At 45.1% G+C, this 41,379-nt stretch carries 38 protein-coding genes, 3 tRNA genes, 1 pseudogene and 1 riboswitch (1 of these 43 cut by a window edge); of the genes and pseudogenes, 8 read left to right on the forward strand and 34 right to left on the reverse strand.

Going from position 1 to position 41,379, the window contains the following annotated elements; translation table 11 throughout:
- A protein-coding gene (locus LM917_RS20530; RefSeq protein ID WP_232699580.1) for a YhgE/Pip domain-containing protein crosses the window boundary here: on the forward strand, positions 1 to 1,919 show its 3' portion. The gene continues 229 nt to the left of window position 1, outside the view; only the last 1,919 of its 2,148 coding nucleotides appear in the window; the start codon falls outside the window, past its left edge; the stop codon is at positions 1,917 to 1,919.
- 67 nt (positions 1,920 to 1,986) lie between these two features.
- Here the strand turns inward: LM917_RS20530 and LM917_RS20535 are convergent, their stop codons facing one another.
- The gene (locus LM917_RS20535; protein WP_232699581.1) at positions 1,987 to 2,154 is read right to left on the reverse strand and encodes a hypothetical protein; all 168 of its coding nucleotides are present in this window, start codon (positions 2,152 to 2,154) and stop codon (positions 1,987 to 1,989) included.
- A gap of 130 nt (positions 2,155 to 2,284) precedes the next feature.
- Positions 2,285 to 2,386: riboswitch (purine riboswitch) on the forward strand.
- Between the two features lie 187 nt (positions 2,387 to 2,573).
- On the opposite strand from LM917_RS20535, the gene ade reads away from it, so the two are divergent.
- From ade to LM917_RS20555, 4 genes are all read left to right on the forward strand, one after another.
- Entirely contained in the window at positions 2,574 to 4,334 is a 1,761-nt protein-coding gene (ade, locus tag LM917_RS20540) for an adenine deaminase (protein WP_232699582.1), read from the forward strand.
- A 462-nt stretch (positions 4,335 to 4,796) separates the two neighbouring features.
- Entirely contained in the window at positions 4,797 to 7,289 is a 2,493-nt protein-coding gene (locus LM917_RS20545; RefSeq protein ID WP_232699583.1) for a U32 family peptidase, read from the forward strand.
- Between the two features lie 14 nt (positions 7,290 to 7,303).
- The gene (locus LM917_RS20550; protein ID WP_232699584.1) at positions 7,304 to 7,531 is read left to right on the forward strand and encodes a DUF1128 domain-containing protein; all 228 of its coding nucleotides are present in this window, start codon (positions 7,304 to 7,306) and stop codon (positions 7,529 to 7,531) included.
- Positions 7,532 to 7,689: 158 nt separating this feature from the next.
- Entirely contained in the window at positions 7,690 to 8,154 is a 465-nt protein-coding gene (locus tag LM917_RS20555) for a GNAT family N-acetyltransferase (protein ID WP_232699585.1), read from the forward strand.
- Positions 8,155 to 8,386: 232 nt separating this feature from the next.
- On the opposite strand, the gene LM917_RS20560 is transcribed toward LM917_RS20555, so the two are convergent.
- From LM917_RS20560 to LM917_RS20570, 3 genes are read right to left on the reverse strand one after another with little or no spacing between them, the layout of a single operon-like run.
- Entirely contained in the window at positions 8,387 to 9,058 is a 672-nt protein-coding gene (locus LM917_RS20560) for a response regulator transcription factor (RefSeq protein ID WP_232699586.1), read from the reverse strand.
- Complete coding sequence (locus tag LM917_RS20565; protein ID WP_232699587.1) at positions 9,027 to 10,487, reverse strand: HAMP domain-containing sensor histidine kinase; 1,461 nt, start codon at positions 10,485 to 10,487, stop codon at positions 9,027 to 9,029. The genes LM917_RS20560 and LM917_RS20565 overlap by 32 nt, the downstream gene beginning before the upstream one ends.
- Complete coding sequence (locus tag LM917_RS20570) at positions 10,484 to 11,404, reverse strand: substrate-binding domain-containing protein (RefSeq protein WP_232699588.1); 921 nt, start codon at positions 11,402 to 11,404, stop codon at positions 10,484 to 10,486. Before LM917_RS20570 ends, LM917_RS20565 begins: the two co-directional genes overlap by 4 nt.
- A 429-nt stretch (positions 11,405 to 11,833) precedes the next feature.
- On the opposite strand from LM917_RS20570, the gene pgtP reads away from it, so the two are divergent.
- Positions 11,834 to 13,216, forward strand: coding sequence for a phosphoglycerate transporter PgtP (pgtP, locus tag LM917_RS20575; protein WP_232699589.1), 1,383 nt, complete (start codon positions 11,834 to 11,836; stop codon positions 13,214 to 13,216).
- 105 nt (positions 13,217 to 13,321) lie between these two features.
- Here pgtP and cimA read toward each other — a convergent pair whose 3' ends face one another.
- The 7 genes from cimA to LM917_RS20610 all read right to left on the reverse strand — a co-directional run bounded on the left by cimA (position 13,322) and on the right by LM917_RS20610 (position 22,972).
- A complete protein-coding gene (cimA, locus tag LM917_RS20580) occupies positions 13,322 to 14,947 on the reverse strand; it encodes a citramalate synthase (protein WP_232699590.1) in 1,626 nt (541 codons plus the stop codon).
- 726 nt (positions 14,948 to 15,673) lie between these two features.
- On the reverse strand, positions 15,674 to 16,513 hold the full coding sequence (locus LM917_RS20585) for an alpha/beta hydrolase (protein ID WP_232699591.1): 840 nt from the start codon (positions 16,511 to 16,513) through the stop codon (positions 15,674 to 15,676).
- Positions 16,514 to 16,554: 41 nt separating this feature from the next.
- Positions 16,555 to 17,763: a M20 metallopeptidase family protein gene (locus LM917_RS20590; RefSeq protein WP_232699592.1), complete on the reverse strand. Its 1,209-nt coding sequence runs from the start codon at positions 17,761 to 17,763 to the stop codon at positions 16,555 to 16,557.
- Positions 17,764 to 18,054: 291 nt separating this feature from the next.
- On the reverse strand, positions 18,055 to 18,258 hold the full coding sequence (locus LM917_RS20595) for a cold shock domain-containing protein (protein ID WP_232699593.1): 204 nt from the start codon (positions 18,256 to 18,258) through the stop codon (positions 18,055 to 18,057).
- A 140-nt stretch (positions 18,259 to 18,398) separates the two neighbouring features.
- Complete coding sequence (locus tag LM917_RS20600; protein WP_232699594.1) at positions 18,399 to 20,408, reverse strand: dynamin family protein; 2,010 nt, start codon at positions 20,406 to 20,408, stop codon at positions 18,399 to 18,401.
- A gap of 16 nt (positions 20,409 to 20,424) precedes the next feature.
- Entirely contained in the window at positions 20,425 to 22,008 is a 1,584-nt protein-coding gene (locus LM917_RS20605; protein WP_373688816.1) for a dynamin family protein, read from the reverse strand.
- 286 nt (positions 22,009 to 22,294) lie between these two features.
- On the reverse strand, positions 22,295 to 22,972 hold the full coding sequence (locus tag LM917_RS20610) for a fructose-6-phosphate aldolase (RefSeq protein WP_232699595.1): 678 nt from the start codon (positions 22,970 to 22,972) through the stop codon (positions 22,295 to 22,297).
- A gap of 328 nt (positions 22,973 to 23,300) precedes the next feature.
- On the opposite strand from LM917_RS20610, the pseudogene LM917_RS20615 reads away from it, so the two are divergent.
- Positions 23,301 to 23,585, forward strand: a pseudogene (locus tag LM917_RS20615) (DDE-type integrase/transposase/recombinase); the annotation flags it as partial.
- A 143-nt stretch (positions 23,586 to 23,728) separates the two neighbouring features.
- Here the strand turns inward: LM917_RS20615 and LM917_RS20620 are convergent.
- The 20 genes from LM917_RS20620 to LM917_RS20710 form a co-directional block, all read right to left on the reverse strand.
- Positions 23,729 to 24,037, reverse strand: a complete 309-nt coding sequence (locus LM917_RS20620; protein ID WP_232699596.1) for a hypothetical protein — start codon at positions 24,035 to 24,037, stop codon at positions 23,729 to 23,731.
- A gap of 4 nt (positions 24,038 to 24,041) precedes the next feature.
- Positions 24,042 to 25,049 (reverse strand): EamA family transporter, encoded by a 1,008-nt coding sequence (locus LM917_RS20625; RefSeq protein ID WP_232699597.1) that lies wholly within the window; start codon positions 25,047 to 25,049, stop codon positions 24,042 to 24,044.
- 200 nt (positions 25,050 to 25,249) lie between these two features.
- A complete protein-coding gene (locus tag LM917_RS20630; RefSeq protein WP_232699598.1) occupies positions 25,250 to 26,020 on the reverse strand; it encodes a response regulator transcription factor in 771 nt (256 codons plus the stop codon).
- A 4-nt stretch (positions 26,021 to 26,024) separates the two neighbouring features.
- Complete coding sequence (locus LM917_RS20635; protein WP_232699599.1) at positions 26,025 to 27,203, reverse strand: histidine kinase; 1,179 nt, start codon at positions 27,201 to 27,203, stop codon at positions 26,025 to 26,027.
- Positions 27,204 to 27,408: 205 nt separating this feature from the next.
- Positions 27,409 to 27,690 (reverse strand): ethanolamine utilization microcompartment protein EutM, encoded by a 282-nt coding sequence (gene eutM, locus LM917_RS20640; protein WP_255668463.1) that lies wholly within the window; start codon positions 27,688 to 27,690, stop codon positions 27,409 to 27,411.
- 37 nt (positions 27,691 to 27,727) lie between these two features.
- Positions 27,728 to 28,009 (reverse strand): BMC domain-containing protein, encoded by a 282-nt coding sequence (locus LM917_RS20645; RefSeq protein WP_232699600.1) that lies wholly within the window; start codon positions 28,007 to 28,009, stop codon positions 27,728 to 27,730.
- Between the two features lie 12 nt (positions 28,010 to 28,021).
- Positions 28,022 to 28,669, reverse strand: a complete 648-nt coding sequence (locus LM917_RS20650; protein ID WP_232699601.1) for a phosphate propanoyltransferase — start codon at positions 28,667 to 28,669, stop codon at positions 28,022 to 28,024.
- Positions 28,669 to 30,141, reverse strand: a complete 1,473-nt coding sequence (locus LM917_RS20655) for an acetaldehyde dehydrogenase (acetylating) (RefSeq protein WP_232699602.1) — start codon at positions 30,139 to 30,141, stop codon at positions 28,669 to 28,671. Before LM917_RS20655 ends, LM917_RS20650 begins: the two co-directional genes overlap by 1 nt.
- Positions 30,142 to 30,160: 19 nt before the next feature.
- Positions 30,161 to 30,856, reverse strand: a complete 696-nt coding sequence (locus LM917_RS24925) for a BMC domain-containing protein (RefSeq protein ID WP_304502596.1) — start codon at positions 30,854 to 30,856, stop codon at positions 30,161 to 30,163.
- A gap of 17 nt (positions 30,857 to 30,873) precedes the next feature.
- The gene (locus LM917_RS20665; RefSeq protein ID WP_232699603.1) at positions 30,874 to 31,530 is read right to left on the reverse strand and encodes a EutQ-related cupin domain-containing protein; all 657 of its coding nucleotides are present in this window, start codon (positions 31,528 to 31,530) and stop codon (positions 30,874 to 30,876) included.
- 44 nt (positions 31,531 to 31,574) lie between these two features.
- On the reverse strand, positions 31,575 to 31,838 hold the full coding sequence (locus tag LM917_RS20670; protein WP_232699604.1) for a EutN/CcmL family microcompartment protein: 264 nt from the start codon (positions 31,836 to 31,838) through the stop codon (positions 31,575 to 31,577).
- A complete protein-coding gene (locus tag LM917_RS20675; protein WP_232699605.1) occupies positions 31,835 to 32,146 on the reverse strand; it encodes a BMC domain-containing protein in 312 nt (103 codons plus the stop codon). Before LM917_RS20675 ends, LM917_RS20670 begins: the two co-directional genes overlap by 4 nt.
- Positions 32,147 to 32,881 (reverse strand): ethanolamine utilization protein EutJ, encoded by a 735-nt coding sequence (gene eutJ, locus LM917_RS20680; protein ID WP_232699606.1) that lies wholly within the window; start codon positions 32,879 to 32,881, stop codon positions 32,147 to 32,149.
- A 61-nt stretch (positions 32,882 to 32,942) separates the two neighbouring features.
- Positions 32,943 to 33,623: a cobalamin adenosyltransferase gene (locus LM917_RS20685; RefSeq protein WP_232699607.1), complete on the reverse strand. Its 681-nt coding sequence runs from the start codon at positions 33,621 to 33,623 to the stop codon at positions 32,943 to 32,945.
- A 251-nt stretch (positions 33,624 to 33,874) separates the two neighbouring features.
- Complete coding sequence (gene cutD / locus LM917_RS20690; RefSeq protein ID WP_232699608.1) at positions 33,875 to 34,837, reverse strand: choline TMA-lyase-activating enzyme; 963 nt, start codon at positions 34,835 to 34,837, stop codon at positions 33,875 to 33,877.
- A gap of 86 nt (positions 34,838 to 34,923) precedes the next feature.
- Positions 34,924 to 37,479, reverse strand: coding sequence for a choline trimethylamine-lyase (gene cutC, locus LM917_RS20695; RefSeq protein WP_232699609.1), 2,556 nt, complete (start codon positions 37,477 to 37,479; stop codon positions 34,924 to 34,926).
- 35 nt (positions 37,480 to 37,514) lie between these two features.
- Complete coding sequence (locus LM917_RS24840) at positions 37,515 to 38,156, reverse strand: dehydroquinate synthase/iron-containing alcohol dehydrogenase family protein (RefSeq protein WP_373688814.1); 642 nt, start codon at positions 38,154 to 38,156, stop codon at positions 37,515 to 37,517.
- Positions 38,074 to 38,643, reverse strand: coding sequence for an iron-containing alcohol dehydrogenase (locus LM917_RS24845; RefSeq protein WP_373688815.1), 570 nt, complete (start codon positions 38,641 to 38,643; stop codon positions 38,074 to 38,076). The genes LM917_RS24840 and LM917_RS24845 overlap by 83 nt, the downstream gene beginning before the upstream one ends.
- Before the next feature lie 36 nt (positions 38,644 to 38,679).
- Positions 38,680 to 38,973, reverse strand: coding sequence for a BMC domain-containing protein (locus LM917_RS20705; protein WP_232699610.1), 294 nt, complete (start codon positions 38,971 to 38,973; stop codon positions 38,680 to 38,682).
- A 23-nt stretch (positions 38,974 to 38,996) separates the two neighbouring features.
- On the reverse strand, positions 38,997 to 39,293 hold the full coding sequence (locus tag LM917_RS20710) for a BMC domain-containing protein (RefSeq protein ID WP_232699611.1): 297 nt from the start codon (positions 39,291 to 39,293) through the stop codon (positions 38,997 to 38,999).
- A gap of 310 nt (positions 39,294 to 39,603) precedes the next feature.
- Here LM917_RS20710 and LM917_RS20715 point away from each other — a divergent pair, with 310 nt between their 5' ends.
- On the forward strand, positions 39,604 to 40,551 hold the full coding sequence (locus tag LM917_RS20715; protein ID WP_232699612.1) for a choline kinase family protein: 948 nt from the start codon (positions 39,604 to 39,606) through the stop codon (positions 40,549 to 40,551).
- A 522-nt stretch (positions 40,552 to 41,073) separates the two neighbouring features.
- Here LM917_RS20715 and LM917_RS20720 read toward each other — a convergent pair.
- From LM917_RS20720 to LM917_RS20730, 3 genes are all read right to left on the reverse strand, one after another.
- Positions 41,074 to 41,156 (reverse strand) — tRNA-Leu (locus LM917_RS20720).
- Between the two features lie 4 nt (positions 41,157 to 41,160).
- Positions 41,161 to 41,237: transfer RNA gene (locus tag LM917_RS20725), tRNA-Pro, on the reverse strand.
- A 10-nt stretch (positions 41,238 to 41,247) separates the two neighbouring features.
- Positions 41,248 to 41,321, reverse strand: a tRNA-Arg gene (locus LM917_RS20730).
- Between the last annotated feature and the right edge of the window lie 58 nt (positions 41,322 to 41,379).

The following is a 41,379-nucleotide window of genomic DNA, read 5'->3' on the forward strand; positions in this document are numbered from 1 at the left end:
TCATTGCATCTCTGAAAGAGAATAAACAGATCGGCTGGCAGTTCGTAGATGAGAAAGAGGCTCTGAGAGGGGTTCAACACGGGGATTATTATGCTACCATTACCATTCCAGCCAACTTTTCTGAAAAAATTGGAAGTGTATTATCCAAAGATCCGCAAAAGGCTGAAATTATTTATAACGTAAATGAAAAAATTAATGCGATCTCTCCCAAAATCACTTCCAAGGGAGCATCTTCCATTATCGGGCAGGTAAATGAGAATTTCATTAAAACAGCCAATGGAACGATTTTTCGTATCTTCAACGAGATTGGAATTCAATTGGAAAGCGAGCTGCCTTCCATTATAAAATTGATTGATTTTATTTTTAAACTAGAGGCTGCCTTCCCTGAGATTAAGCATGTGGTAGGAACAGCAGAACAAGATATGGCGAAAGTGGATGCGATTCTTCTAAAAGCAGAAAAGGATCTTCCCGTCATTACTCAGCTTGCTACGGATGCAGAAGAATTAACCAAGAACGTAGGGGAATTTCTTACTCACAGTGAAGATGCCATCGGGATGCTTTCTCCTTACATTAAGGAAAATCTTTTATTAGTTCAACAAACGGCTGTTTCAATAGAAAAGCTCCTTGGAATTTTAAAAGATGTTAGTTTTATACCCAAAGTGGCAGAAAAAGAGTTGAAACGAATCGAAGGAAAACTGGATACTGCTGAACATATCACAGATCGGTTATTATCTGTTTTTCGACCGCTTTCCAATTTGACAGGTGGCCGTCTTCATTTTGTTACTGATAAGCTCGAACGGATTCAAGACAAGTTTAACAATCAAATCTCTATGCTAAAACAGATTCGAGAAGCGATTAATCGTGGAGAGAAACCAGCAGAACAGATTGTTAACAATCTGACTCAGCTTGCAAGAGATACATCACAAGCGATTGATGATTTACTTTTTAACTATGATACACAGATTGAACCGATTATCATCCAAGGAATCGAAAAGGCAAAGCAAGGAATGACTAGTACTCAAGGTGTCTTGCAAGATGCCATCGCCAGTCTGCCAGATGTTAATAAAATCCTTCAAGATGCCAAAAGCGGCTTAGCACTCGGCAGTAAAGAGCTGTTGAATGCAAAACAAAATTTGCCGGAAGTAGAAAAAAAAGTGAAGAAACTGGCTAATTACATTCGCAAGTTAGAAAAGGAAGGAAATCTGGATGAACTGATTTCACTGCTAAAATTGAATGCAGAAAAAGAGAGTCAATTCTTTGCAGAGCCTGTTGTACTAAAAGAAAATCGACTATTCCCTATTCCCAACTACGGCTCAGCCATGTCTCCTTTTTTTACTACCCTTTCACTTTGGGTAGGTGCATTACTGCTAGTTTCTTTACTGAGTGTGGAGATTCATGAACCTGGTCTAACGTATAAGAGCTACGAGGTATATTTCGGCCGCTATTTCACCTTCCTGACACTAGCTGTGCTTCAATCGATTATGGTTACGCTTGGTGACATTTTTATATTGGGAGCCTATGTCGTGAATATCTTCTGGTTCGTCTTGTTTGGAATGATATTGAGTGCTGTCTTTATGCTGATTGTGTATACGCTTGTATCTGTATTTGGCAATGTAGGAAAAGCAATGTCGATTGTCCTGTTGGTGCTTCAGCTAGCAGGCTCAGGTGGGACGTTCCCTATTCAGGTTACCCCACCATTTTTCCAAGCCATCTATCCTTTCCTACCCTTTACGTATGGAATTAGCATGATGCGAGAGGCTGTCGGGGGAATCATCTGGGAAATTATCTATCGTGACCTCTTCATGATGGCAGTTTATGCAGGTATTGCTCTGGTTATTGGGTTGGCATTGAAAAATATCATTAATAGCTCAACCTCTGATTTAGTTAAAAAGGCAAAAGAAAGTAAGCTGATCCACTAATGACTCACATAAAAAACTCTCTAACTGGTACTTACGTTAGAGAGTTTTTTGCGTATGTATTCCCTTACTAAAACCCACCTGGTAGTTTATCCGAGATAACAAGAAAAAAAGTAGCAATGGGACCCAATAATAAAGAAATAAGAAACCAATTGAATCCACTCCTATTTTTTCCTTGGGCCAAACCAGCATTAATTAATGATAGCGTACCCCAACCGACGAAAAATGAATTATCCATGTTCTCCTCCTTTTATAATCTGATCTGTATCGTCTAAATTTATTAATATTAATAAAATTATATCATGAATCGTAGTTTATATTATTATTCCATTGACTTCCCCATGTCCTCCCACGTACAATACAAAACAATATCTATAAATAAATCACCACGTATAATAATAGGAATATGGCCTATAAGTCTCTACCGAGCTACCGTAAATGGCTCGACTACGCGGATAGAGTTAGCAGGGATCAGTAGTAAGTAAAAATGGGATGATGAATGGATAACGATTCTCCCTTTGACTTACGCGATTCTTTCTTTCTTGTCGGTGTATGGAGAACCCTCATGTTGGAACTTGAGGGTTTTTCTATACCCTGGGCAAGAAATAACAACTTTTCCGTCCTATCAATATAAGATATGAAGGAGCGAACAACATCATGAAAAACCTGCAACTCACATCACAAATCCACGCATCTGCTGGTAGAAATCAAGCTGAACTTGTACTAAAAAACGGAACAATTATTAACGTATTTACCGGGGAGCTATACCAGGCTGACGTAGCGATAACTAATGGAATGATCGTAGGTATCGGTAAATACGAAGGTAATGAAAACATAGACGTAACAGGCAAATATATTAGTCCTGGCTTTATTGATGGACATGTTCATATTGAATCATCCATGGTTACCCCTGCTTCATTTGCTAATATTGTATTGCCACACGGGGTTACTACCGTCATTTGTGACCCACATGAGATTGCTAATGTATCGGGAGCAGCAGGCATTCAATATATGCTAGATAGTTCTGAAGGACTCGATCTGGACGTACACGTCATGCTTCCGTCCTGTGTTCCTTCCACCTCTTTTGAAAATGCGGGAGCTATCTTACACGCAGACGACCTGAAGCCTTTTTATCAACATCCACGAGTTCTAGGCTTGGCGGAAGTAATGGATTATCCTGCTGTACTGCGTGCAGACGAGGATATGGTGCAGAAGCTGGCTGATGCTAGGAACGTGAACAAAAAAATCGATGGTCATCTTGCAGGACTCTCCCATGATGCCATTAATGTATATATGACAGCTGGTATTCGTACCGACCATGAAGCTGTAACCATTGAAGACGCACAAGCTCGTATACGCCTAGGTATGTATCTCTTAATTCGCGAAGGCTCTGCTGCTAAGGACTTAACGAATCTCATTCCGGTTGTTAATGACCTAACAGCTACTCGCTGCCTGTTCTGCACTGATGACAAGCATCTGGAAGACCTACTCGAGGAAGGTAGTATCGACCACAACGTGCGTCTGGCGATTCAACATGGTGTTGATCCAGTTACAGCTATTCGCATGGCTACTTTAACTGCTGCTGAATGCTACGGCTTCTCAGAAAAAGGAGCTGTTGCTCCTGGGTATATCGCTGACCTGTTGGTTCTCGATAATGTAGAGCAAGTCGAGATTGCTCAAGTCTATAAAAATGGAAAGCTGATTGCCAAGGAAGGTAAAATGGTGGCAGCTCCTGCAACGGTTTTGCCTGCTCCTGAAGCTTTAACAAACACCGTGAACAATGCTTCCGTAACTACGGAGAGCTTGCACATTAAACTGGATGGCATACAGGAAGCGCACGTGATCGATGTAATTCCGAACAAAATTATCACCAATCATCTGATACAAAAGGTTCAAGCAACAGATGGACAATTTGTTCCTTCCATTGAACATGATCTGGCAAAAATGGTGGTAATCGAACGTCATCACGCTACTGGTCACGTTGGCCTTGGTATTGTAAAAGGCTTTACCTTACATGGCGGGGCCATCGCTACCACTATTGCTCATGACTCCCATAACATTATTTCGGTTGGAATGAACGATGCAGATATTTTACTTGCCGTACAGACCTTGAAACAGATAAATGGCGGTTTGGTTGTTGTAAAAAATGGTCAGATACTTGCCTCCCTATCTCTTGAAATCAGTGGTTTAATGACGAATCGAGATGTGAATGATGTTCTTCGTGAACAGCATCGACTAGACGCAGCTTTACTTGAGGTAGGAGCTTCTCAGGAGTTTTCTTGCTTCTTGACACTCTCCTTCCTTGCTTTACCTGTTATTCCAGCTCTGAAGCTTACCGACATGGGCTTGTTTGATGTAGAACACTTTCGACATATTGATGTAACCGTCCATAAGAAAACGGTCCCTGTGCTTTCGTAATTCCATACATGCATCCCCCAGTATCTATATCTATGATATTTGGGGGTTTTGTTTACAGATGAGGCTTTGCCTGCGCCAAAGGCTTGGCAAAGCCAATTTTTCTAATATGCTCATTGGTAATGTTTTGTACCTATCTAGCACATCTTTCCCTTGCTCCACACTCTAACTTCTCCTATGATGGAGGTTAGAGATTTTATCTGTATTCCCCCTCTTTCTTTGTCTAAACTTGCTAAAGACCGGGGTATGCTGATAGAGAAGAGAGACAACTCGACTTACAAGACGAATCGATGTAACATTTTTTCTAATAGAATGACGAGTGTAACAGTGCGTAGCAAAGGAAGCTAGAATGAAGAAGCATGTTTTTGGTCAGCAGGTAGATGAAGATCAAAAATATGCTTCTTCCGCCTATTTCTCCTGTAGCTCCACCCCATTTTGAAAGAGTAGTTGGAGGTTTTGCATAACGTGAAGAATCAATTAAGACGTGAAGATGTTGAGCTGTTAGCTCCTGCGGGTAACTGGGAGTGTATGAAGGCAGCCGTTGCCAATGGAGCAGACGCTATCTTTTTTGGCGTAGAAAAGTTTAATGCGAGAGCACGTGCTGAGAACTTTCAGATGAAAGAATTGCCAGAGATTATGGCATATTTGCATATGTATGGAGTAAAAGGTTTTCTTACCTTTAATATATTGGTGTTCGAAAATGAGCTGGAAGATGCCAAAGAACTGATTGAAGCCTGTATTGACGCCGGGGTAGATGCTGTAATCGTACAGGACTTAGGGTTAGTGAAGCTGATTCGTGAGCTGAGTCCCGATTTCCCTATCCACGGTTCCACACAGATGACCATTACTTCTCCAGAGGCTGTAGAATTTACGAAGCCATTTGATATGGAACGTGTCGTTCTAGGAAGGGAAAACTCGTTAAAAGAAATCCAGAAGATCGGGGAAAAGGCGAAACTTCCCATGGAGGTATTCGTCCACGGAGCACTATGCGTCTCCTATTCTGGGCAATGCTTGACCTCCGAAATGTGGGGCGGTCGCTCCGCGAACCGTGGTGAATGTGCGCAGGCTTGTCGTCTTCCCTACGATTTAATTGTGGATGGTATTCAAAAAGAGATGGGCAACATCGCCTATCTGCTTTCTCCAAAAGATTTAGCTGCCATCGATATTATGCCAGAGTTGATTGAAGCTGGGGTTACCTCCTTTAAAATAGAAGGTCGTATGAAAACTCCTGAATATGTAGCCAATGTTGTGAGTAAATATCGTTCCGCAATTGATCGCTATTTTACTGGAGATGAGTCCAAGCCTAGCAAGGAAGAGGTTCGTGAACTGCAACAAAGCTTCTCACGCGGATTTACCCACGGGTTCCTAGAAGGAACAAATAACCGCTTGCTCTTGGACGGTAGCTTTCCGAAAAGCCGGGGCGTTTATCTAGGAACCGTTAAAAAAGTATTGAAGCAAGCACTGCTTGTTGAGGTAAATACACCACTTAAGCGTGGAGATGGTATCGTATTTGACGCGGGAGATCCTACTCAGAAGGAAGAAGGCGGACGTGTCTACGATATTTTGGATCGAGGAAGAAAAGTAGAAGGCGAAGTAAAACAAGGTCTTTACGAGATTGTGATGGGGCGTAACGATGTAAAACTATCACGTATTCATGTAGGAGACCGTGTTTGGAAAACGAATGATCCTGAATTAAATAAACGTCTTCGTAAAACATTTGAAACCGAGAAGCCATACCGCACCTTCCCGCTTGCCCTTCATGTAACTGGTAAGATTGGAGAGCCGCTTACTACGGTTTGGATTGATGAAAAAGCGAACAATGCTGTTACCATAACATCTAGTATGCCACTGGAACAGGCGATGAAGCGTCCACTTTCCGCTCCTACTCTGTTTGATCAATTCAGCCGTCTGGGAGGAACCTTGTTCCATCTCACAGAAGATCGTTTAACCGTAGATCTTACTGGTGATGTAATCGTGCCGATGAGCGAATTGAATCGCATGCGTCGGGAAGCATCTGAACAACTTCTGTATCTACGTCGTAAACCACCTGTTTACGTAAAGAACCAGGTAGCTGTATATGGTGATACGAAAGATTCTGTGCCTGTAACTAACCCTAATCTGATTGCACTTTGCCGTTCCCTTGAACAGCTTGCGGCAGCAGCGCAGACAGATGTTGATTTCTTATATGCCGATTTTGAATTTGTAAAGCAATACCCTGCTGCGGTTAAGCTAGCGCATCAATATGGTAAAAAAATTGCTTTGGCAACCATGCGTATTCATATGCCTGATGAAAACGGTGTACTTGCGCTTATCGCCAAAAGTAAACCAGATGCCATCCTAGTTCGAAATACAGGAGCGCTATATTACTACCTATCTCGTCAGGAAGAAATCAAGATACCATTGATCGGTGATTTCTCACTTAACATTGCGAACCATAAAGCAGTTGAGCTATTCATGGGCTGTGGTCTGTTACGTGTAACACCATCCTACGATCTGAACATTCAACAGATGGTCGACATGTTAGCAAAAGCCGATGCCTCCCAGGTGGAGCTCGTTATTCATCAGCACTTGCCGATGTTCCACACCGAACATTGTATCTATTGCACCTTTATGAGTGAAGGTACAGATCATACGAACTGTGGAACACCATGTGAAACATCTCGTGCTTCGTTGCAGGACCGTGTTGGCTTCTCTCACCCTGTTCGCGTCGATACTGGTTGCCGTAATACGGTATACAATGCTATCGACCAATCAGGTGCTGAGTATCTGCCAGAATTTAAACGTTTGGGTGTTGGCAGCTATCGAGTTGAATTCCTGGAAGAGGAACCTGCCCGCGTGCAGGAGGTCATCCAGTTATATAGAAAAGCATTGAATGGAGAAATCAGTGGTACAAAGGTATGGAAAACACTGAAATCAACCAATCAATTGGGAGTAACACGTGGACAACTAACCAAATAAAGGGGAGAAACAAGATGGCAAACCTGCAGGAAGCGACACAAGAAAACCTGGCCGTTCTGATTGATGGGATTAAAAGTAAGCTAAACATGGCTAATACACAAGTGATGCGTCCAGAAGACTTCAGCCTGGATTACTATGAGGATCTGCTCTATCTCTACAACATGGTACAAAAGAAAACATCATTCAGCATCAATGAAATGACAGCTATTGTTGAAGAATTAGGCAACATGCGCAAGAGCTAATACTTGGTGAACATAAAAGAGGAAGTGCCACTTTGGTTTCTTCCTCTTTTTTTCTGTGAAAAACGTCTTGACGTTTTTCATACAAGTGGATGTGACCGCTTGCGGTCCAACAAAACGGTCATGACCGTTTTATTAGAAAAAGGAGAGGACTCCCACATATGATATCCATTCGTAAGCTTGCCCCTGCTGATGCAGAAGCCTATCTGCAATTACGTCTCTTAGCATTGCAAGAAAGCCCGAATTCATTTAGCACTTCGTATGAAGATACGATTAAACATCCTGACTTGCGTTCCAAGTTCGAAGGAAGACTTACTCATCATCCCGATACAATTAACTTGGGAGCTTTCGATGGCGATAACCTGCTAAGTGTAGCAACAATCCGTCGGGAAAGTAACTCAAAACTACGTCACAAGGGCAGTATCGTAGCCGTTTATACCACTCCAGCAAGACGGGGAGAAGGTATTTCTCGAAAGGTAATAACCGAGTTAATCAACCAAGCCAAGCAGATGGATGGTCTTGAACAGCTACAACTGTCTGTTACAACTAGTAATACACCTGCTTATCAGCTTTATCTATCATTAGGCTTTGAGATGTATGGTACTAAAAAAACGCCCTCAAAATAGAAGGACGTTATCTTGATGAGTATTTAATGGTGTTGTGGTTAAAAGACTTTGTCTAAATGTGAGAAGTATGAGATACCTCAACTCACAACAAAGCAGAGGTCTAGTGTCAAAAAGACGCTATCTCTCTGCTTTTTCTATTTTTAGGAAAAGAAGAAATGATGATGAGTTTACTTGAGGTTAGAAGTGCAGGTGGGGTGTCAGCATAGTGATTCTAGCAAACAGATAAAAACTATTATACTTGACCATCATGTAAAAGATTATACTTCAAGGCGTAATCTACCAGTTCACTCTTTCTGGTAACGTTTATCTTATTCATTATCCTTGTCTTATGGGTATCAATCGTTTTGATACTAACGGATAATTCTTTAGCTGTCTCAACTAATGTATATCCTCTTGCTAGAAAACCCAACACCTCCCTCTCACGTGGACTTAAGATCACATTAGGATCTTTCATGTCTGATTCTTTTGGAGGCTTTTTTTGGAACGTCGATGTGAGTATTGTCTGAACTTCTTGCGGTCGAAGGTATACGTATCCGTTCATAACATAGTCAATAGCTGTGTATAGCTCCTCATCTACCGCCGCCTTAGGAATGTAACCGGAGGCTCCCTCCTTCATGATTGAAGTAATATACTCTTCATCCTCATGCATCGTGAGCACGATGACTTTAGCTTGTTCATGTCTCAATTTTATTTCTCTTAGTACCTGAATGCCGTCCAGACGAGGCATACTGATATCAAGTAATAAAATATGGGGTTTCACTTCTTCATAAAGCCGTAGCGCTTCAATTCCATCAGCAGCTTCCCCGACAACCTTGAAAGATGGTTTTTTTTGCAATAACAGTTTTAATCCTGCTCGTAATAAAGCATGATCATCAACTATCATGATTTCTATTGTCTTTTCCATCACTACACCCTTTTTCCAATTTGAACGGGATTGATACCATTAGTTCAGTCCCGCCAAGATTTGTAGTTTTGATAAAGAAATAACCGCCTAGTAATTCCGCTCTTTCTTGCATACCATATATCCCAATCCGATTTTCCTTGCGTGCCTTCTCAAAGTCTTTTGGTCGTATTCCTTGACCATTATCACGAATAGTTAATTCTATAAATTGATCAGCGATAACCATATTAATTACAATCTGCGTCGCTATCGTATGTTTTATTACATTAGTCATACTTTCTTGGAGAATGCGATACAAAGCTACAGCAATATGATCATCAATATGGAGGTCTTCATCTGGAACTGAGAGAATAATTTGAACCTCATACTTTTCTTCATACTTTTTCGTATATTTCTTTATAGCTGCAATTAAGCCCATATCATCTAAAATAGGTGGGCGTAATTCCACTGCTAAATCTCTTATTTCTCGTAAAATACTCGCAGCCGTCTCCCGGCTGGATAATAGTAGTTGATGATGTTCAGTATCCTTTGCCTCATTTGCCAGAACACTCATTGTCACCATTAGCGAAGTAAGAGCTTGGCTTGTTTCATCATGAAGTTCTCGGGAAATCCTTTTTCTCTCTTCTTCCTGTGCTGATAAAAGTTTTAGAATTAGCATATCTCGAAGTCTCTCTTTTTCTTGAAGCTCCTTCAACAGAATTTCTACTTCCCCGTTAGCACTAATTAAGTTGTCAGCCATCTCATTAAAAGTATGGGCAAGCCTTCCTACTTCATCGTCACTCGTAACTTTAGCTCGCAAGGATAATTTCCCTGCTGATATACCTGTTGCTACAGCAACTAAATTATTTATCGGCTTCGTGATGAAGTGGGTAACATAATACGTTATAACAGCTGTTGCTATGCAAACTATTAATGTCGCAATAATTAATTTGACAATTTTATTTACAATATAGGTTTGATACGATGCTTCTGACATACCTACACGAACGAATCCAATATCCCCCTCCTCAATAGGAATAAGAATATCGTGAATCTTACCTTCATCTGAAGTTAGGGTAGCAATTTGTAATTTGTTTGTACCATTAGGGGTATGTGCGCGTAATATCCCTTTTGGCAAATGTCCTAAAAATGTGTCTCCTACAAGACCGTTATTGTTATTGATTACCAGGATATATCGAACATCTTCGTTCGATTTTTGTACTTCAGAAACAAGGAGATGGAGAGAATATTGATCATCTGTAAGAATGTAATCAGAGCACAATCCCATAATATTATTTGCAATGTTAACTCCACGTTTCTTAAGATCTTCAGCCATCATTTCCGAAAGAGAGTCCCAAATAATTGATCCCAATACTGTAGCAAGGATGAGCAACGCGGTAAAGATAACTCCAAATATCTTCTGGTTAATCTGAAGCTTGTTCATCCACCTCATAGTTGACCTCTTTTATCAGCATTGTTACTAAAATAAGGATCATAATATTTCGAATCAAAAGGAACGAAGCGGTCTATAAACAGACCCTTTAACGCTGGTTTTAGAGTTGGTTGCTCATGCATGGACATAAAAAGTTCTTTAATAATATTCTTTTCTTCATCTGATAAGCTACTACTGATTACCACTGGACCAGTACCAACTGGCTCCGATTTTTCAATGATTTGTAAAGAATTAATAATATCGGGATTTTCTAGCTTAGCTTGTTCATAGACCAAACTATTAACAGCTGCTGCGTCGACAACTCTATTCATTACAGCCTTAAGTGATTTTTCATGACTGTATGTATAAGTATAGCTTTCAAAGAAATGTTCCGGTGTCTCATTAATTTCAGCTAATTTTTTGCTTACAAAGATATAGCTGGAATAACTACTAGGATCGGCTATGGCGACTCTTTTTTCTCTTAATTCATTAATATCTGAAATATGACTGTCACGGTTTACAATCAGATAACCATAATAATATGGAACACCCATTCTCTCTTGCATTGCAATCGCTTCGAGACCCTTATCTTGTCCATTTGTTAAAAAGGCACCTGATGATAGCAATGCTATATCTGCCCCACCATTCATCATTAATGTACTAATTTCGTTGTAGCTCTTGCGCTGAATAAGAACAGCTGGCCTATTAAGTTGTTCTCCTAGATAATCAGTAATTTTTCTATAGTGCATGATTGTATGACTTGGTGACAATACACCTGATATAGCCACACGAATCGGAGACTGCGTATCGTCAAGATAAGCTGCGGGGGGAGATTCTGACTCTGAAAAAATAATCTGATAATTCGAAATACTTCTCGAGCATCCTGAAACAAGGCAAATGATCAATATCATAAGTAGTAACTTTGACAGCCTTCTCATTATTTTTTCTCCACTCTACACCGGGAATAATCTCCTACATGTATCTGAACTGGGGTGCGAACTTAGTATAGCATGAGATTGATATAGCACGTCATTTCAAGTATTTTCAGTCAAATTTACCTTCAATCTCGGATGTAGGATTTTTTCTGACATTCCCCCATATATATTCTTACAAAAAAATCAGAACTATGCTGATAGTCTACTTACTCAAATGGGAAGATAATTGAAATAAGGAGCACGATATTCATAACAAGGGGGGTATATAAAACAGATGTTTTGAAAGCACTTTCATTAAGCTAGCGATGAAATCTTGCGTCTATTATGTAGAACTCGTTATCATGAGAAAATTTTCATTTTATAAAATATCTTAATCGTGTTTCTTGTTTGATGTCCTTTTCGTTTATAACCTAATGAAATGAGGTTCAAGGTATGATTTCCTTTTTAAAGCCTAGAGTTACTCCTACCAAAGTACCACCAGATCAGATTGAATCTACCTATAAACGTTACCGGTTCCAATCTTTATTAGGCGTTTTCTTCGGATACATGGCCTATTATATTGTCCGTAGTAACTTTGCATTATCTACTCCTTATCTTAAAGAAGAGCTTCATCTTAGTGCAACAGAAGTAGGTTTAATAAGCAGTTGTATGCTAATTTCTTATGGAATTAGTAAAGGCCTCATGAGTAGTCTTGCGGATAAAGCCGATCCTAAGCGGTATATGGCACTTGGTTTGCTTATGTGTGGACTGGTTAATATTATGCTTGGTTTCTCTACCGCTTTTTGGATGTTTGCCATACTAGTTGTATGTAACGGAATTTTTCAGGGAATGGGTGTAGGTCCTAGTTTTATTACAATCGCAAACTGGTTCCCGCGTAAGCAAAGGGGTACAATAGGTGCCATTTGGAATACCTCACATAATCTTGGTGGTGGTATCGTTGCTCCTCTGGTTGGCGTCGGCTTTGCCATGTTTGGTACTGAAAACTGGCAAATGGCAAGCTATCAGTTACCAGCTGCAGCCGCAATCGTTTTTGCAATGATAGTTTTAGCTCTGACAAAAGGTTCCCCTACTAATGAGGGCTTGCCACCTTTAAGTGAAATCGTCAACGATGGTGATGTTGAAATTACTTTCAATAACAAAGAGACTTCAAAAGCTCCACAGGATATGAATTCATGGCAAATCTTCAAAAATTATGTTTTGTTTAACAAAAATGCATGGTATGTTTCGCTATTAGACGTTTTCGTGTACATGGTTCGTTTTGGAATCATAAGCTGGCTACCAATTTACTTATTGAATGTGAAACATTTCTCAAAAGAGGAGATGAGTGTTGCTTTCTTATTCTTTGAATGGGCAGCTATTCCTTCTACTCTCTTGGTTGGTTATCTTTCTGACAAGCTATTCAAAGGATACCGTATGCCACCTGCAATGATTGCAATGTCGTTGATTTTCTTCTGTATCATTGGCTACTGGCAAAGTACCACTATCTTTATGACTACAGTCTTTGCTGCTATTATTGGTTGCTTAATTTACGTCCCTCAATTTTTGGCTTCCGTACAAACAATGGAGATTGTACCTCCATTCGCTGTTGGATCTGCAGTTGGTTTACGTGGCTTCATGAGCTACATTCTAGGTGCTTCTTTTGGTACTACTCTCTTTGGTGTAATGGTAGATACTGTTGGCTGGAATGGTGGTTTTTATTTATTGTTGGTTGCCGTCGTCCTATGCTTAGTATTCTGTGTACTTACCCATATGGGAGCAAAAGAACTCGATCACAAACGTCAACAACAGAAGATTGCTGCAGAATTAGTATCGTAAAATAAGAAAGAGACCCGTAGGATGGGAACACTTTGAAAAAGTGACCTGACTACGGGTCATATTGTTTATGGGAGCTTGTAGTAATAAATAGAGAGTGGAAATAATTTAGTGGTTCACAATACCGACCCGAAATTCGTCCGTTTGTTCACGTTCTGGTAACGTAACGCCATTTTTCCATAGCAAGTAACGAATGCTATCAATTAATGCTTCCCAGCTCGCTTCAATTACGTTCGCAGAAACACCCACGGTACTCCATGTTTCACCTTGATAAGCAGACTCAATCAGTACGCGTACCTTGGCAGCCGTTGCTTCGCTCTCATCCAGTACACGAACTTTATAATCTGTCAAATGCATTTCTGATAACATCGGGAAGTGAGATTCCAGCGCTTTACGCAACGCATTATCCAGTGCGTTAACAGGCCCGTTTCCTTCTGCTACGGTATGGACAATCTCACCCTTGATATTACACTTTACCATTGCTTCTGACAGAATGGCTTTGTCTGTTGACTTTTCCATAAATACTTTAAACGTTTCTAGTGAGAAAAGCTGATCCAGCTTACCTGACGCCTCCAAAATCATGAGTGTTAGAGAGGCTTCCGCACCTTCATACTGGTACCCTTCGTACTCCTTCTCTTTTAATCGTTTCACTACTTCTCTTGAAAGCAATTTTTCTTGATCAAAGGAGATTTGTAATTCTTCTGCTTTTGCCAGCAGGTTACTCTGACCAGAGAGCTCCGAAACAAGGATTCTACGTCGATTCCCAATTTGTTCAGGGACCATATGTTCATATGTACTTGCATTTTTCATCACAGCACTTACATGAATTCCGCCTTTATGTGCAAAAGCACTATTCCCTACAAATGGCTGATTTACAGGTAACATAATATTCGCAATTTCAGCCACATAGCGAGAAACACTTGTTAGTTGCTCCAGGTTTTCTGGTGACACACAAGTATGACCCAGCTTCACCTGTAGGTTAGGAATAACGGAGATAAGATTAACATTGCCGCAGCGCTCCCCAATCCCATTGATGGTACCTTGTACTTGATCAACACCAGCTTGCACAGCAGCTAACGCATTCGCAACAGCAAGCTCGCAGTCATTGTGAGGATGAATTCCCATCTTCGTCACACAAGCAGCTTTTACGCTGGCTACAATTTCACTCATTTGATGTGGCAAGGTTCCTCCATTGGTATCGCACAGAACCAGCCAGTCTGCATCCGCTTTTTCTGCTGCATATAATACTTGCAAGGCATACTCCGGATTCGCTTTATATCCATCGAAGAAATGCTCAGCCAAAAAGAGAACGGATAACCCGCTTTCTTTTAAAAACCGAACGGAATCTGTAATCATACGAAGATTTTCTTCCAAATCAGTCTTTAATGCCTCATGTACATGTAAATCCCACGATTTGCCGAAAATCGAAGCAACTTGCACGCCACTTTCCAAAATAGCTCGCAAATTCACATCATCAGATGCAGCTACATGTGGACGGCATGTACTACCAAATGCAGTAATCTTTGCATGCTGCAAGGGAATCTCTTTTATACGTTGAAAAAAAGCCATGTCTTTCGGATTACTCCCTGGCCAGCCACCTTCGATATAATCAATACCAAATTTGTCTAAACGAATTGCGATTTTAACCTTGTCCTCCACCGACAGGCTGATGCCTTCACCCTGTGTTCCGTCGCGAAGCGTGGTGTCATACAAATGGATTTTTCTCCCCGTCATATAATTCCTCTCCATTTTTATCTTTTTATTTAAAGTTTTTAGAAAAATCAGAGTGCATAAAATATTTTATATTGCCTTTCAGTATACCACAGCGTAGTAAAGGACAAAAGGATTATCTTGACTTTTTTGGCGACATGAGAAAATTGTCATCTTCCTAGTTGTAGTGGAGAAAACCAGCTTCTCTTTTCACCCTTCACTAAAAGTCTTCGCCCCACAAGGGGTTAAACTGTCCGCTCCGCACTCTTCACCCTAGAAAGCTCAAAACGATGTCTTCACTGTAAGACTTGCTTTCTTCTCGCTTTTTATCCCGATGAAGAGTGCTCCGCTGGGTCGGGCTTCGCCAAGTCGCTCATTGTGAAAAGAGAAGCTGGTTTTTGAAGGCTGTTGGTGTTGTTATTGTTTTTTCACTGAAGTTGTTAGCAGAAGAAGCACATTTTTTGTCCAAAACTATTTAAGGTCCTACCTAGCTACACAGCAAAGAGGGCGGATTAAAAAGTGCAACCCATGAGATACTGCATAGCATTGTCATCATTTTGCACTTTCCGCACTCTTTACTGTGTAGCGGACAGTATTTGCTCCCTTGCGGGACCTTAACGAGTTTGCAGACAGAAAATGTGCTTCTTCTGCCCCACTACAGTAGTCAATATCACAATGAGAAAAGCGGCTCCAATAGAAGCCGCCTTCTCTCTTACTATATTTGTGTATAAATCGCTGAACCACTTGCCACTAGCGCTCGGAATGAGTTCGGACAAATTCTGCTGTAATGGTAATAGCCTCTTCAAGCTGTTCACTGCTGCCTGCAAATGGATGCTTTGTGTTCATAACGTGATCAGCATCTACAATCCAATGGAGTTCTCCTCGTTTCGCTGCTTCTTGAAGAATACTTGCGCCTTGCACCAAACGCGCAAAATCTTTATCTCCCTGAATGATGCATATCGGCTGTGACATGTGGCGTACTTTTTCTACCAAATGATATGCTTCCTGATTTTGATCTACATCATCAATGACCACTTGTGTAATCGGCATTTCTTGCCCGGTTCTTCCGTTAATGATATAACTGACACCTTTCTCGGAAATCTCTTGACGCAGCTTTTGATCAAATAGGTTTACATGACTAATCCCATTCCAGGTAATGATACCTTTTATGTCCGGATTATCTGTACCAAACAGGATCGAATCACCGCCACCTTTACTGTGTCCCATGACGAAAATCTTCTCGTAATCCATCACCTCTGCATGAGGCAGCTTATTCTGTTTAATCGCCTCTACCAGTGCTGTAAGATCTGCGATTTCTCTCGCAAAGGTATTAATCCCGAACTTCTCCAGCTCGTCGAATTCGGTTGTACTTTCACCCACTCCGTTAGCAGAGAAGTTAAATCGAATTACCGTTATTCCTCTCTCCGATAACTGTTCCGCTACATAAGGGAAGCTCCCCCAATCCTTAAAGCCTTTAAATCCGTGGCAAAAAAGAAGAATCGGTTGCTTTTCTCCCTCCGTAGCCTGAGTATGTACATTACCACGAATTACGAATGTTTCATCAAGAGGTAGAAGAAAAGAAGTATGCATTTGTTCCACTCTCCTTTCAATTAATCTGCGAAATCTGTTCTTTATTCTTCAGTTCCTTCATGTTCATATAGGTACTGTAGCGCTGTCCTGCCTAGAGCTTCTCCAGCAAGTAGCATGGCACGTTCATCAATATCAAACATTGGATGGTGGTGCGCATACGTTGCCCCAACTTCTGGGTTACCTGCACCGATAAATATATAGGCACCTGGTGCTTTCTCCAGATAATAAGAGAAATCCTCTCCACCCATAACTGGTTTAACACGAATCATGTGATCTTCGCCTACTATGGAGGCTGCAACCTGGTGCATTAGCTCAGTTTCTGCTTCTGTGTTGATAAGGGCTGGATAACCACGATCATAGTGTAGAACCGCTGTACCACCGTTAAGAGCTGCCGTCCCTTCCACGATTTCACGCAAGCGACGCTCTCCCAGGTCGCGAACCTCGGCTGTGAACGTACGAAGAGTTCCTGTCAATCTGCTCGTATCAGCTATGACATTGAAGTTATTTCCAGCGTTAAAGGTTCCCATACTTACAACAATACTCTCCTGTGGATCAACGTTGCGACTTGCTATCGTTTGGATGTTATTGACGATTTGTGCGCCAATCACGATGGAATCCACTGTCTCATGTGGCATTGCACCATGACCACCCTTACCTTGCACCTCAATAATAAAATCATCCGTATTCGCCATTACAGGCCCTGGCGCCAGTCCAATGTGTCCATATGGAATTGTGGACCATACATGCGCGCCAAATATAGCATCAACGCCATCCATCGCACCATCCGCTACCATGCCAATCGCTCCACCTGGATTCTCTTCTTCAGCATGCTGAAATATAAAAACAATGGTTCCTGGAATCTCATCTTTATGCTTGGCGAGCACCTGTGCAAGTCCTAAGAGCCCTGCTGTATGTGCATCATGTCCGCATGCATGCATGGCACCAGGTACTTTTGATTTATAGGCGACTTCCTTCTGATCATCAATTGGTAACGCATCAAAATCTGCTCGTAATGCTACCGTTTTCCCCGGTTTTTTACCGATTAGCTTGCCGACAACGCCACGGCTACTTACTTTTTCCCTTACTTCATCAAGTCCAATTTCTCGTAAAATCTGGGCAATCATAGCCGGTGTCTTTTCCTCTTGAAAAGACAACTCGGGATATTGGTGGAAGTGTCTGCGCCACGCCACAACCTGTGGATACAGCTCCTGTAGTAGTTCTCCCAAAGGCAAAGCTGTATGTACCGCCATCTCTATTCCCTCATTTCATTTCTCTCTTTTATTTGTAAATCATATCAGACCTGTTCCGCTTGTGGTAGTCCCTCGCATCGTCCGTTGCTTCACTCTCCTCTCCTGATTCATAGCAAAAACGACCGCTTAGGGTATTGAACGTCTCCCCATGCGGTCGTTTATTTTTACTGTATCAGAAAGTATAAACTTCGAAGGCTCACTTCCTGATACGTATGAAAAACATCCTCTAAGGAAGAACCAGCTTCTTCGAAAGGACTTCCATAGAAGTTTTCTTATGTTAGTAGCAGGATGTTAAGATTCAATTTTTTCTACATTGGCAGCTTGTGGTCCACGATCTCCCTTTACGATATCAAAGTTCACTTGATCTCCTTGATCTAGATTACGAAAACCAGTACCACTAATCCCCGTAAAGTGAACAAATACATCCGGACCGTCTGTTCTTTCGATAAACCCATACCCTTTTTCCTTGTTAAACCATTTCACTTTTCCTTGCATAACCTGGTGCCTCCCTCACAATCTGTAAAGCAATCCTGCTTTGTCTTTATTCTATGCAGTTGCCCTGTATTGTGAGCCGGACCAATCCATGGTTATCTTCAATTGAAAAAGTTTTTTTGGGTAAACATGAGAGAACTCCTTTACACCAAAGTAGCCAATCTTGTTTCTGTTTCCTTCAGTTGGTTCACATCAACCTTGGCATCAAGAGCTGCAAACAGACCCTGGCTATATTCTTCTACCTGATCCATCACTTTTTGACGTTCTGATTGCGACATACTGTTGAAAGCATCCTGAAGAGCTGTCGCCAAAATTTCTCCTGCTTGTTCCAGGTAACGATCCACCTGTTCGTGCATTCGTTTTTCTAATTCTGCTCTCAGGTTGGAGCGTCCTTCTCCTTCAAAAAAGTCTTTAGGATTTTTAAACAATGATAGAGCCGAGTACATAACTGAAGGTTCGGCTGGCAATTCTTCAGCAAAATTAGGGGTCTGCAAAGATCTTACCTTATAAGGAGCAAGCTCAATCCCAGACCAGATCGCCTGAAGTTCTTTTTGCCACACCAGGACTAATTTATCGCCTGATTTATTCATGTATTTTTCCAGACGAAGGAAAGTAGCTCTCATCTCTTGCGCCAGATCGTACCCAATGGAACGGAATAAATCCTCTAAACAATCTTGAGCCGCTTTTTTCAGGTTGCGACCATCATCCTTTAATGCAGCAGGGTTAAAGGCGCTTGCAAAGAACTCTGAAAACCGGAAAAAGAGTCGTTGTTTTACGTAGTAAAGTAATTCTTCCTGTTCTTTTTTGCCGTTTCTCTCCTCATTGCTGACTGTTACGCTATGTGTTCGCAGGGTTGCCTGTTCTTTTGCCTGTCTAACGCCTTCTCTTCTTTCTTCACGGGCACTCTCGCCTTCCTGTGCCAGTTCGATATACTCACGCAAGCGATCGTGAGCTCGTCTTATTTCGCCATCTGCCGCCGCTACTGCTTGCAGGGCTAATCCATCCACCGTATATTGCAAGAAGTCGCGTTCAAACGGTGGCATACCAGAAATGACAAGCCCCTTCTCTGCAGAAGGCAACTCCCCCTCCATTGCGTCTGTGCGTTGACGATATACTTTTTCTGCGGACGGGGCAAGTGATCCTTTTGCCAGCATTTTAGATAATATTGCTGTTTGACTGGAAATCGGGTAAATACGTGGATGCCTGATGCCACAGGACAATAGATTTTTTTCTACATGGGTAAGAACATCCTGCAACTCATCCGGTGATTGTGCCAGATCAGCTGCATTGACGATAAAAAACATCTTATCCAATTCAAACGTATCTTTTACCCGACCCATTTGTAATAAAAATTCTCTGTCTGCATGGGCAAAGGCATGGTTGTAATAGGTAACAAACAGGATAACATCGGCATTTTTCAAGTATTCAAAGGCAACACCGGTATGACGAGCATTAATGGAATCTGCCCCAGGGGTATCTACAAGCACCATACCTTGATCCGTCAACGGGCAACTAAAATATAGTTCGATGTAATCCGCAAAGCATGCTTTTTCTTCTTTCGCCACGAATTTTTTAAACTCTTTTTCATCTACAAGTAGTTCCTGACCCAAATGGGGTGCTGCCTCATCCCACCCTTTTTTCACCGCTTTAATAAAAGTATAGTGTGGTTTGGCATTGGCAGGAACTTCACTGATATTCATTTCAGCAACTGCGTTAATCCCGTTCTCCAGTTGCGCTTCCTGAATATGAAAAACAGCAAGGGAACGACGTACATCTTCCTCGATCACATCTCTTGATTTAAGCACAACGCGCACGGTTCCATGTGGATAGGTTTCTGTCGGTGGCATGATTTTATTGATTGCTGCTGTTGTTGGATTCGGAGAAACCGGCAAAATCATCTCACCCATCAAAGCATTGGCAAATGAAGATTTCCCTGCGCTAAATGCTCCAAATAGTGCCACCGTGAAACGATTTTCTTCCAGACGGTCTGCACGTTCTTCCATTGTTTCAGCCAGTTGCTTCATTCCTGCTAATTCTTTGATCCAATGGCTAGCCTGGCGTAGTTTTGTTGCACTATTAATCAGCAATGGTTTTACCTGTTGCGATGCTTCTACTCTCTCACTAGTTGCCATTTGTTGCTTCTCTACGTTCATGTAGCCTTACGCTCCTCTATTGGTAAAGTAATCTCATCAGCTCGTTTTTTTGTGATTTTTCTGCCTCAGTCAGGGTAACAAATTGTAAATAAGCACCCTGTAATGCTTCTAGCTCTTGCATATTTTCTGAGATAGTTGTTTGTTCTTGTTGATTCATCTCTTCCAAACACGCTACAATCTGCTCAATAATCAATAGGGCTACCCGACGGTATGATATTTTTATGCCATCCGAAATATCTTTGCAATAGTTCATAACATACTCGTCCGTCCCTGCTCCCTGTTTCACCTGAGAAGTAAGCCACTCCTCTGTAATGTCGATCTTTGCATCATGAATTTGCTGGTGCAAGCTATCACTGCGCACTCCATATCGATCAATAAAACTGGTAAGCAGCTGACGGAAATGAAAATCCAGATTAGCGGATACTTTTTCCTTTATATCATCGCGCAAGGCTTGTATTCTGGCTGCGCGTTCATCCTCTGTTTTCTTCGCAGAACCAAATAAAAATCCTACTTTAAATCCTGGTTTTCGCGTATCCAGATACTCCTTGGCTGCTGTGTTCGTACTGTAGTAGGTAATTCGCGCGTTTTGCAACAGATCAGTCAATTCTTTTTCCATCTGATTGTAAGCGTTCTTGGAAGCTGATTGAAGCTCAGCTATTTTTGCTAGTAATTGTTGGTGCTGCTTAGTAGCTTCATTTTGATCGTTAATATGGAGACCACGCTCAACCAGTTTCTCCGTTTGTGTCTCAATTGTCTCTTCAGCCTTCTCACGTACAGGCTGATGTTGTCTGGCTACTACCTTTCCATGCTCATCGATTAGTGCTTTTGCTGATAGTAGAATGCTTTGGGAGATTAAGCTCTCACCATGTTCATATAAATCTAGCAAAGTGGAACGAAATTCTTCGTATTGGTTCTCAGGATGATCTGATTCTGCCAGAGTGGTATAGAAAATCCCGTCCGGTTTGATATTCCACATGTCAAACGCGTCTTCCACACTCTCCTTGTAGCTATCAAAATCAAGCTCAAAGTCAACGTGCTTATCTATCATGTTAATAACGAGATAGACCGGTTTCCCTCTATCTTTTAACATCTTGGTAAAATTAAAGTTCTCTTCTGCCTGCACATGGTTATAGTCCATCATATATATAATCACGTCAGCTAAATGAAGGGCTGATTCTGTAGCCACTTTATGGGCAGCATCTGTGGAATCAATACCTGGTGTATCGAGAAGACTTGTCTTTTCTGTAAGGAATAGACCAGGATAACAGATTTCCACCCACTCAACCTCGTCTCCATCCACTGCATGCTTTTTAAGCGTTTCCAAATCGGTATGTGGATCAAGAGTTAAAACTCCACTTTTTCTGGTATGAACACTGGCAGCAGGTTCGCCGCCTCTTATTTTTACAACGTTAGCGCTTGTTGGAATAGGGTTAGCTGGTAATAGTTCTACCCCCAGAAGCGTATTAATCATTGTTGATTTCCCTGCGGAAAAGTGACCGCAAAAAGCAATGCTCATCTCTTCGAAACGGCCCTTTTCTACTAATTGTTGCAGTTTATTTGCATGAAGATCATCCTGATGGCTACGCATTACGTCTGCCATCTGAAGTACATTCTCTGTTAGTTTTGTTAGGCTCTTATGATTGGTCATGATCATGTCTTGGCTCACTTGTTATCACTCCATCTTCCTACTCTACCATGACCGAATGTACCACACTACCAAACAACCTTCAATGCATAAGTGCGAATATTTGTACATCAGAATATGCTGTTTTCCTTTTATTTCAATAAAAAGCATGTTTCCGGCTATCTACTTATGCCAAAAACATGCTTTTTGTCTTATTTGAGTGATTTATTTTAGAATTAGAAATTGATTTACAGCGTTTAGGTTACAGTTGATGAACCAGTTTCCCCTCGCCATAAACATTTTCCCAATCCTGCACAAACTGATCTACGCTCCAATCAGTCATTGGATGTTTAAGTAGATTATCCATGATTTCAGCAGTTACCGTTACAGAATGACCGCCAGCTAATGCTACATGTAACACTTGTTGCACATTTTTAAATGAAGCTGCTAATACTTTTGTATCAAGCTGATGTTCCTTAAATAGAGTTACAATATGCTCTACTACTTGTACTCCATTTGCTCCCATATTGTCTAAACGATTTACATAGGGTGCAACAAATTCAGCACCAGAAACGGAAGCGATGTGTGCTTGTTCGGCAGTAAAAATAGCAGTAGCTGTGATTTTTACTCCTTTTTTATTTAGCATTTTCATCGCCTTGATGCCCTCAGGAATGACAGGAATTTTTACATAGAAGTTACCCCCTACATTCTCTTGCATGTACAAGGCTTCTTCTACAATATCTTCAGCTTTTCTTCCTAATGATTGAGCATGTAACAGACTATCTTCCCCAATGATGCGTCTAATCTCCTTGAGATGGGAGAGGAAATCTGTTTTTTCTTTTGCAATAATCGATGGGTTCGTAGTTACGCCTGCCATAGGATACAAGTCAAATGCTCTTTCAATTTGCTTTAGATTTGCCGTGTCCAACATGTAGATCATAGGTTGCAGCATCCTCTCTTCTGTAGATAATCTTAGATGACTCTATACAGTATGTCTCATAAATATTGTATCCTATCTTTTCTTTGAGTTTTGCTCATTTCTATGAAAGTAATAAGGAGATTTTATTAAGTAAAATTGAATTCATATTCAGATATAATAAAAAAAGCCCCGAAACGGATATAATATCGTCTCGAAGCTTTAAAGCTATGTATGGTGCCGATAGAGAGACTTGAACCCCCACGGTCACGATTTTGAATCCCGAGTGTCATTATAACACATGCGGAAATTAAGTCAAGGAGGAAGAATTTAGAACCAGCAAAAAACCTCGTGTAATGAAGCGGAACAGGCTAATAAATTGAATCGTGAGTTTAGACAGTCAGAAGTCAAACAAGTGGTTGTAAGCGATCTGACATATGTCAAAGTGAAAAACAAATGGCATTACATCTGTGTATTTGTCGACCTCTTTAATCGAGAGATTATCGGCTATAGTGCTGGCCCGAATAAGGATGCTGCGCTTGTAAGCCGGGCTTTTGCTTCCATGCAGGGAGACTTGCATCAAATTCAGTTATTCCATACCGCCCGTAGCAGTAAGTTCAAAAATAAACGAATTGATATTGACAATCCACCGGACGGTTTTTTTGCAACGCACAATAGCCTGTATGGAGTGTTGTAGCTTTGAACCCTTGGCGCAGCCGCCTTTACGACGCAACCCGGCCTAGGGCCGGGTTGTTTGTGGTTAGACTAAAACTCCTTGAATTATTTCGTCAGGACCTGTTTGTAGTTTTGAGCCCATTTTTTAGGCAAATATTTATTGATTGTACGATTTCCCTCATCGTTGATCGCGTAGTACATGCATAATTCCCCATTAGCGTTCAGCTCGTAATGGACCTCATCAATCAGTCCGTTTGCCTGCAACGACAGCATATGATCCAGGAAGTTCTCCCTTGTAAATTGGCCTTCTTCACCGTATTCGCTTTTCAAAGCGTTCATCGCATCATCAATATTTGCCTGCTGCACAGTGGACATGAAAAGCAGTACACGAGAGCGGATCGGTAACAACGCCATTTGCTTACGCCTCCTTTTTGAAGAGATCCATGGGATTCATCGAAACCAAAAGCGCTCCCAATGTGATAATAATTGCGCCGGTAATAACTGTAGGAGTCAACGATTCACCGAGGAAGATAGCGGCAAAGACAACCCCCCACAGCACATATGTAATGTTTAGCGACATTCCGACGGCAACGCCAACCATACTGTTGGCCATATACCATGTCAGGAAAGAGATTGCCGTAAACAGGGCCGCAGCCGCGATAATGAGCATGGGCGATACGGAGCCAAGCACGGAAGCAAAGAGATCCGTCGCGGCGAAGAGAGGCAAAAGCACTGCAATGTAAACGATTCCGGAAACGCCCTCGCGAATGGTGATGGCGATATTAGAATCGATCATGGACATGCCGAAAGCGGAAAATACGCCTTCCAGTCCCCAGCCAATTGCGGCCACCAAAGCGAAAATTATGCCCAATGTGAAATTCTCCGCTCCTCCTTCAGGATTGACATAGGAAATGAGCGCCGCTCCGACAACACAGATTAACATGCCGACTGCCACCCGTTTATCAATCTTCTGCTTAAGGAACATTCGCGCGAAAATAGCCCCAAACATAGGACAAAGTGCCGAAATGGGGATAGCCGCTGCTCCGGCCAAAGCAATCCCAACCAGATATGCCCCGTTGGCGATCGGGCCGCCAAACACCGCGGCCAGTGCAACCATCAGACCCGGTATAGTTACCAGACTGCGGCCGATTTCTTTGCCCTTCCCTTTCATTACGTTCCAGATTACAAGCCAGATCGCCGCCATAGTATCATTGATCGCCGATGCCACAAGCGGCGCCGCAAACACCCCTAAGACTCCCAGGAAAGGATCCTTCATCATGGCCATGGCAACGATGGTGCTGTAAAGGCCGAACGTAATGCCGGAAATCAGTCCGTACACGATTCCATTTCTTCTAAAACGACTGTTCATCTTTTGTTTCAGCATGGCGGCCGTAGCCACGGGAGATGCCACTGCTTCCTTCATCATCCATACACCTCTGTTACTTAGAATTATCTTCATTGTATAACACAGCGGCCATTGTGCTTGGTACTAACCGTACCTCTTGTTGCACTCTCTGAATCACTTTTTCTCCATTCTGGTACTATCCATACTTTTAGGACGATAGAGTCAATAAAAAAAACCTCCCCCCTGACAGCTTAGTCGGGGGGAGGTTCCTGGAACTCTATCTATTGATTGTTTTTTTGAACTTGGGCAAGGACGCTTTTTTTGTATTCTTTGGGCGTCATATTCATTTGCTTGTAGAATACCCGGTTGAAATAAGACGGATCGGTAAAGCCGCATTCCGCGGAGATGCGATAGGCGGGATATCCTGTAGTCTCCAGAAGCTTGCAGGCATGCGCAATCTTGAGCCTGTTCACATAATCCGTATAAGTAACGCCCATCTCCTTTTTGAATATGCGGCTAAAATATTGGGGATTCATGTACACATGATCCGCCACCATTTGCAAGGTCAGCTCTCCTTTGTAATTCTCTTGAATATAATCGACGGCTTCCTTAATAAAGCACTGACGCTCTTCGGCCGGTTCTATCGGAGAAGTGTCTATTAAAGAATTTCTTTCTGGTTGGGCAGCCTGCTCCAGTGCCTTGCGAATCATTTGCCGCAATATTTCCGGCTTGACCGGTTTAAGCAAGTATTCGTGTACCCGCAGGCTGATTGCCGCCTGTGCATAGGAAAAATCCGAGCTGGCCGACAAAATCGACACGCATGCGTCGGGGAGAAACCGGCGAATCTCCTGCAACGAGGAGATTCCATCCATTTCCGGTAAAGTGATATCCATAAAAATAATATCCGGCCGATATTGCTTGGCGAGTTTGATCGCCTGCAAACCGGTCTCACAGGTAAGAAGCTTATCTTCAGTGCGTAGTATTTCCAGCGCGATGGATTGAAGAAATTCCAGTTCCATCAGTTCATCCTCTACAATCATGACAACACTCATTGCATTACCTCACATTGGGTTGGGTGGTAATTCGAATGTTGACCGTGCTCCCGCTGTAATCGGATTTCACGATCGATAACCCATACTCTTCTCCATAATAACGCTTCAAGCGGCTGTCGGTGCTCCGAAAGCCCACACCGGTTTTGCTGTCCGGCTGATGGATGAGCTTGAGCACCTCCGGCGAGAACCCGTTGCCGTTATCCATAACGGATATGGTGATATCATTTCCGTACTTTTCGGCAATCAAACGAATGGTTCCCCCGTCCCGCTTGGGGGTAATTCCGTGAATCACCGCATTTTCCACAATAGGCTGAATAACCATATTCGGAATGCGATAAGCCATTATATCGTCAGGAATGGAAATTTCATACTGCAGGCGGTTTTTGAAACGCGCCTTTTGTATATATAGATATTTCTCAATGTTATCCATTTCGGATGCAATGGTATGAAGCTGGTCTTCCTGCTTAAGATTGTATCGCAGCAAGTCGGACAGGCAATAGATCAATTCCTCCGTGGTATGGGAGTGTTCGAAATAGGCGATGCGGGCAATGGAATTCAAAGTATTGAACAGAAAATGGGGATTGATTACCAGAGACATATTTTTCGCCTCCAAATCAATCACCTTCTTCTCCAGTATTTCCTTTTCCACAGACAGGCGATTGATGATCCTTTCGTTGTCCTGCGTACTTTCGGCGATGTCGAGCGCAATATTTCTTGCGATATGATTGCAAAGTTGCTCGTGAATATCCGCCTTGTCCTTATCAATGGTTTGCAGAGCCGATATCGCTTTCGCGACAAGCTCCAAATCCAATCCCTTCAATTCGGCCAACTCCGCCGTATTGATCAGATATTTTTGAAATTCCGACTCTTGGGAATACGCCTGCATCCCCGCTACGTATCCAACAACCTCATCTTTGACCATAATGGGCAGCAAAATATTTTCCATGCCGTAACAGCAGACAAATCTCCCCCGTTCGAAGGAATGAAAGCGATTAACATAATCCGCGCACGGCCGCGATTGATTTTCCCAGCAAATAAGCTTGCAAAAATCAGGGGAAGGGTTAAATTCCAGCAAAATGTCTCCGTTGATATCAAACAGCAAAAGCGAGAACTTGGAAAGGGACAGAACGCCGCTGTATCGGGCGTACACTTTGTTTGCGATCAGCTTATCGGTTTTCTGCATAAACTCCTTGCACCTTTCACCGAAAATGAACGGGAAAACTGGCGTTTCACGTTAAAGTTTTCACATATGTATTTATATTATAGCAACGCCCCTCCCCCCGTCAAATGCCATGAGTCATTATTATTCAAGCGGAATTCACAGGTAAAAAAAAAAGCCTAAACCTGGTATTAGCAGGTTTAGGCCTTTTTTCATAGTTAAGATTAAATTATAGCTTAGCAGTGGGAAGAATGACTTCCACTTCGCTGTGGGGACGAGGAATCACATGCACCGACACCAGTTCCCCTACACGTTGCGCAGCTGCTGCGCCGGCGTCTGTCGCCGCTTTCACCGCTCCTACATCGCCCCGTACCATCACGGTAACAAGACCGCCACCGACCATCTCTTTGCCGATCAAGCTGACATTGGCCGCTTTGACCATTGCGTCCGCCGCTTCAATCGAGCCTACCAACCCTTTTGTTTCGATTAAACCCAGAGCTTCCGATTTCATGATTCATTCCTCCTAAATGTTTTATGATTTTTTGGAATTATGGCTTAGCAGGCGGAAGGATGGTTTCCATTTCGCTGTGGGGACGAGGAATCACATGCACCGACACTAGTTCCCCTACACTTTGCGCGGCCGCGGCGCCGGCATCCGTCGCTGCTTTCACCGCCCCTACATCGCCTCGCACCATCACGGTAACAAGACCGCCTCCTACCATCTCCTTGCCGATCAAAGTGACATTGGCCGCCTTGACCATTGCGTCCGCCGCTTCGATTGAACCTACCAACCCTTTTGTTTCAATCAAACCTAGAGCTTCAGATCTCATGTTGATTTCCTCCTATTGATTTTTTATGATTTGGACAACAGACGCCGCGGTCAGATCCATGGCGTTTGCTTCTTCAACGTCGATATGACAGTCGAGAGCGGCGGCGCTGCTGACTCTGATGGCGACCTGATTGTACCCTCCGCCCCGGAGACCATCAAATTGAATGCTGACCCTTTCTCCGTCGGTTACGCCGAAAAAGCGGGCGTCATCGGGCGACATATGAATATGGCGCTGTGCGACCATCAGACCGCAGCGAATATAAACGCTCCCCTTGGGCCCAACCAACGTGACGCCCGTTGTGCCTTCAAGCGCCCCCGACATACGCACCGGAGCCTTCACACCCAACTTAAAACAGTCTCCCCGCATAATTTCCACCTGGGTCTGTTCCCGCACCGGGCCGAGAATCCGTACCTTTTCGATGGCCCCCTTGGGCCCGCAGACCGTAACGGTCTCATTGCACGCATACTGGCCGATTTGGGACAAATCACGCGCTTTGGTCAACGAATATCCAGCTCCAAAGAGCGTCTCCACATCAGCTTGGGAAAGATGCACATGACGGTTCGAAATCCCTAAAGGGATGGAGCACGGTTCCTTTTCCGGCTTTTCGGCACCGGATACAGCCTCCAGCAGCAACGAAAGCACTTTATTATAGTCCTCCACTAACAATCACCGCTTTTCTGTAAAATGGACACCAGCTCGTCCACCAGATTCAGCAACATCGCATTCTCCTGTTGGTTCGGCAGTTGCGGGGAGGAGACAGGATAAGGGCTTCGTGCCGTACAGTCCTTAATGCCATATGCCACACGCTTGATATTAATTAAGTGCTGCGGTCCCACATTATCCGAAGTAGCGCTGCCGCCCCAGGTTCCGCATCCCAAAGTGAAGGATGGGGCAAGCCCGGTGCTTGCGCCCACGCCGCCCTGAGTGGAGCCCGTATTCACCAAAATGCGGAATACAGGTTGTTGCGCAAATTCCATGACCATATCGTGGTTCTGCGTATGGATGGAAAAGCTATGGCCCACCCCACCATTACGCAGCAGTCGATTGCCAAGATCGCAAGCCTCACGCCAGTCCTTTATGGTGTAAAACGCCAGTACCGTAGTTAGCTTTTCATAGGACAGCGGAAATCCCTCTCCCACGCCCTGCTGTTCGCCTAAAAGCACCTTGACCTCCGCCGAAATTCGAATGCCGGCCGCTTCCCCGATGACCTGGGGCGAACGTCCCACCAGTCTGGAATTCATGGCATGGCCTTTGACAAACAGTTTGGCCGCGACTTTAGCGGTTTCCTCCTGATTCATAAAGTAACCGCCCTGGCGTTGAAACTCTTCTATCACTTGAGAACGGATGCATTCCTCCACGATGACAGACTGTTCAGATGCACAGATTGTACCGTTATCGAAGGTTTTGCTGGAAATAATATTTGCCACTGCCTTTGGAATATCGGCGGTGCGCTCAATGTAGGTCGGTACATTTCCCGGTCCCACTCCCAGTGCTGGCTTTCCTGCGCTGTAAGCGGATTTCACCATCGCCGAACCGCCCGTAGCGATAATCATGGCGATTTCATCGCCCTTCATCAGTTCCTGCGTCGCCGGCATAGAAGGCTTGGATACGCAGCCAATGATTCCTTCGGGAGCTCCTGCCTCAACAGCAGCGGCGTTCATCAATTCCGCGGTCCGCATGATGGATTTCAATGCAGAGGGATGAGGTGAAAAGATGATTCCATTGCGGGACTTTATCGCAATGATGGATTTGAAAATAGTAGTGGATGTCGGATTGGTTGATGGAATAATGCCCATGAGCAGTCCGACGGGCTCGGCAATCTCTATAATTTGGTTCGTCTTGTCCTCACGGATCACCCCAATGGTTTTCGTATCCCGAATGGATTCATACAGCTCAGTGGAAGCCAGACGGTTTTTGAAGATTTTATCCTCTATCTTGCCAAAGCCGGTTTCCTCTACGGCCAGCGCAGCCAGTTCGGCGGCGTTGGCCTCCGCTACCCGCACCATGTTTTGTACAATTTTGTCAATTTGTTCTGCATCGTATCCGGCAAGGATGTTAGCGGCCGCTTTGCCTGTACGGGCCAAGACCCGCGCTTCATGGACCGATTGTATGTCGTAATCATAATTTTCCAAGCGGAAATCCTCCTTTCGCTTATTGCTGATAATACTGGCGCAACCGCTCGAGCAGTTTCACCTTGTTTGCTTTAGAAATTGCCTTCAAGCTCATCCCAAGCGCATCACTGCACTCTCTGGCCAGTTCGCGCAGCTTCACGGCTGTCATGGTTTCCAGCAGCTCCATAGCTTTGTCAAGCCCGGATTCCTCTACCAGCGCGTCGATCCGGTGTTTGAATGGGCCGTCAAGCGCTGCCGGATCTCCATTGTCTCTTTCCGGACTGATGTCTTCAGAAGCAAGGTCCAGACCGGGATTGACCACTGGTACAGGGAAGCTTCCTTCGCTGCCACTATCCATTGGAACATCGGGCGTTGCGTCCAACTCCGGCGTCTGCTCCGCCACCTGCGTATGCCAAATCGACAGCGTTGGTTCGCCGCTCTCTTTGGGAATGTTCGAATCGTTGCGCCAGCCGAAGATACTCTCTATGTCGTTGTGGGGCCTTGGAATGAAATGCCGAGCAATCAGCACATCACTGCCCAAGCGTTGCACCGCGGAGGCGCCTGCTTCCACGGATGCTTGAACAGCGCCGACATCGCCCGTAACTGCGATCGTCACCAGCCCGCCGCCCACATTGCATTTTTCCATCAGTTCCACCTGAGCTGTTTTGAGCATGATGTCCAGACATTCAATCGCCGGTAGAAGTCCCCGCGTTTCAATTAATCCAAGCGCCTGCATGCTTTATCCCCCTCCTGTCACTGCGGCTTCAGATCAGGGCCGTTGGCTGGATAGCTCACGTAAAACAGCTTCGCGCAGTCCGGTGATCCCTTGGTCGCTTTGACTCCTTTGGGTATGTAAAGCGTATCTCCCATACGGGCGGTGAAGGTTCTTCCGTTCAGCGTGACATCGAGCGTGCCTTCCAGCACAATATTAATTTCTTCATGGTCCGACTTCTGCTCGAAACTGGAGTGATCGACGGTCAGAAACCCGGCGCTCATGGAAGACTCCGGCTTCCCGATTACTTCTTGAACATACACCTTGGCTCCGGAGGTTACCGTGCTGCGAGCATCCATTTTTACCGTCTGGCCCCGCACAAGCTTCAGGCCGGCTGGATCCGTCTCCGCCTGATAGGGCGGCTCCGGAGCCGTTTCCAACAGCTTTTCAACCAATCCTTTTTCCAATAAAATTTTGAAAAATTTATAAATTGCATTCATGTCGATATCATTCGGCGTTTCGCAGTCTGCGGCGTCGGAACCCAAAGTCCCGCACGGCTCATGGATAAACTCCATTCCCAGATCCTTTGCCTTGTCCCGGGCCGCCGGTGTCACAATCGTGTTGCTGTCAATGAAGCACCGCTTCTGTCCGGCAGCCACCCATTTCTCCACTTCCGCAGCGCAAATCAGCTTTTTCACAGTTCTCGCCCTCTTTCGCTGCAATTGATTTTTTGTTCAACCATTTATTCGAAAACGCAGTCCGCGTCAATGATGCCGACTATGACGGCATCCACAGGAACGTCGTCTGTTTGCAGCATTTTGCGGGCCGATGAGCCGGTGCAGACAATCACTCGATCGCCTATGCCGGCGCCGATCGTATCGACCACAATCAAGCGGTGCCCGTCGTCACTTCCGCCAATAACCTCGGCCAGCATTAGTTTCATTCCAACAAGGGAATCCGCTTTGCGGGTAGACCAGATATTGTGAATCAATTTAGCGGCAATCATAGCATTCTTTCCTTCTCCGCTTTTCCGCTCCTCCGCTTGATCTCGGCGATGGCGTCCTCCACGGAAGCCGTGTCGCCATAGATAGCGAGAAGAATCATGTTTTGCGGGCAACTGCCGCGGATATCCTCCACTGTCACTCCCGCCATCTTTTCAGCTACATCCGCAGCCCACACCATATCAATCAGCCTTCCCTGCACCAGTCCAACCGCGTCGTACTGTGGGACTTCCCGACTGCTTGGCAATCCTCTGCGCCGAAGCAAAATATCCATCGTCCCCTGGGAAGGAGATTTGATAATCCGAAATTCCATTTATATCGCCTCCTGTGTACAATTCAGAGCAATACCCAGCGGAGTGACAGACATGGGATTGCTGGGCTTATAGGTGGCGATGCCGGTCTGCCGCTCAATGATGGCCTCCACGCCGGAAAAGCAACAGGTGCCGCCCGCCAAATACAATTCTTTGACCTCATGACCCGCAACATGGCGGTTGATGATGGAGGAAACCTTGTCGATGACCGGCCGGAGCAGCGGTAGCAATTCTTTGTGATGAGCGGGGTTGCGCTTGAAGCGGTCGGCTTCGGCAAAATCCATATGGTAAGCCCCGGAAATCACCAAAGAAAAGTGGGTGCCCCCCGTTGCCTCATCGGCTACATAGACGACCTTGCCATCCTTCAGAATCGAAATGCCCGTGGTTCCGCCGCCAATGTCCACAATGGCTCCATCGGATATTTGCAGCACGGAATTGGCTGCCGTAGGTTCATCCAATAAAGCCGTTATTTCAAAACCCGCACCCTGTATCACATGCTTGATGGCGCCGCCATCAAGCGCATCGGTTCCCGGAGGAATCGCCGCAGCCGCATATTCCAGTTGTGCATCCAATTGTTGCTCCACCTGCTCTTTAAGCTCCCTCACGATCTGAATCGCGCCCAAATAGTCCACCACCATTCCGTCGCGAACGACATCGGCATAGCGGTAAGCCCCCGCCACCGGTTGCCCGGTTTCATCCAACACCGAAAGCACTACACAGGCCGTTCCCAGATCCACACCGGTATAGTAGAAGGAAGACTGTTTTCTAATCGGGTTTCGGATGACGGTTCGAATTGCTCTACCAGTTGGTCGCAGTATGCAAAGAGTTTTGTCTCTGGCATGTTTTTCCTCCTGCAGATCGGCAAATAAGCGAACTCAATACGTTAGTCATATAGTTTATTTCAGGAATGATATCTTCCTCTGACTTTTCCTGGGGACAACATTCCGCGGCTTCCAAAACTGTAATCCCAAGCTCCCGCAAAACGCTGCGCAGACGGTGGAGCAAAGCAATTTCTCTGCCTTTTTCCAATTGAATGTGAAACTCGGTCACCTCAAAGCAGTCTCCCTCATCTTCAAAAAGAGCATCGTCAGAAATGCCGGCACACCCCCGAAAAGACAAACCAGCCGTGGATGTACCGCCCCCTTCCCCTTTCTGGAGGGTCAAAAACAACCCTGACAGCTCGAGCACCTTCTGGGCCAGCAGCACATCTCGTTCCAGCAGTTCCTGCCCAGTCAACAGAATCAGGGCGTACACGGACTGCATCTGACAGCAGAGCTTCCTGCGCCGCCAATCCGGCTTTTCCGCCTGTCGCTTTGGATTCGAGGGCGGCTCTTGCGTTTCAAAGGACACTTCGACCTGGCGATCCGTCAAAAACTGGCGCGCCTCTGGCGTCAATCGGCTTCCATGTTCCACCATGTATGATGTGAAAGGATTTATCCTGTACACATTGCGCAATTCCATTTCGGTAATAAATTTCATAGCCTCAACTCCGCTCTTATTACCCGAACAAATAACGTTTCAATTGCCCGATTCCCTTCCCTCCCAGGAAGACTAATGCAGAAAAAGGGTTCGGCTATCCTGTTGCGTTTTAAAACTTGTATACAGTGGTTCTCATTCTCCGGCGCAAGATCGGCTTTCGTTATTACACCGTCACCTGTTTGCCAGGTACCGATTCCTGAATAATCCTTTGATGATCAGTCCCCGTAGGTCGCTGCATAAGCGTTCCTTCCTTAATGTCTGATCACCCGCACTGGGAAATCGTATTGGCTGATTTGACGTTCAATACGCTCCAGATCCGCTTCATTAAGACTCAGATCCCCTTCAACGGTGTAGACCAGATCCAATTGCCTGTATTTGTTAATTCCCAACTTGTGATAAGGAAGCAAATCGATGCCTTGAAAATTCCGGTATTCCTGATAGGGAAGCAGAAACTCTATCGTTTTGCGAATGGTGTCCTCATCATCATTAAGCCCCTTCATCAACGGCATCCTCACCTTCACGTTGTGTTTGCGGATGATCAGCTCCCGCAAATTTTCGTGAATGCGTTCGTTGCGCACGCCGGTCAGTTGATAATGGCGGTCGGAATCCATATGTTTCAGATCGTACAAGAATAGGTCGGTAAATTCGGCCATCGCCAAAATTGCTTCCGGCTTGGCGTGCCCGGAGGTTTCAACGGCCGTATGGATTCCGGCATGCTTGCACTCCTTGAGCAGATTTACCGCAAATTCGGGCTGCGCGCTTACTTCGCCGCCGCCCAAAGTGACGCCGCCGCCGGACGTATTGTAGAACAGAGTATCCTCCTGTACAATTTCCACGATTTCCGATACCGTCATATCCATCCCGACGATGGAGAGCGCCCGTGCAGGACAAACCTTTTCACAGGCCCGACAGCCGATGCACTCGCTGCTTCGGTCAACCATATGTCGTGGCTTGGACGGCTCCTGCGAGCTGACCGTGGAAAAACGGTGGATTTCCTGGGGACACACCGCAATACACGCACCGCAATCGTTGCACAGGTCTTGTTGATACATTACCTGATATTTCTTTTCCAGACCTTCAGGGTTGGCACACCACTGACAGCGCAGGGGACATCCCTTGAAAAAAATGAGCGTCCGGATACCTGGGCCGTCGTATATGGAATATTTTTGAATATTGAAAATGCGTGCCCGTTTTTCCGGCATGCCTGACTCCATAGCTGTAGCTCCTTCCTTGCAGCATGTCTAAATGCCTGAATGCCTCTTCCCCGGCGTGTCGCGCCGCGGAAGAGGCGCGGGACATTTTAGAAATGTTCAATCATTGTTCTGCTGATAATTTCATCCTGCACTTCTTTGCACAGCTCCACAAAGTATGCGCTGTAGCCGGCGACACGAATGATCAGATCGCGGTATTGATCTGGATTTTGCTGCGCTTTAAGCAGCGTTTCATTATCCACATAACTGAACTGCATTTGACCGTTGCCGAGAATGGAGGCCGTCCGCAGCAGATTAATCAGTCCGTTCTCTCCTTCTGGCGTTTCCAGCAAACCACGCAAAAGCTTGAAGTTATGCACCATTCCTATATTCATGCCCTCGACATCTATCTTGCTCACCGATTTGATGATGGCTGTCGGTCCCTTTTTGTCATGACCCTGGGTAGGGCTGATGCCGTCGGACAGCGGCAACCAGGCTTTGCGTCCATTAGCGGTTGCGCCGGTCATCTCGCCGAATGGCGTATTGTTCGAGATAGAAAGCGTGCCGTGGCTGAAGGTAGAGTACAGGGTTTTAAATTTGCGGTGATAGTTCTCGGTCCACCCGGTGATATCGGCAGCGATACGATCGACATAATCGTCGTCGTTGCCAAATTTCGGCGCGTCTAGACAGTCCCTGTGAAACTGCTCATAACCTTCGAAATCGGCCAGCAGCCCGTTACGGATTTGCTCTAACGTATATTTTTTGTCATCGTAAACCAGCTTCTTGATTGCGGCCATGGAATCGGCGTAAGTCGCCAGTCCGGACCAGATCAAACCAGGCCCCCAGTTATACATGGCGCCGCCGGCAGAAACATCGCGGCCATTCTCCATCGTGCCTTCATACATGATCGACATCAGCGGTTTCGGCGCATAATCGCGGTGAACACGCTGGCTGATTACGGTACCCACTGCCGAAAGCTCGGTGATGTACTCCACCTGCTTCTTGACAGCCGCTTCAAATTCCTCATAGGTCGTAAAGTTGCTCAAATCGCCCATGTCCAATCCTGGGCTACTTCCGTGCCAGAGCATTTTACCGCGGTTAAGGACAAACTCAATGGCAATCGGCCACTGGGTATATCCTGTGGAGGTCCACTGATACAATCGGCCGGATTTTTGCGGCTCCACACAGCCCATCAGACAGTAATCGCGAGAATCTTCGATACTGCAGCCCTTCATCAGCATCATCTTGATGTGGGAATCATCGAAATGGATGGCCGGAAAGCCCAATCCCGCACGGACAACATCCACAATCTTCTTCAGGTATTTATGTGGAGAATTATTGTGGACACGGCAAGCAAGCGAAGGTTGGTAAACACCGACATGTCGCACCGCATCCATGAGCAGATAAGTTAAATCATTGGTTGCGTCGCCGCCTTCCCGTTTTTGCCCGCCGACACACATATTGACGAACGGCTGGTAGCCGGCAAAAAACTTGGAGCCGCCCGCGCTGGAAACCCACATCATTTCCGAGCATTTGATCAGGAAACAGCCTGCGATTTCGAATGCTTCAAAGTCTGTCAGACGGCCGGCTTTTTTATCCGCCTCATAGAAAGGATAGATGTATTGGTCCACACGGCCGACAGACATGCCAGTCTGATTTTCTTCTACCACTAGCAGAGACTCCACGGTCCAGACCGCCTGCATGGCCTCATGGAACGTAGTAGGCGCATGAGCCGGCACGCGTGCGTTGATCTCACCAATCTTTTGCAGCTCCGCTTTGCGCTTCGGATCTTGTTCTTTTACTGCCAACTGGTAAGCGTACTCAGACATCCTTTTGGCATATGCAATCACGCCTTCGGTGGTGTCCAGCACGGATTTATAGTAATAGATTTTGTCGATGTCTTCGGGGTTTTGCATGGACAGCTTCGCAAGATGCTCCTTAGCCTCCTGTTGGATATCCAGCATCCCTTTCTTCATTAGAATTACATCATATCCCGGGTTGGAATCGCCGCCGCCGTTGATCTGATGGTAGGAAAGATCGCTGACGAACGCTTCACCGGAAAACTCCCAAAGGCCGGCATCCCGGTATTGCTGTTCGCAAATTTCATCCACCGATTTACCTTCCCAGAAAGGGAAAAGCTCCTCGCGCATGATCCGTTTGTCTTCCTCGGATATGTAGAAAGGATCCTGAGGACGGTTGTGGATGGTGTCCAACTCATCCCGGGTCCAGCGCCAGGCGATATCCGGCGAGAAGGCGCCTGCGCGCGGCGAGCCGCATGGATGACCGACGATCAACTCGTTGTCCTGAATGAGCAGCGGAGCCTCTTCACACGCTTTGCGGAAAGCCTTGGCACGCAGCATGATCGCTGGCAGACCTGGATTTTCCTTGTAAACCTGGGTATAGGCTCTGGCGCGGTAGGTTGTAATGCTTGGCTTAGCGGTCAAATAATGTTCTTTCAAAGCCCGCAAACGATCGGTCATTCCATCCGGGTATTCGCAGTCTTCCTTGCGAATCTGGCCGTGGCCGTCTACGGCCGGCGGCTGAGCTCCCTTTTCCGAAAGCTCTTTTGAAATTCCTTGGAACAGCTTCATGATCGCTGCGCGTTCTTGAGGAGACATGGCTGTCGTAGCCTTAGCAAGTTTACTTGATAACTCATGTATATCCATAATCATTCCCTCGCCATCTTGTGAGATTTTTTCATTTAAAAACTTTTACGGTAAATGCACTCCAGCTCCGTTTCTGTTGGCTGACGGGGATTGGTTGGCGTGCATCGGTCCGCCATGGCGGACCTCGCCATGCGGGACAACGCCTCATCGAAAGCATCCCGGTCCACGCCAAGTTCATGGATACCGTTTTCGATACCGATGGACCTTTTCAGCTTCCTGATCGCCTGGATCAGACTTAATGTTCCTTCGCGGGCGGTTCGGGCCGGCAAGTGCAGCAGGGAAGCGAGCCGGGCATAGCGTTCGCACACCCTGTCTATGATTTTTCCGCCCAAATTGGCGTTATACTCCATCACCGCCGTAAGAAGCAGGGAATTCACCCGTCCGTGAGGAACGTGAAACGTACCGCCAAAGGCGTGGGACAAACTATGAATGATGCCCAGACCGGCGTTTGTAAAAGCCATCCCTGCCATACAGGACGCATTCTGCACCCGATCCCGCGCCTCTTCATCGGCCGGATCGAGGTAAAGCGTTTCCAGATTAGCAAATACCAATTGAACGGCCTTTTCGGCCAGCGCGTCGGTATAGTCGGTCGCTTTAGTGGAGACATAAGCCTCCAGCGCATGGGTCGGTATCCACCACCACTTTGTTTGGCACATGCTTGATGCAGGTGGAATCAAGAATCGCGATGTCCGGCGCGATAAAATCGTCCACTATGCAGATTTTGTCTCCTTCCATCGTAATCACCGAAAAGTCGGTCACTTCCGATCCGGTGCCACTGGTGGAGGGAATGGCCACAAACAAAGGTTTGACAAAGGGTGCGTTTTTCTCCTGCGCATATTGCCGGGCGAAGTAAAGAACCCCCTTCGCCGTATCAATGACGGAGCCGCCGCCCATCGCCACCAACACATCCGCGCCGCTTTCCCAATACACCTGAAGCGCTTCGGCCACAATCTTCACGTCGGGATCGGGCTTGACACCGGTAAACACCGCAGTGGAGATCCCCTGGCTTTGCAGAAGGTCAACCGCCTGTCCCAGATATCCCAGCTTCTCCATAATCTGATCGGAAACGATGCAGGCTTTCGTACCTTGAATTTCCGTCAGCTTTTCCAGCGACTGTTTGCCAGCGTATACCCTCGGTTTAATAACAAAGATATCGTTAATCACGATCACCTCCCTTGAATTTCTACCGACTACCGGCCCCTAAGACGGAAGCGCGTAGCGTGCAATGATTTTTTCAATATCCGGGTGCGGGCTGGGAATAACGTTTGAACAGTACACATCGGCCCCCATTGCCTGCACGGCGGAAACGCCGGCTTCTACCGCGGCCTTTACAGCCCCTACATCTCCGCGGACAAGGACAGATATATAACCGGACGCCACGTTTTCGTAACCGATCAAATCTACATCGGCCGCTTTGCACATGGCATCTGCCGCTTCCATGACGAATATAATTCCAAAGGTTTCAATGAAACCCAGTGCATCCAGTTTGCTCATGAACCTCCCTCTTTTCCCGCAAATTATGTGTCAATAGCGTGCGCCATCACAATTCCTGCAATAGAGCGGAGCGGACGCGGCATCACATTGTGCGCAGTGACTTTACCGATCTTCGCCGCGGCGGAGGCGCCTGCCTCTACTGCCGAACGAACCGCCGCGACATCGCCTTTTACCATTACTGTTACGAGCGTAGAACCCACATTTTCGTAGGATACCAGAACGACATCTGCCGCTTTCAGCATAGAGTCCGCCGCTTGGATGGCGGGAACCATGCCCAACGTTTCCACAAGTCCGAGAGCTTCTTCTCCCCGGTATTCCATTCGACCCTCTCCTTATTGGGTAATTTATTATTTAAATCCGCTTATCGGATACTCAACTCCTAATTCAAGTTAAACACACTTCCGCCCCTTATTATTGAAGATTCGGTAGCTGATTTTAGTATTCTGATGCCCCTCTTACCGACATTCTTGTACAAAAACGTCTTTCTTGTACTGCATGTACCAGAACGTCCTCCACTCGTTCGCTTCGTTGATTTCCTCCTTCTGTCTTGCTATACTTATGGTAAAAACTGTGCGGCGAGTTGTATGCGATACCCACGCATACATATTGAATGCCAAGAAAAGGTCCCCAATGAAACCTTTATCCGACTTTTTTCTTAAAAAAATGAATATGGAAGACTTGGTGGAGCAAAAACTCCGTCTTTTTTTTAAAGATGAGAGCATTGTTTTTGACAAGTCCCGTTTTGCGGGCGGTTTGACCAATTATAATTACATTATGAATGTCCACGGAAGGGAATATGTGATTCGGATGCCCGGCAACCTGACGGATCAAATGATCGACCGCAGGATTGAGCGTGTGAATAACGGCATCGCCTCGGAGTTTGGCGTGAATTCGGAATGTGTTTATTTTGATGAGGAAAGCGGCATTAAAATCAGCGAGTATATTCCCGACAGCAAAACGCTTGCCGCGGCCGACCCCTTGGCTTTGCAAAGCCTGCGGGCAGTTTCTTCCTTGCTGAAGAAGATTCACGGCACCCCCAAGCACTTCCCTAACACATTTGATTGGCTCAGTGAACTGGCCAAATATGAAACCATTGTCATGCGGATCAACGGTGAATTGTTTTATGACTACGCTTCCCTGAAAGAGCAATTGCTCCTTTTCATGCAAGACCATCTCAAAAATGTCATTTCCGTTCCTTGCCATAATGATACAGTGCCGGAAAATTTTCTCACAGACGCCAACAGCGGCGTCTATTTAATTGATTGGGAGTATTCCGGAATGAACGATCCGGCCTTTGATATTGCTGCGTATATCATCGAGTCGCGCTTGACGGCAGAGGCGATTGACCAATTATTTGAGGCATATTACGGCAATACGTTTACGCAGGATGATCTGATGAAGGTCAAGTGTTATATGATGGCTCAGGATTTGTTATGGACTGTATGGGCGTTGCTACGTCATTATACGGGGGATGATTACCTGGATTACTGCTGGCTGCGCTATAACCGCCTGCGCAGAAATATTCAAGTATTAAGCATGCGTCCGGATTACCCCATTGCCGACATGGTGATGTCCTAGCACTAGCTACCGTTTGCGCTGGCCGATTTTCCTTGCGAGGGCTCAACAAAGTACATGTTGAGTTTGGGATAGTGGCATTAGCCCACAACTTGCTGAAAGTAGCAGGTATTCGCCTGTCTATTTTCCGGAACCTAACCAAAACAAAAAAGCAGACAAAGATAAAACGATTGTTTATCTTTGTCTGCTTTTTTGTTTTAGGGACATATTGGACAGCCCCTTTATTTAAAGATATTCAAGTACCGTTATTCACTATCACGCTAATATCCGCAAAGGGCTTCAATATGCGTTCAAAACAGATATGATTCCCTCGAATCTTACAGATAAAGCGGATCGTCCCAAAAAAAAATAAATTTGTCGGCAATTTTTACGACAAAGAGGAGATGAACAAGATGTTCGAAGCGGTAAATGGCAATCCAATTGGACAAAAAGTTCTTCCGCTCATGCAATGAGTGAGTATTTGCAGCTTTAGACAAAAAAAAGTTCTTCAGGAGCTTCATCCCAAAGAACATTGTCGATGTATTATGGTGCCGGTAGAGGGACTTGAACCCCCACGGTTTCCCTCGCGATTTTGAGTCGCGCGCGTCTGCCAATTCCGCCATACCGGCATAATGGTCGGGAAGACAGGATTCGAACCTGCGACACCTTGGTCCCAAACCAAGTACTCTACCAAGCTGAGCTACTTCCCGTAAAAATATGCGTGCCCTGAGAGATTCGAACTCCCGGCCTTTTGATTCGTAGTCAAACGCTCTATCCAGCTGAGCTAAGGGCACATATCTATGAAAACAGGGTTTATTCCCTGAAAACTGGATAATGAATCAGCATAATTGG

Origin of the sequence: Brevibacillus daliensis, from assembly GCF_021245735.1 — a bacterium.
Classification (GTDB): Bacteria; Bacillota; Bacilli; order Brevibacillales; family Brevibacillaceae; genus Brevibacillus_B; species Brevibacillus_B daliensis.

What these genes read in the sequence shown, in the direction of transcription:
- LM917_RS20685 (WP_232699607.1), bottom strand. Translation starts at nt 33,623, where the DNA reads ATGAAATTTATTACCGAAATGGAATTGCGCAATGTGTACAGGATAAAT.
- LM917_RS20635 (WP_232699599.1), bottom strand. Translation starts at nt 27,203, where the DNA reads ATGCAGAAAACCGATAAGCTGATCGCAAACAAAGTGTACGCCCGATAC.
- LM917_RS20710 (WP_232699611.1), bottom strand. Translation starts at nt 39,293, where the DNA reads ATGGAATACCGGGGAGAAGAAGCTCTCGGACTTGTGGAAACGTTGGGC.
- LM917_RS20675 (WP_232699605.1), bottom strand. Translation starts at nt 32,146, where the DNA reads ATGGAATTTCGGATTATCAAATCTCCTTCCCAGGGGACGATGGATATT.
- LM917_RS20670 (WP_232699604.1), bottom strand. Translation starts at nt 31,838, where the DNA reads ATGATTGCCGCTAAATTGATTCACAATATCTGGTCTACCCGCAAAGCG.
- LM917_RS20550 (WP_232699584.1), top strand. Translation starts at nt 7,304, where the DNA reads ATGGCAAACCTGCAGGAAGCGACACAAGAAAACCTGGCCGTTCTGATT.
- LM917_RS20705 (WP_232699610.1), bottom strand. Translation starts at nt 38,973, where the DNA reads ATGAGCAAACTGGATGCACTGGGTTTCATTGAAACCTTTGGAATTATA.
- LM917_RS20560 (WP_232699586.1), bottom strand. Translation starts at nt 9,058, where the DNA reads ATGGAAAAGACAATAGAAATCATGATAGTTGATGATCATGCTTTATTA.
- eutM (WP_255668463.1), bottom strand. Translation starts at nt 27,690, where the DNA reads ATGAAATCGGAAGCTCTGGGTTTAATCGAAACAAAAGGGTTGGTAGGC.
- cutD (WP_232699608.1), bottom strand. Translation starts at nt 34,837, where the DNA reads ATGGAGTCAGGCATGCCGGAAAAACGGGCACGCATTTTCAATATTCAA.
- LM917_RS24925 (WP_304502596.1), bottom strand. Translation starts at nt 30,856, where the DNA reads ATGCAGGCGCTTGGATTAATTGAAACGCGGGGACTTCTACCGGCGATT.
- LM917_RS20630 (WP_232699598.1), bottom strand. Translation starts at nt 26,020, where the DNA reads ATGAGTGTTGTCATGATTGTAGAGGATGAACTGATGGAACTGGAATTT.
- pgtP (WP_232699589.1), top strand. Translation starts at nt 11,834, where the DNA reads ATGATTTCCTTTTTAAAGCCTAGAGTTACTCCTACCAAAGTACCACCA.
- LM917_RS20610 (WP_232699595.1), bottom strand. Translation starts at nt 22,972, where the DNA reads ATGATCTACATGTTGGACACGGCAAATCTAAAGCAAATTGAAAGAGCA.
- LM917_RS20570 (WP_232699588.1), bottom strand. Translation starts at nt 11,404, where the DNA reads ATGAGAAGGCTGTCAAAGTTACTACTTATGATATTGATCATTTGCCTT.
- LM917_RS20595 (WP_232699593.1), bottom strand. Translation starts at nt 18,258, where the DNA reads ATGCAAGGAAAAGTGAAATGGTTTAACAAGGAAAAAGGGTATGGGTTT.
- LM917_RS20535 (WP_232699581.1), bottom strand. Translation starts at nt 2,154, where the DNA reads ATGGATAATTCATTTTTCGTCGGTTGGGGTACGCTATCATTAATTAAT.
- cutC (WP_232699609.1), bottom strand. Translation starts at nt 37,479, where the DNA reads ATGGATATACATGAGTTATCAAGTAAACTTGCTAAGGCTACGACAGCC.
- LM917_RS20605 (WP_373688816.1), bottom strand. Translation starts at nt 22,008, where the DNA reads ATGGCAGACGTAATGCGTAGCCATCAGGATGATCTTCATGCAAATAAA.
- LM917_RS20715 (WP_232699612.1), top strand. Translation starts at nt 39,604, where the DNA reads ATGAAACCTTTATCCGACTTTTTTCTTAAAAAAATGAATATGGAAGAC.
- LM917_RS20625 (WP_232699597.1), bottom strand. Translation starts at nt 25,049, where the DNA reads ATGATGAAGGAAGCAGTGGCATCTCCCGTGGCTACGGCCGCCATGCTG.
- LM917_RS20590 (WP_232699592.1), bottom strand. Translation starts at nt 17,763, where the DNA reads ATGGCGGTACATACAGCTTTGCCTTTGGGAGAACTACTACAGGAGCTG.
- LM917_RS20645 (WP_232699600.1), bottom strand. Translation starts at nt 28,009, where the DNA reads ATGAGATCTGAAGCTCTAGGTTTGATTGAAACAAAAGGGTTGGTAGGT.
- LM917_RS20555 (WP_232699585.1), top strand. Translation starts at nt 7,690, where the DNA reads ATGATATCCATTCGTAAGCTTGCCCCTGCTGATGCAGAAGCCTATCTG.
- LM917_RS20585 (WP_232699591.1), bottom strand. Translation starts at nt 16,513, where the DNA reads ATGCATACTTCTTTTCTTCTACCTCTTGATGAAACATTCGTAATTCGT.
- cimA (WP_232699590.1), bottom strand. Translation starts at nt 14,947, where the DNA reads ATGACGGGGAGAAAAATCCATTTGTATGACACCACGCTTCGCGACGGA.
- ade (WP_232699582.1), top strand. Translation starts at nt 2,574, where the DNA reads ATGAAAAACCTGCAACTCACATCACAAATCCACGCATCTGCTGGTAGA.
- LM917_RS20600 (WP_232699594.1), bottom strand. Translation starts at nt 20,408, where the DNA reads ATGAACGTAGAGAAGCAACAAATGGCAACTAGTGAGAGAGTAGAAGCA.
- LM917_RS20620 (WP_232699596.1), bottom strand. Translation starts at nt 24,037, where the DNA reads ATGGCGTTGTTACCGATCCGCTCTCGTGTACTGCTTTTCATGTCCACT.
- LM917_RS20565 (WP_232699587.1), bottom strand. Translation starts at nt 10,487, where the DNA reads ATGAGGTGGATGAACAAGCTTCAGATTAACCAGAAGATATTTGGAGTT.